This window comes from Amycolatopsis deserti, from assembly GCF_014653945.1.
Lineage (GTDB): Bacteria > Actinomycetota > Actinomycetes > Mycobacteriales > Pseudonocardiaceae > Amycolatopsis_E > Amycolatopsis_E deserti.
Genome location: NZ_BNAU01000010.1, coordinates 1 through 56,874 on the forward strand (window position 1 = coordinate 1; position 56,874 = coordinate 56,874).

The following is a 56,874-nucleotide window of genomic DNA, read 5'->3' on the forward strand; positions in this document are numbered from 1 at the left end:
AGCGCCGATGGTACTGCACCCCCGCGGGTGTGGGAGAGTAGGACACCGCCGAACACAACTTGATACTCGAGGCCCCGGTCGAGAACTTTCACAGTTCTCCCGGGGTCTCGAGCTTTTTGCCCAGCGTTGCCCGGTGCTGCCCGGACGAGCGGGCAGCACCGGGTGATCAAGCCAGCAGAGCCTCCACATCGGCGCGCAACGCGGCCATCGTCGCCGTCGCATCCACTCGCACCTCCGCCAAGCCGGCCCGGTCTGCCACCGGCCGCGTCACCTGCAGGTAGCACTTCAGCTTCGGCTCGGTGCCGGACGGGCGGATCACCACCCGCACCCCGCCGCCGGCGATCCGCAACGCGTCCGTCTCCGGCAGCAGATCTTCCATCTCCACAGCCAACCCGGCCAGCTCGACCGGCGGCGCCTTCCGCAGGCGCGCCATCAACTGCCCACGGACCGACAAATCCGTCACCCGCAACGACACCTGATCCGTCACGTACACCCCGTGAGCGATCGCCAGCCGGTCCAGCTCGTCGAGCAGCGACCGGCCCTCGGCCTTCAGCTTGGCCGCCAGATCACATGCGAGTGTCGCCGCGGCGATGCCGTCTTTGTCCCGCACGAAATCCGGGTTCACACACAGTCCCAGCGCCTCCTCGTAGGCGAACACCAGACCGTCACCGGATCGGGTCAGCCACTTGAACCCGGTCAGGGTCTCCGCGTACCGGGCACCGTGGGCGCGGGCGATGTCGCCCAGCATGGACGCGGACACGATCGTGGTCGCAACCAGCGGGTCCGGGTTGCTGGTCGTGGACAGGACGTACTCGCCCAGCAGGACCCCGGTCTCGTCCCCGCGCAGCATCCGCCATCGCCCGTCGGCGTCCGGGATGCCGACGGCACAACGGTCGGCATCGGGGTCCAGGGCGATGGCGATGTCGGCGTCGACCTCGGCGGCCAGGGCGAGCAGCAGATCGGTCGCGCCCGGCTCCTCCGGGTTGGGGAAGGACACCGTCGGGAAGTTCGCGTCCGGCTCGGACTGCTCGGTCACCAGGTGCACGTCGGTGAACCCGGCCCGGGACAGCGCCTCGCCGAGGACCTCGGCGCCGACGCCGTGCAGCGCCGTCGCGGCGACCCGCAGCTCGCGGTGCGGCGACCGCGGGACCTGCGAAACCCGGTAGAGGTACTCGTCGAGGATGTCCTCCCCGAGCACCGTCGCCCCCGGCTTGCGGGGGACGCTGATCGCGCCGGGCGCGGAAGCGATCGCGGCCTCGATCTCGGCGTCGGCGGGCGGCACGATCTGGATCGCGGTGTCGTCGTAGAGCTTGTAGCCGTTGTCGGCCGGCGGGTTGTGCGACGCGGTGATCTGGATGCCGGCGGCCGCGCCGAGGTGCTTGGTCGCGAACGCCACCAGCGGCGTCGGCAGTGGTCGGGGCAGAACCCGCACGTCGAAGCCGGCCGCGTGGAGCACCTCGGCGGCCGCGGCGGCGAACTCGGCCGAGCCGTGGCGGGCGTCCCGGCCGACGACGACGATCCGGCCGGCGTTGCCGTGCGCGGTCAGCCAGGCCGCCACCCCCGCCGTGGTGCGGACGACGACCGCGGTGTTCATGCCGTTCGGTCCCGCCCGGACGGGACCGCGCAGGCCGGCGGTGCCGAACTCGAGCGGACCGGCCATCCGGTCGGCGAGGTCGTTCAGCGCATCCGGGGCGCCGTTCATCGCGGCGGCGAGCACGGTTTGCAGCTCCTGCCGCGCGACCGGGTCGACGTCGTCGGCGATCCAGCGGAACGCGCGATCCCGGAGTTCCGGGTCGAGCCGGTTCATGCGCGCGCGACGAGCTGACGCAGCAGCGTGCCCATCTTCTCCGCCGACGCGCGTCCGGCCTCCAGGACCTCCTGGTGGCTCAGCGGTTCGCCGGTCATGCCCGCGGCCAGGTTGGTGACCAGGGACAGCCCGAACACCTCGACGCCGGCGGCGCGGGCGGCGATCGCCTCGAGGACGGTCGACATGCCGACCAAGTCGGCGCCGAGGGTGCGCAGCATGCGGATCTCGGCGGGGGTCTCGAAGTGGGGGCCGGGCAGGCCCGCGTAGACGCCCTCGGTCAGGCTCGGGTCGATCTCGCGCGCGAGGTCCCGCAGGCGGTGCGAGTACAGGTCGACCAGGTCGACGAAGTTCGCGCCGGTGATGGGGGAGGTGGCGGTCATGTTGAGGTGGTCGCAGATCAGCACCGGCTGGCCGACCTGGTAGTCGTCGCGCAGCCCGCCCGCGGCGTTGGTGAGCAGGACGGACTTCACGCCCGCAGCGGCCGCGGTGCGCACGTTGTGCACGACGCGGCCCACGCCCTTGCCCTCGTACAGGTGGGTGCGGCCGAGCAGCACGAGGGTGCGCTTGCCGTCGACGTCCACCGAGCGGACGGTGCCGCCATGCCCCACGGCCGTCGGGGTCTCGAAGCCAGGAAGCTCACCGAGCGGGATCTCCGCCTCCGGCTCGCCGATCACGTCCGCCGCGGGACGCCACCCCGAGCCGAGAACCACCGCGATGTCATGCTTGGGGAACCCGGTGCGCTCAGCGATGGTGGCAGCAGCAGCCGACGCCACATCTTGTTCGGTCATGGAGCCATCTTTCCAGCGGCACCCCCGCGCCGTGCAGCAAACCCAAGGACGCTGGGTGGTCATCCCGTCGCCTGACACGTGACGATCACCTTGAGCCAGGGCCGCAACATCCCCGCTGACCGGCGGCCGAGCTACGCAACCTTGCGGCCCTGGCTCAAGGTGATATGCACAAACCGGAAGGCGACGGGATGACCACCCAGCGACCACCTCGACAAGGTGAGACGACAACGGTCCCCGTCATCCCGGAGCCTGCCCGTCCGGCGAGGACATCTTTTGATCTTTAGAAGTGACTTGAGGCAGGCGAAGAGTCCGCCCTGCGGGCGGTGAAAAGAGCGCCTCACGGCGCCGAAAGGTCACCTTACGACCACCCCCGCCCCCGATGCCTGATTGTGTTTCAGTCGCCGAGCAGGCGTGTCAAGGCGGGAAAGAGTACCTTGACACGCCTGATCGGCGACCAAAGATCGGCTGTGGATCGGGGGCGGGGGAGGTCTGGTTGGGGTAGTCGGTCTTCTTGCGCCGCCGGCTTGCGGTTGGTGAGGTGAACTGCGGTCCAGGTTGGTGCCGGGCCACTTCCGTTGCCGACCGCCGCTTTGCTGCCGCCGCCTAGCCCGTCACCTGGAAGGTCGGCAGGATGCGGTCGTAGAGCGCGGTCTTCGCGGTGCCTTCCTGCTCCGTCGGCACCGTCACGCTCACCGCCCACAGGCTCGTTCCCTGCTTGAACACCTTGGCGTACGTCGTGCGGCTGACCGAACCCGCCGGGGCCCGGTCGATCGTCCGGTACATCATCGTCACGCCGTCCTGCTCGGCGAGCTTCGCCTGGCTGACCATCCGGAACTCCCCGGTCGAACGGCTCTTCTCCAGCGCCTTGACGTAATCATCGATGTCGTTGCCCGGGAAGTACTTCGGGAAGTGGTTCACCGCGAGCATCTGCGAACCGTCCGCCGAGACGAACTGCACCAGCGTCGACAGCGGCAGATCGTCCCCGGCCTGGGAGCTCGTGAACCGCGTCCAGTCGGCCGGCACGTCGACCGTGAAGGTGCCGTCCTGGGCGCCCTTCACGCTCGACGCCTCACCGGTCCGGCGCTCGAACACCGTCGGCTGCGGGACGTACGGTCCGGAGGTCTGCTCCCGCGACGGCGGCGCCACCGGCTGCGCACCGATCACCCGCGCCGCCACGAAACCACCGAACGCGGCGCCCAGGAACAGCACGATCGAAGCCACGACCAGCACCACCGTCGCCGCGGTGCTGCGGCCCGCCGGGGCGGGGGCGACCAACGTGCCGACCGCCGGGCGGGGGTCGGCGGGCCGGCCGAACGGTAGCGGCCCGGGATCCGCGGCCAGCTCACCGCTCGCCTCGGGGCGGGACGGCCCGAACGGCAGGGGACCGGGGTCGGCCGCCAGCTCACCGCTCGCCTCGGCCGGGCCGTCGTCCTCGGCGGGGCGAGCCGAGATCTCCCGCGTGTCGGTGGCCTCCTCGCGCTGACCGCTCGCCGCGGCGAACATCTCCGGTCCGAACAGGACCCGCGGCGCCTTCTCCAGGATCGGGTACAGCTGCCGCCGCACCTGGGCCAGCGGCAACCGGTCCCGCGGCTCCTTCGCCATCAACGCGGTGATCAGCGGCGCGAGCGGACCCGGCGACGGGCGCGGCACCTCGCCCTTGACGACCTTCCCGATCGTCTCCAGCGGGTCGCCATCCGCGTCGTACGGCGGGTGGCCTTCCACCGCGCAGAACAGTGTCGCGCCGAGCCCCCACAGGTCGGCGGCGGGGGTGACGGCCTTGCCGGAAGCCACCTCCGGGGCGATGTACGCCGGCGAACCCAGCGTCATCCCGGTCCGGGTCATCGACGCGTCCGACACGTTGCGGGCGATGCCGAAGTCGGTGAGCTTGATCCGCCCGTCCTCCGCGACCAGCACGTTCCCCGGCTTCACGTCACGGTGCGTGATGCCCGCGTTGTGCGCGGCCCCCAGTGCCGCGGCCACCGCGTCACCCACCGCGGCCGCCTGCTCGACCGACAGCGGACCGTGGTCGCGGATCAGCTCGGCGAGGCTGTGCGAGGGCAGCAGTTCCATCACGACGAACGGCTCGCCGTCCTGACGTGCGACGTCGTGCAGGGTGATCACGTTCGGGTGAGACAGCACGGCGATCGCCCGCGCCTCACGCAGCGTCCGCTCCCGCAGCTCGTCGGCTTGGCCCGCGGTGACCCCGGGCGGCAGCAGGATCTCCTTCACCGCGACCGGCCGGTGCAGGAACTCGTCGTAGGCCGACCACACCGTGCCCATCGAGCCGGAGCCCAGCACGGAGCGCAGCCGGTACCGCCCGGCCACCACCCTGGTCTCCTCACTCGAATTCGCCACGGCACCATTGTTGCGGATGCGCGCTCGGTGACCGCGAGCGCTGCCAGCCCGCGAGCAGAGTCACAATCGCGCCCCTTGCCCGCCCCCTACCATCAGACGTATGACTCAGGCTGGGACAACGGCGCCCACCCCGGATTCACCGGACGAGCTGGCCCTCGCCGCCGAATTCGCGACGCCGCGGCGGGAGGACTGGCAACGCCTCGTCGCGGGGGTGCTGACCAAGAGCGGAGTGCTGCCGGAAGGCTTCGACGGCGCCCCGGAAAGCCTCCTGACCAGCAAGACCTACGACGGCATCGAGATCCAGCCGCTCTACACGGCGGACGACGCCGCGCCGCCGGCCGGCTTCCCGGGCCTGCCCCCGTACGTGCGGGGCGCGCGGGCCGAGGGCAGTGTCGGCACCGGCTGGGACGTGCGCGTGCTGCACGGCAGCGCCGACGCGGCCGAGACCAACAAGGCCATCCTCGCCGACCTGGAGAACGGCGCCTCCTCGGTGTGGCTGCGCGTCGGTGGTGACGCACTGCCACTGGCCTCCCTCGCCGACGCGCTCAACGAGGTCTACCTCGACCTCGCGCCGATCGTCCTCGACCCGGGCGCCGACTACGAGGCCGCCGCCGAGGCGCTGCTCGGGCTGCTCGCCGAGAAGAACGTCCCGGACAGCGAGGTCACCGGCACGATCGGCGCCGACCCGATCGCCCTGCGTGCCCGCACCGGCCGCCCGCACGACATCGCCCCTGCCGCCGCACTCGCCGCGCGCCTGTCCGCCAAGCACCCGAAGCTGCGGACGCTGGTGGTCAACGCGCTGCCCTACCACGAGGCCGGTGGCTCCGACGCCCAGGAACTGGGCGCTGCCATCGCCGCCGGGGTGGCCTACCTGCGCGCCCTGACCGACGCCGGGCTGAGCGTGGACGCCGCCGCCGACCAGCTCGAGTTCCGCTTCGCCGCGACCGCCGACCAGTTCCTCACCATCGCCAAGCTGCGTGCCGCCCGCCGCCTGTGGGCGCGCGTGTGCGAGGTGTCCGGCGCGTCCGGCGGGCGCGGGATGCGCCAGCACGCGGTCACCTCGCCAACGATGTTCACCCGCCGCGACCCGTGGGTGAACCTGCTGCGCACCACGGTCGCCTGCTTCGCCGCCGGAGTCGGCGGCGCGGACGCGGTCACCGTCCTGCCGTTCGACTTCGCGATCGGCCTGCCCGACGCGTTCTCCCGCCGGATCGCCCGCAACACCCAGTCGATCCTGCTCGAAGAGTCCAAGCTGTCCGGCGTGATCGACCCGGCCGGTGGCTCCTGGTACGTCGAGAACCTCACCGACGCGCTGGCGAACGCGGCCTGGCGCGAGTTCACCGAGATCGAGCGCCAGGGCGGCATCGAGGCGGTGCTCGACTCCGGCGCTCTCGCCGCGCGGCTCGCGGAGACCTGGGAGGCGCGGCAGAAGCGCCTGGCCACTCGCAAGGACCCGATCACCGGCGTCAGCGAGTTCCCGGACCTGCACGAGAAACCGGTCGAGCGCACCCCGGCGCCGTCCGTTGTGGACGAAGGCGGGCTGCCCCGCGTGCGGTACGCGCAGGCCTACGAGGAGCTGCGCGACCGCTCCGACGCGCACCTCGCCGAGACCGGTGAGCGGCCGAAGGTCTTCCTCGCCACTCTCGGCCCGATCGCCGCGCACACCGCCCGCGCGACCTTCGCAGCCAACCTCCTCCAGGCCGGTGGTATCGAACCGCTCAACCCGGGCGCGGTCCAGGACGTCGTGGCTTCCTTCCGGGAGAGCGGCGCGAAGGTCGCCTGCCTGTGCGGCACCGACAAGCTCTACGCCGAGCACGCCGCGGAGACCGCGAAGAAGCTCAAGGAGGCCGGCGCGGTTCGCGTGCTGCTGGCCGGGAAACCGGAGTACCCGGACGTCGACGCCTACGTCCACGCCGGCTGCGACGCGCTCGCCGCGTTGACCAGCATCCTCGACACGCTGGGAGTGAAGTGATGGCCATCCCGGACTTCTCCGACGTCGAGCTCGGCATCCCGGACCCGGGCAGCCAGAGCGACTGGGCCGAGGCGCTGCACTCGAGCACCGGCAAGGGCGCCGACGCCCTGACCTGGGAAACCCCCGAGGGCATCGGCATCAAACCGCTCTACACCGCCGAGGACACCGCGGGCCTGGACTTCCTGCGCACGTACCCGGGCATCGCGCCGTTCCTGCGCGGCCCGTACCCGACGATGTACGTCAACCAGCCGTGGACGATCCGCCAGTACGCCGGGTTCTCCACCGCCGCCGAGTCCAACGCCTTCTACCGGCGCAACCTCGCGGCCGGGCAGAAGGGCCTGTCGGTCGCGTTCGACCTGGCCACCCACCGCGGCTACGACTCCGACCACCCGCGCGTGGCCGGTGACGTCGGCATGGCGGGCGTGGCGATCGACTCGATCTACGACATGCGCCAGCTGTTCGACGGAATCCCGCTGGACAAGATGAGCGTGTCGATGACCATGAACGGCGCGGTGCTGCCCGTCATGGCGCTCTACATCGTGGCGGCCGAGGAGCAGGGTGTCGCTCCCGAGCAGCTGGCCGGGACCATCCAGAACGACATCCTCAAGGAGTTCATGGTCCGCAACACCTACATCTACCCGCCGCAGCCGTCGATGCGGATCATCTCCGACATCTTCGCCTACACCTCGCAGCGGATGCCGCGGTTCAACTCGATCTCCATCTCCGGCTACCACATGCAGGAGGCCGGGGCGACCGCCGATCTGGAGCTGGCCTACACGCTGGCCGACGGCGTCGAGTACATCCGCGCCGGGCTGGACGCGGGCCTGGAGGTCGACAAGTTCGCGCCGCGCCTGTCGTTCTTCTGGGCGATCGGCATGAACTTCTTCATGGAGGTCGCCAAGCTGCGGGCGGCCCGGCTGCTGTGGGCGAAGCTGGTCAAGCAGTTCTCCCCGAAGTCGGAGAAGTCGCTGTCGCTGCGGACGCATTCGCAGACGTCCGGCTGGTCGCTGACCGCGCAGGACGTGTTCAACAACGTCATCCGCACCTGCGTCGAGGCGATGGCCGCGACCCAGGGGCACACGCAGTCGCTGCACACCAACGCCCTCGACGAGGCGCTCGCCCTGCCCACCGACTTCTCCGCGCGCATCGCCCGCAACACCCAGCTGCTGCTGCAGCAGGAGTCCGGCACCACGCGGGTGATCGACCCGTGGGGCGGCAGCGCGTTCGTCGAGAAGCTGACCTACGATCTCGCGCGCAAGGCGTGGGGCCACATCAGCGAGGTCGAGTCGGCGGGCGGCATGGCCCGCGCGATCGACGCCGGCATCCCGAAGCTGCGCATCGAGGAGGCCGCGGCCCGCACCCAGGCGCGGATCGACTCCGGCCGCCAGCCGGTCATCGGCGTGAACAAGTACCAGGTGGTCGATGACCAGCAGATCGACGTGCTCAAGGTCGACAACGCCGGGGTGCGCGCCCAGCAGCTGGAGAAGCTGCGGCGGCTGCGCGAGGAGCGCGACGAGGACGCCACGCAGGACGCGCTGCGCCGGCTGACCGCGGCCGCCGAGTCGGAAGGCAACCTGCTGGAGCTGGCCGTGGACGCGGCCCGCGCGAAGGCGACGGTCGGGGAGATCTCCGACGCGCTGGAGAAGGTGTGGGGCCGCCACTCCGGGCAGATTCGTACGATCTCCGGCGTGTACCGCGACGAGGTCGGGAAATCCGGGAACGTGGAGAAGGCACGCGCGCGGGTCGAGGCGTTCGCCGAGGCCGAGGGGCGCCGTCCGCGCATCCTGGTCGCCAAGATGGGCCAGGACGGGCACGACCGCGGCCAGAAGGTGATCGCCACGGCGTTCGCCGACCTCGGCTTCGACGTCGACGTGGGGCCGCTGTTCTCCACCCCGGCCGAGGTCGCGCGCCAGGCGATCGAGGCGGACGTGCACGTCGTCGGGGTGTCCTCGCTGGCCGCCGGTCACCTGTCGCTGGTGCCCGCGCTGCGCGAGGAGCTGGCTCAGTTGGGCCGCGAGGACATCATGATCGTGTGCGGCGGCGTCATCCCGCCGCAGGACTACGACGAGCTGCGCGCGGCTGGGGCGTCGGCGATCTTCGGGCCGGGCACGGTCATCGCGGACGCCGCGCTGGACCTGCTCGACCAGCTCGAGCAGCGGGAGTCCTGAGCCCTTGCCGCGCAAGATCGACGTCGGTGCCTACGCCAAGGGCGTCCTCGCGGGCGACCGCGGCACGCTGTCCCGGGCGATCACGCTGGTCGAGTCCCAGCGGCCGGACCACCGGCAGCAGGCCCAGGAGCTGCTGGTCGAGCTGCTGCCGCACGCCGGCGGCGCGCGGCGGGTCGGGATCACCGGCGTGCCCGGCGTCGGCAAGTCGACCTTCATCGACCAGCTCGGCACCGACCTGACCGAGTCCGGGCACCGGGTCGCGGTGCTGGCCGTGGACCCGTCGTCGACCCGGACCGGTGGCAGCATCCTCGGCGACAAGACCCGCATGGCGCGGCTGGCGAACGACCCGGCCGCGTTCATCCGCCCCTCGCCGACGTCCGGCACGCTCGGCGGCGTCGCCCGCGCGACCCGCGAGACGATCGTGCTGATGGAGGCCGCCGGGTACGACGTCGTGCTGGTCGAGACCGTCGGCGTCGGGCAGTCCGAGGTGACGGTCGCCAACATGGTCGACTGCTTCCTGTTCCTGACGCTGGCCCGCACCGGCGACCAGCTGCAGGGCATCAAGAAGGGCGTGCTCGAGCTGGCCGACGTGATCGCGGTGAACAAGGCCGACGGCGAGCACGAGCGCGACGCCAAACGGGCCGCGCGGGAGCTGGCCGGCGCGCTGCGGATGATCTACGGGCCGGACGCCGCGTGGACCCCGCCGGTGCTGACCTGCAGCGGGCTCAACGACATCGGCCTGGACACCGTGTGGCAGCAGATCGAACGCCACCGCGAGACGCTCCAGGTCTCCGGTGAGCTGGACCGCAAGCGCAAGCAGCAGCAGGTCGACTGGACCTGGGCGATGGTGCGCGAGCAGCTGCAGGCCCGCCTCGACGAGCACCCGGGCGTGAAAGCGCTGGTGCCCGAGGTCGAGGAGGACGTCCGCGAGGGCAGGCTCACCGCGACGCTGGCCGCGCAGCGGATCCTGGACGCGTTCTCCCTGTGAGTGTCTTCCTTGTTGATGGGTAACCGAACCGGCACACTGGGCTCCATGGTCAAGGTGCGTGCCGTGCTGGCGGGTCTGATGCTGACGACGATGGTCGCGTTCGCCGTGCCCGCCGCGCCCGCGCTCGCCGCCCCGGTGTCCGTGCACGTCGCCGCCGCCGACGTGGTGGCGCAGCAGACCACCGATCCGGGCCCGCGCATCAACCCCGAGGACAACAGCAAGGCCAACCAGGAGAAGACGAAGAGCAAGATCGTCGTCGGGGTGCTCGCCGTGGTGCTCGCCGGCATCGTCCTGTGGGGACGGAGCGTGCGGCGGAAGAAGCGCAAGGCGTCCAGCTGAGCCGCGCCCGGCGTATTCGGTTACGCCGTATTCCGTAGTGCCGCTCGCCGCAGATCCACTACCGGCCGTCGCCCAGAGTGAGATCTGGTTCGAGGATTGCTCCTTGCATGGTGCAGGATTGCGTCAAATGGGTTACGTAGTTCTCGGTGTGTATGGAGGTGCGGCGTGACCGTGCTGGACTCCCGCCCGGAGGTGCCCGGCGATCACGGTGGTCGCCCTACCTCATTCGAGGCGCCGGACGCGCTGATCACGGCGGATGGCGTCAGCATGGCTCCCGTGACCGATCTCGGTGCGGGCCGGGGCCCCTTCTGGCTGGACGAGTGGCTCGAGCGCGGCGGAACCGACCTGGTCGCCTGGCGCCGTCACATCCACGCCCACCCCGAGCTGGCGCGTCACGAGTTCGCGACCACCGAACTGATCACGGACATCCTGCGCTCGGCCGGGTTGAACCCGGAGGTCCTGCCCGGCGGCACCGGCGTGGTGTGCGACGTCGGATCGGGTGAGCGCTGCGTCGCCCTGCGGGCCGACATCGACGCGCTGCCGCTCACCGAGGCGACCGGCCTGCCCTACTCGTCGACGGTGGAGGGCGCCGCGCACGCCTGCGGGCACGACGCGCACACCGCGATCCTGCTGGGCGTGGCGAAGGCCCTGGCGTCGGCACCCGAGCTGCCCGGCCGCGTGCGGCTGATCTTCCAGCCCGCCGAGGAGGTCATGCCCGGCGGCGCGCTCGACGTGATCACCGCGGGCGGGCTGGACGGCGTCGACCGGATCTTCGGCCTGCACTGCGACCCGCGGGTCGAGGTGGGCAAGATCGGCACCCGCGTCGGCGCGCTGACCTCGGCGGCCGACCTCATCGAGCTGCGGCTGACCTCGCCCGGCGGGCACACGTCCCGGCCGCACCTGACCGCCGACCTGGTGCACGCCCTGGGTGTCGCCATCACGTCGCTGCCGTCGCTGCTGTCCCGGCGCGTCGACCCGCGGTCCGGCACCGTGCTGGTGTGGGGCGCGGTGCACGCCGGGCAGGCCGCCAACGCGGTGCCCGAGGAGGGCGTGCTGCGCGGCACGCTGCGGACGGCGGACCACGAGGTGTGGAAGTCGCTGGAGCCGCTCGTCAGGTCGTCGGTGGACTCGCTGCTGACGCCCTACGGGGTCGGTTTCGAGCTGGACTACCGCCGCGGGGTGCCACCGGTCGTCGGCGACGAGGATTCCACGTCGCTGCTGCGCGCCGGGATCGAGGCCGCCCTCGGTGACGATGCGGTGACCGGTACGGAACAGTCGTCGGGCGGCGAGGACTTCGCGTGGTACCTGGAGCACGTGCCGGGTGCCTTCTGCCGCCTCGGGGTGTGGTCGGGCGAGGGCGACCAGCGCGACCTGCACCGGCCCACCTTCGAACTGGACGAGCGCGCGCTGCACGTCGGCGTCCGCGTCCTGGTCCACACCGCGCTGGCCGCCCTGGCCTGAGCATTCGTGCGCGCGGGTTCTGCGCGCGAGTTATCCACAGGGGCGGAAGTTATCCACAGATTCTGTGGGCTGCGCCTGTGTCGGTACTTTCCGCGACACGGCCTGAACAGGTCCTCGGCGGTTTACCGGTGCCCGTGCAGCAGCATTCGATCATCGATCTCGCCGGGCGTGAGCTGTACCGGCTGGACTTCGCCCGGCCGGAGCCGCGCGGGGCCGTCGCCTCGTGAGGAGGGTCAGGACGTGATGCCGCGGCAGGGGCGCGTGCGCAGGTCGTCCACGTAGTCCGTGGGCGCGCCGGCCGCCTCGGCGGCGTCGGCCAGCACACCCAGGTACCGGGCCGACGGCAGCCCGCCCTCGTAGGCGTCCAGCACGTACAACCAGGCCAGCGCGGAGCCGTCCATCGTCTGCACGCGGAGCCGGATCTTGTTGTGCATGCCCAGCTCGCCGCCTTCCCAGCTGTCCAGCCGGGCCTCGTCCAGCGGCGTCACGTCGTACAGCACCACGAAGACCCGGGAGCCCGGGTCTTCGACGATGGTCGCCAGCGCGCCCTCCCAGCCGAGGTCCTCGCCCCCGAAGGTCAGCCGCCAGCCCTCCAGCCAGCCGGTGCCGGCCATGGGCGAATGCGGCGCCCGCTCCATCATCTGATTCGGATCCATGTTGGACCCGTAGGCGGCATACAACGGCACGCGCACAGCCTAGCCGCCCATCGCTCACCCGACCGGACGTACTCCAGGTGTCGCGGCCTAAGGTTGTGGATGAGGCGCGCGTAAGGAGGAGGAGACCACGTGACCAGGATCGTGATCATGGGCGGCGGACCGGCGGGCTACGAGGCGGCGCTGGTGGCCGCACAGCACGGCGCCGACGTCACGATCGTCGAGAAGGACGGGCTCGGCGGCGCGTGCGTGCTCTACGACTGCGTCCCGTCGAAGACGTTCATCGCCTCCTCCGGCGCCCGCGCCAACATGCACGGCCTCGGTGAGCTGGGGATCATCACCGACATGGCCGACACCAGCGTCGACCTGCGCACCGTGCACGGCCGGGTGAAGGGCCTCGCGCTCGCCCAGTCGGCCGACATCCGCGCCCGCGTCCAGCGCGAAGGTGTGAAAGTCCTCACCGGCGAGGGCCGGTTCGACGACGACGAGCCCGGCCTGGCCACGCACAAGGTCCGCGTCACGAAGGCCACCGGCGACGTCGACGTGCTCGACGCCGACGTCGTCCTGATCGCCACCGGCGCCACCCCGCGCGTGCTGCCCGGCGCGGTCCCGGACGGCGAGCGCATCCTCGACTGGCGCCAGCTCTACGACCTCAAGGAGCTGCCCGAGCACCTGGTCGTGGTCGGGTCCGGCGTCACCGGCGCCGAGTTCGCCTCCGCCTACACCGAGATGGGCGTCAAGGTCACGCTCGTGTCCAGCCGCGACCGCGTCCTGCCGCACGAGGACGCCGACGCCGCCGCCGTGCTGGAGGAGGTGTTCGCCCAGCGCGGCAACACCGTCGTCAAGCACGCGCGCGCCGAGCGGGTCGAGCGCACCGAGAAGGGCGTCGAGGTCCACCTGCAGGACGGCCGCGTCATCGAGGGCACCCACGCGCTGATGACCGTCGGCTCGGTCCCCAACACCAAGGACATCGGGCTGGAGCGGGTCGGCATCGAGCCGGGCCCCGGCGGGTTCATCACGGTCGACCGCGTCTCCCGCACGACCGTCCCCGGCATCTACGCGGCAGGCGACTGCACCGGCGTGCTGATGCTCGCGTCGGTGGCCAGCATGCAGGGCCGGATCGCGATGTGGCACGCGCTCGGCGAGGGCGTCGCGCCGATCAAGCTGAAGACGGTCGCCGCGAACGTGTTCACCCACCCGGAGATCGCGACCGTCGGCATCAGCCAGAGCGCGATCGACTCCGGCGAGGTCCCGGCCCGCACGATCATGCTGCCGCTGGCGACCAACGCGCGGGCCAAGATGGAGGGTCTGCGCCGCGGTTTCGTGAAGCTGTTCTGCCGCCCGGCGACCGGGGTGATCGTCGGCGGCGTGGTCGTGGCGCCGACGGCGAGCGAGCTGATCCTGCCGATCGCGCTGGCGGTGCAGAACCAGCTGACGGTCGACCACCTGGCGCTCACGTTCGCGGTGTACCCGTCGCTGTCCGGCTCGATCACCGAGGCCGCGCGGCAGCTGATGCGGCACGACGACCTGGACTGACGTCACGGTTGGGTGTCGGGGGCCAACCCCGGCACGGTGCGGCGCGCCTTTAAGGCCATCAGCTCTACCGCCGTGAGGCCGCCATGAGAACAACCGCCATCGCCGCCGCCCTGCTCGCGACCCTGGTCGCCGCCACGCCGGCGTTCGCGCAGACCACCACCGAACCCACCTCGCCGGACGAGACCACCTCGTCGCCGGAACCGCTGCCGGTGTGGCTGAAGCTGTCCGCCTACAGCGGGCACCCCGGCGAGAAGGTCTCGGTCGCCGCCGCGTGCGGCGACGAGGCCAGCCCACTCACCACGCGAGCCTTGCGGGTGACCCAGCCGCTTGAGGCGAATCCGGAGGGTCACCAGCCGTGGGCGTTGTTCGCCGAAACGGTGATCCGCGACGTGCCAGAAGGCTCCTATCCGGTGTCGTTCCACTGCGGTGGGGATCCGGTGACCGTCTACTTCACCGTGCTCCACCGGGACTCCTCGCCTGCACCGAGCTCAGGGCAGTCGAAGAAGGCGCCGGGGCCGGGCCAGACGCGGGTCGTGCCGCAGGGCGCGCCGCAGACCGGTGACGGGTCGCTGGCGCCGTGATCCGCGCGGCGATCGCCGTGGTGCTGGGCCTGCTCCTGCTGAGCGGTTGTGCCGCTGCGCCGGAGCAGACGCCCGCGGCTACTGTGCCCGCTGCCGTGGAGATCCCGGCGATCGGCGCCCGGTCGAGCCTGGTTCCCTTGGGGCTCAACGAAGACGGGACCGTGGAGGTGCCGCCGGTGGCCACGCCCGGGCAGGCCGGCTGGTACTCGCTCGGTCCGGCGCCGGGGGAGCGCGGGCCGGCGGTGATCCTGGGGCACGTCGACGGCAACCGGCAGCAGGGGATCTTCTCCCGGTTGCACGAACTCGCGCCCGGCGACCGGGTTTCGGTGTCCCATGTGGACGGTTCCCGGTCCGGGTTCGTGGTGACCAGGGTGGTGCGCGTGCCGAAGGGGGAATTCCCGACCGCCGAGGTCTACGGCGACACGGCAGGGCCGGAGCTGCGGCTCATCACGTGCGGCGGCGTGTTCGACCGGGCCGCGCGGAGCTACCGCGACAACATCATCGTGTTCGCCGTTCTCGCGTGAGCCCGTTTTTGTCGGGGGTGGGTGCCACACTGTGACCACTGGCACAACTCCTGGTGGAAGGGATCATCGAGATGACATCGCGCGACACCGCCTGGCCCGAGGGCACGCCGGCCTGGGTCGACCTGATGGTGGCCGATCCGAAGCGGGCGGCCGCGTTCTACGGGGCGCTGTTCGGATGGCGGTTCGCCGACCAGGGCGAGGAGTACGGGCACTACGCGATCGCGACGATCGAGGGCAGAGCCGTGGCCGCGATCGGGCCGCAGCCACCGCCGGTCGACGGCCAGGGCGCGGCGTGGACGACGTACCTGGCGGTCGCCGACGCCGACAAGACGGCCGCGAAGATCAGCGAGGCGGGCGGGCAGGTGCTGCTGCCACCCGGCGACGTCGGCGAGTCGGGCCGGATGGCGATCGCGGCCGACCCCACGGGCGCGGCGTTCGGCCTGTGACAGGCGAAGGACCACATCGGCGCCGGAATCGCGAACGTGCCCGGCGCACTGGTGTGGAACGAGTGCCTGACGCGCGACTTCGAGACGGCGAAAGCGTTTTACGGCCAGGTGTTCGGGTACCGGTTCGACGACCTGTCGAGCGACGGTTTCGTCTACGCGGGACTTTCCCTGGACGACCACACGGTCGGCGGCCTGGGCCAACTCCCGGCGACGGTCCCCGGCACGGTGCCGCCGCACTGGTCTGTCTACTTCGGAGTGGAGGACACCGACGCGGCGGTCGCGAAGGTGGAGTCCCTGGGCGGCCGCCGCCTGAGAGACCCGCGGGACTCACCGTACGGCCGGATGGCCCAGGTCGCCGACGACCAGGGCGTGCCGTTCACGCTGAACTCCGTGGAGCCGGCAGCCTGACCGGACGGTCCGAGGGAGAGGGGGTTCCGGCAGGCAGGTCCGGGGAGCGGCGAAAGCTGGTCCGGCCGCCACGGCGCGCTACCGCGCCGGCACGGCAGCGCGGGTTGTGCTGGTGCGGCCGAACGGATGGCGCCGGTGGGGCCGAGCGGTGCCGGTCCGGCTGAGCGGGTTGTGCCGGTGGGCTCGAGCGGCTGCGCCGACGCGGTCAAGTTACCTCTGCCGGTGCGCCCGAGCGCTGAGGATCCGCAGCGCTCGGCCGCATCGCCAGGTGCGGTTGGACCGTCTTGAGCTCGGGCCGAGTGGAACCGCATTGCCGATGCTTCCACGGCGGCCGCGGGCAGCGACCGCAGGGAAACCACCCACGCGGATGCCGGCGAAAGGGCGCCTGGCTTCTCCGCGCCGCCATGCGGCGGGGAAGCTGCCTCCCCGGCGCAGTCCTGCAGCTAGGCGCGAAGCGCGGCCCTGGACACCACGGACGCGGAGGGGAACCCCTCCCGCCGCAAAAGCGGCCAAGACGAAGCGCGCTTTCCCCGCACCTCCAAAACCAGGCGCGGGGAAGCGCGCCGCGACCTCACTCCACCCAGTCGAAGGTTTTCGTCACCGCCTTCTTCCAGTTGTGGTACTGCGCCTCGCGGTGCTGGGCGTCCATCGACGGGGTCCATTCCTTGTCCTGGGCCCAGTTGTTGCGGATGTCGTCCTCACTGGCCCAGAAGCCCACGGCCAGGCCGGCCGCGTACGCCGCGCCCAGCGCCGTCGTCTCGGCCACCACCGGCCGGATCACCGGGACATCCAAGATGTCGGCCTGGAACTGCATCAACAGCTCGTTCACGACCATCCCGCCGTCGACCTTCAGCGACTTCAGCGGCACACCCGAATCGGCGTTCATGGCCTCGATCACCTCGCGCGTCTGGAACGCCGTCGCCTCCAGGACCGCCCGCGCGATGTGCCCCTTGTTCACGTACCGCGTCAACCCGGCGATCACGCCCCGCGCGTCCGACCGCCAGTGAGGAGCGAACAGACCCGAAAACGCCGGCACGAAGTACGCCCCACCGTTGTCCTCGACCGTGCGGGCCAGCTGCTCGATCTCCGCGGCATTGCTGATGATGCCGAGGTTGTCGCGCAGCCACTGCACCAGCGAACCGGTCACCGCGATGGAACCCTCCAGCGCGTAGACCGTCTCGTTGGACCCGATCTTGTAACAGACCGTCGTGAGGAGGCCGTTTTCGGACATCACCTTTTCCGTGCCCGTGTTCAGCAGCACGAAATTACCGGTGCCGTAGGTGTTCTTCGCCTCGCCGGGGGACAGGCACGCCTGCCCGAACGTCGCCGCCTGCTGGTCGCCGAGGATCCCGGCGATCGGCACGCCGGACAGCACCCCGCGCGGCCGCACCTTGCCGTACTCCTCGGACGACGAACGGATCTCCGGCAGCATGGACATCGGGATGCCCATGTCGCCCGCGATCTCGGCGTCCCAGCTGAGCGTCTCCAGGTCCATCAGCAGGGTGCGCGACGCGTTCGTCGGGTCGGTGATGTGCACCCCGCCGTCCGGGCCGCCGGTCATGTTCCACACGGTCCAGGTGTCCATGTTGCCGAACACCAGATCGCCGGCCTCGGCGCGTTCCCGCGCGCCCTCCACGTTGTCGAGGATCCACTTGACCTTCGGCCCGGAGAAATACGTGGCCAGCGGCAGGCCCGTCTTCGGGCGGTACCGCTCCTGCCCGCCGCCGAGCTCGCCGAGCTGGTCGACGATCCGGTCGGTGCGGGTGTCCTGCCAGACGATCGCGTTGTAGACCGGCTTGCCCGTCTTCCGGTCCCACACCAGCGCCGTCTCGCGCTGGTTCGTGACGCCGACCGCGGCGATGTCCCCGGCTTGCAGGTCGGCCTTGGCGAGCGCGCCCGCGGTCACCGCGCGCGTGTTCTCCCAGATCTCCTCGGCGTTGTGCTCGACCCACCCGGCCTGCGGGAAGATCTGCTCGTGCTCCCGCTGGTCGACGGCGACCACGCGGCCAGAATGGTCGAAGATCATCGCCCGCGTCGATGTGGTGCCCTGGTCGATGGCGGCGACATATGAGGCCATGGGACTCCTCCCGTTGATTTGCCTGCCTGTGGGCTATTCGGATCGCTGCACCTGCCGCCCGGACCGGGTCTGGTCCGACTCGGGCAGGACGTCCCCCTCGGCCCGGGCGCCGGCCTCGCCGTCGGCGGAGCCGGGAACCCGGCCGGGTGGCGGCGTCGGCTCGGCACCCGGCGCCGGCCGGACGGCCAGCACGCTGCCGATGAAGAAGTCGTAGACCAGCACACCGACCACACCGCCGACGAGCGGTCCCACGATCGGGATCCACCAGTACGAGCTGAACCAGTCCCCGTTGCCCGGGAAGGCCGCCTTCCCCCACCCGGCGACGAACGCCAGCAGCCTGGGCCCGAGGTCGCGGGCCGGGTTGATCGCGTACCCGGCGTTCGTCCCGTAGGTGAGGCCGATCGCGACCACGACCAGGCCGACAACGAACGGGGCGAGGTTGGCCGACGGTGGCTGGTTGCGGGCGTCGATGATCGCCGCGATGATGGCGACCAGGATGGCCGTTCCGACGATCTGGTCGACCAGCGGCCCCCACACCCCGTCGCCGAAGTACTTCGCGGGGAACGTCGCGAAGATCGAGAACGTGCCCACCGAACCGTTCCGGCCCGTGGGCGGGTTCTGCGACGCGAGGAACGCGTCGATCGCGTTGTGGTACACCGCCAGGACCAGTGCCGCGCCGGCGAACGCGCCGACCACCTGGGCCACCCAGTAGGGCAGGACCTTCGCCCAGGGGAACTTGCGGCGGACCGCCCACGCCAGGGTCACCGCCGGATTGATGTGGGCCCCGCTGACCCCGCCCGCCACGTAGACGGCGAAGACCACCGCGAGACCCCAGCCCCACGCGATGATCAACCAGTTGGCGGGCCCGAAGTCGGCCGTTTGCCGGCCCGAGCCCGGCAGGCCGACCACGGCCACGGCCACGGATCCGCAACCGAGGATGATGAGGATCGCGGTGCCGAGGAACTCGGCCAGTAGTTCACCCGCCGTGGTCTGCCGCATCCTCGTCCAGGGACTGGCTGTCCGGTCGGTCATGACACACCTCCCAATGCGAGACGACGTTGTCCCGAACGTCACATGGTGCTCGCCCGCCGACCGGACGACAAGCGCTTGCGCGGTGAGGACGTGCGGAAACGTGTCATGCTGGGTGGGTGCAGCGGACGTTCACCAGGGAGGGGAACCGCAGTGACTGAGGCGAAGCTGGGGCCGGAGGCGAGGGAGGAGACCTGGCGGCGGCTCGGCGCGGAGACGTTCGACCTCGTGGTGATCGGCGGCGGTGTGGTCGGCGCCGGCACCGCGCTCGACGCGGCCACGCGCGGCCTGCGGGTCGCCCTGGTCGAGGCTCGTGACCTGGCGTCCGGCACGTCGAGCCGGTCCAGCAAGCTGTTCCACGGCGGCCTGCGGTACCTCGAACAGCTGGAGTTCGGTCTCGTCCGCGAGGCCCTGCGCGAGCGCGAGCTGATGCTCACCCGCATCGCGCCCCACCTCGTGAAGCCGGTCAGCTTCCTGTACCCGCTGCAGCACCGCCTCTGGGAGCGGCCGTACACCGCGGCCGGGCTGTTCCTGTACGACACGATGGGCGGGGCGCGGTCGGTGCCGGGGCAGAAGCACCTCACCCGGGCGGGGGCGCTGCGGCTGGTCCCCGCGCTCAAACGCGATGCCCTGATCGGGGGAATCCGGTACTACGACTCGCAGGCCGACGACGCCCGCCACACGATGACCGTCGCCCGCACGGCGGCGCACTACGGCGCGGTGGTGCGGACCAGCACCCAGGTCGTCGGTTTCCTGCGCGAGGCCGACCGGATTTCCGGCGTGCGGGTGCGTGACGTCGAGGACGGGCGCGAGACCGAGGTGCACGCCAACGCGGTCATCAACTGCACCGGCGTGTGGACCGACGAGCTGCAGCGCCTGTCCGGCAGCCGCGGCCGGTTCCGGGTGCGCTCCAGCAAGGGTGTGCACATCGTGGTGCCGCGCGACCGGATCGTGTCGGAGTCCGGCCTGATCCTGCGCACCGAGAAGTCCGTGTTGTTCGTGATCCCGTGGCGCAACCACTGGATCGTCGGCACCACCGACACCGACTGGAACCTCGACCTAGCCCACCCCGCGGCCACGAAGAACGACATCGACTACATCCTCGAGCACGTCAACGCGGTGCTGGCGACGCCGCTGACGCACGACGACATCGAGGGCGTGTACGCCGGGTTGCGCCCGCTGCTGGCCGGGGAGAGCGAGGAGACCTCGAAGCTGTCGCGGGAGCACGCGGTGGCGCGGGTGGCGCCGGGTCTCGTCGCGATCGCCGGCGGCAAGTACACGACCTACCGCGTGATGGCCGCCGACGCGGTCGACGCGGCCGCGCCCGACCTGCCCGGGCGGTTGCAGCCGTCCATCACGGACAAGGTGCCGTTGCTCGGCGCCGACGGCTACCACGCGCTGGTCAACCAGGCCGATCACCTCGCCGCGCAACACGGCCTGCACCCGTACCGGGTCCGGCACCTGCTCGACCGGTACGGCTCGCTCGTGCACGAGGTGCTGGCGCTCGGCGATGGCAAGCCGGAGCTGCTGCGGCCCATCGAGCACGCGCCGGACTACCTCGGGGTGGAGGCGGTGTACGCGGCGAGCCACGAGGGCGCGCTGCACCTGGAGGACGTCCTCGCGCGGCGGACCCGCATTTCGATCGAGTACCCGCACCGCGGGGTGGACTGCGCCGAGGCCGTGGCGCGGATGGTGGCGGACGTGTTGGGCTGGTCGGAGGAGACGGTCCGGCACGAGGTCGAGGTGTACACCGCGAGGGTGGCCGCGGAGCGGGACTCGCAGACACAACCGAGCGACGAGGCAGCCCACGAGCGGCGGTCCAGCGCACCGGAGGCCCGCGCGCGGCTGACCGCCCCGGTGGGGTGATCCCGCCGGGATCACCGGAGGGGCCGGCTGAGTTCGGTGGGTGGGCGGAGTTCACCGGATGGGCGGCCCGGGTGGCACGGCCTGGCCTCCGTAGGAGGTCCTTGGCGCCGGGAGGGCGCGACTGCGCATCCGGGCGCGGGCGCTCGCGGGAGGGCCTGCCGCTCGGCATGATCGCCCGGTCGCTGCCTGGGCCCGGCCGCGGCGACCGCGGCGGCGGAGGGCCGCCGACGGCGGCACGGGGACGCCGTCGGGCGGTGGCCGTGGCGCGGGGAGGCCGCCGCGTGTTGGCCGTCGCGTGGAAGCGCTCGCGCTCAGGCCTCGCCGGCTCGGTTGGCTGCTGCGAAGCTTCCCGTGCCCGTCGCGCGCTCGTGGAGGACCACCGTGTCTCCGGCGAGCAGCGCTTTGCACGTCAACCGGTTGCCGATCGGGTGGGACAGGGGCGCTATCAACAGCACCTGCTGCGGCCCGGCGGGGTTCGGCTGCGTCGTGCGGGCCATTTCCTCGTACACGTCCCGGTAGCAGACCAGGTTCGTGCCGTCACCGGAGAACATCGTCTCGATCGAGCGCGGCAGCGCGGTGTCCTCGTCCCGGCGTGCGGCGCGCGCCACGCGGGACGTCACCAGCGGGCCATCCGGCTCCGTGGTCAGCACGTGGTCGACCTCGAGCAGCTCCAGCAAATCGGTGCGGCCCTCGTCCACGTGCACCACCCGAGCGCCGAGCAACTGGGAGGCGAACTGCAGGAGAATTGTTTCCGGCGTGTTTCCGCCGGTAATTGCGACCAGCTGCCCGGGGACAATCCCCTCGGATTTCAGTGTCGCATGCAGCCGCCGTAATGTGTCGAAGGTCTCCCGATACGTCATCGACCGGCCACGATGGGCGAATGCGATCTGGTCGCCGCCATCTAACAGCACGTCGAGGATGCGGGTCAGAAAGACGCTGGACTCGCCCACGTTCCCCCCGTTCAGCGCTGAATCGGAATCTGAATCCAGATCACCACAACACCCCGCGGCTGGCGAGGAATTGTGTCAGCCGGCACAAGAGGACTGGGCCACATCCGCCTACGGGCGCCGGACCGCCAGCCCCAGGGCACGCGCCGCGAACCGGGCCACCGCGTCCGCGGCCGCCTGTTCGGCGAGGCCGTCCGCGGGAGAGGTCCAGACCTCGATCGTGCCGTCGGTGCCCGAGCACGACCTCGCCCAGCAACGCGCCGCTCCTGGGCTCGGCGATCACCCACGAGTAGCTCTCGTCCCGCGCCCACTCGCGCGCTCGCCGCGCCGCGTACCGGCCCGGCGCGGTCACCCCGGCCGCCGCCAGCGCCGGCAGGTCGCCGGCCCGCAGCTGCCGCAGGTGGCACCGGCCCGCGTCGATCTCCACCGGCTCCATCAGCGCCGCCAGGTCAGGACCACCGCGACCGCGACCGGGACCAGGAACACCAGCCACATCCCGCGGGTCAGCACGAACACCGCCACCGCCGCGATCACCAGCAGCGGCAGGAGGCCGAGGCCGGCCTTCCGCGCCGGAGCCCGGGACGGCGCCGGCCGGTCGAGCACCCGCGGCCGGGGCTCGGGCAGGTCGGCGAACAACGGCACCAGATCGGACCGGGTCCGCGCCGCCGCGGCCTGCGCCGACCGCCGCCCGAACTCGTCGATGTCCAGCCGCCCCGTGCGGACGTGCTCGGACAGGGCGTCCAAGGCCTGCGTGCGCTCGGCGTCGGAGAGCCGCAGCTCCGGCTGGTCGCTCACCGTCGCCGGTCCCGCCGATCGTGGCGCCGCTCGTAGGCGCCGTGCCGGTCCCGCTCCCAGTCCTTGCCCCAGAACGCGCTGCCCGCGGCGGTGAACACGAACGGCAGCGCGAACCACCACCAGCCGCCGACGGTGATGAACAGCGCCACCGCCGCGACCCACAGGAACGGCACGGCCGCTGCCGCGACGCGTTGCGGCAGCGGCCGGTCGGACCACTGTTGCGGCGCGCCGTCCGGCTTCTTCGCCACGGCGGCCTTCGGCTGCTCGAACACCGGATGCGGCTCGGGCAGGTCGGCGAACAGTTCGGCGAGGTCCCGCCGCGTGCGGGCGGCGGTGACCTTCGCCGAACGCTCGCCGTACTCGTCGAGGTCCAGCCGCCCCGCGCTCAGGTGCTCACCGAGAGCCTTGAGCGCGGACTCCCGGTCGTTGTCGCCGATGCGCAGATCGGGCGAGGGAACCTCGGTCACACCGTCAGGTTAGTCCTTGATTTCGAGCAGGGAAGCGCCTTGCGTGACCGCGGCGCCGACCTCGACGGAAAGTCCGGTCACGGTGCCCGCCTTGTGCGCGGTGACCGGGTTCTCCATCTTCATCGCCTCGAGCACGACGAGCAGATCGCCGGCCTCGACCTGCTGGCCGTCCTCGACCGCGACCTTGACGATCGTGCCCTGCATCGGCGCGGCCACGGTGTCCCCGCTCGCCGCGGCCTTGGTGCCGCCGCCCCGCTTTCGCGGCTTGGCCTTCGCGCCACCGCCGTTGCCCTTGCCGCCACCGCTCGCCAGCGCCAGGTCGCCGGGCAGCGAGACCTCCAGGCGACGGCCGCCGACCTCGACGACCACCGTCTGACGCGGCTCGCCCTCTTCGTCGGCCTCGGCGGCCGCGGTGAACGGCTCGATCTGGTTGTCGAACTCGGTCTCGATCCAGCGGGTGTGCACGGAGAAGCCGTCCTCGTCGCCGACGAACGCCGGGTCGCGCACGATGACGCGGTGGAACGGCAGGACCGTGGCCATGCCCTCGACGACCATCTCGTCCAGCGCGCGGCGGCTGCGCTCCAGCGCGTTCTGCCGGTCGGTGCCGGTGACGATCACCTTGGCGAGCATCGAGTCGAACTGGCCGCCGATGACGCTGCCGGTGACCACGCCGGAGTCGACGCGCACGCCCGGGCCCTCGGGGAAGACCAGCTTGGTGACGGTGCCCGGCGCGGGCAGGAAGTTGCGCCCGGCGTCCTCACCGTTGATGCGGAACTCGATGGAGTGGCCGCGCGGCTCCGGGTCTTCGGTGAACCGCAGCTTCTCGCCCTGGGCGATGCGGAACATCTCGCGCACCAGGTCGACGCCCGCGGTCTCCTCCGACACCGGGTGCTCCACCTGCAGGCGGGTGTTGACCTCCAGGAACGAGATCGTCCCGTCCAGGCCGACCAGGTATTCGACCGTGCCGGCGCCGGAGTAGCCGGCCTCCTTGCAGATCGCCTTGGCCGACTCGTGGATCGTGCGGCGCTGCTCGTCGGTCAGGAACGGCGCGGGCGCCTCCTCGACGAGCTTCTGGTGGCGGCGCTGCAGCGAGCAGTCGCGGGTGCCGACGACCACGACGTTGCCGTGCAGGTCGGCCAGCACCTGGGCCTCGACGTGCCGCGGCTTGTCCAGGTAGCGCTCGACGAAGCACTCGCCCCGGCCGAACGCGGCGATCGCCTCGCGGGTGGCCGACTCGAACAGCTCCGGGATCTCCTCCTTGGTGCGGGCGACCTTGAGGCCGCGGCCGCCACCACCGAAGGCCGCCTTGATCGCGACGGGCAGGCCGTGCTCGTCGGCGAAGGCGATGATTTCCTCGGCGTTCGACACCGGGTCCTTGGTGCCCGGGACCAGGGGGGCACCGGCCTTGAGCGCGATGTGCCGCGCGGTGACCTTGTCACCGAGGTCGCGGATCGCCTGCGGGCTCGGCCCGATCCAGGTCAGGCCCGCATCGATGACTGCCTGCGCGAAATCGGCGTTCTCGGAGAGGAAGCCGTAGCCGGGGTGGACTGAGTCGGCGCCGGACCGCTTGGCGACGTCGATCAGCTTGTCGATGACCAGGTAGCTCTCCGCCGCCGTGGTGCCGCCGAGGGCGAACGCCTCGTCGGCGAGCTGGACGTGCGGCGCGTCCCGGTCGGGCTCGGCGTACACCGCGACACTCGCGAGCCCGGCGTCCTTGGCCGCTCTGATGACGCGGACCGCGATTTCGCCCCGGTTGGCGACGAGGATCTTCGTCACCGGTCCGCCCTGGGTCGCGCTGGCCTGCTCGGGCACGCCCTTACCTCCATCTGGTCCTTCACGCAATCCCCCCGGAGCGTCGCGCGGCGCTTCCGCGGGCCTTTCCCGGAGTTTACGGCGGAGTAGTCGTGCTGCGGTGAGACCCGGCTCACGCTTACCCTGAAGGAGAAAGGGGTGGGCACGTGGGCAGGGGACGCGCGCCTCGGTCGGTGGTCGCGACCGCGGTGGTGGCCGCCGTCGTGGCGTTGTCCGCCCTGGTGACCGTGCGGTTGCTGCGCGAGGACGGGACGAGCGCGCAGGGTCCGGTCGGCGGTGCCGGGAGCAGCGCGGTGACCGCCGGCGCGGACTGCGGTGAGGGGCCGTGCCAGGTGGTGGCGCGGGCGACCGTGGACGGCAAGCCGGTCGAGCTGCTCGCCGACGCCCAGGGCGGGAACGGGCGGTTCCAAGCCGGCGCCAACGTGCTCGAGCTGACGGTGACCGCGCTGGGCGGACGGCTCGATGCGAACTCGCTGTCCTGCGTGGGCGGCGCGGTGTCGGCGTGCCTGGTGCACGCGCGGCAGGAGGGCGCCGCGATCGCCCAGCTGCTCGTCGACCGCGCCGGCACCTGGCGCTCGGTCGACAAGCCCTACTACTCCAGCGGCGGGGTCGTGCGGCTGGACGACGTCACCGGGGACACCGCGCCGGAGGTGGTGGTCGTGCAGACCTCGCCGGTGCTGGCGCGGGTGTTCGCCCTGGACGGCAGCGCGCTGGGCTGCACCCGGCGCTACACCTCGGTCAGCCAACTGCGTGGCTGGCCCGAGGTGCAGCTCAACTCCAGTGATCTCCGGGCTTGTACCTAGGCGCGAACCGGCTGCGGGGCGTCCAGCAGCGGCGCCGTGGTGGGCGAGTGCAGGACCTCGTCGTCCAGGAGGCCCTCCGTGCGGGCGATCCAGGTCGGGATCGCGATCTGGCCCGCCACGTTCGTCGCGGTGCGCATCATGTCCAGGATCGGGTCGATGCCGTAGATCACCGCGATGCCGGTGGCGATCACCTCGGGCGGCAGGTTCAGCGTGCTCAGCGTCAGCGTGAGCATGGTGAACCAGCCGGTCACCCCGGCGGTGGCGATCGCGCCGAACACCGCGACCACGACGATCAGCACGTAGTCCGCGAAGCTCAGCGAGATGCCGAACAGGTTCGCGATGAAGATCGTGGCCACCGCGGGGTACACCGCGGCGCAACCGTCCATCTTGGTCGTCGTGCCGAGCGGCACCGCGAAGCTCGCGTAGCCGGGGTCGACGCCCAGGTTCACCGCGGTCTGCCGGCTCAGCGGCAGCGTGGCACCGGAGGAACGGGACACGAACGCGAACTGCAGCGCCGTCCACGCCTTGCGGAAGAACAGCGCCGGGCTCACCTTGCCGACGAACCGCAGCAGCAGCGGGTACACCACGAACAGCACCAGCAGCGTGCCCGCGTAGACCGCGACGATCAGCGACAGCAGCGGCCGCACGAACTGGTCGCCGTAGGTGGCGAAGGCGTGGCCGATCAGGCCGAGCACACCCAGCGGCGCGAGCCGGATGATCCAGCCCAGCACCTTCTGCACGATGTCGAACACCGCGCGGTTGAAGTTCACGAACGGCTCGGCGCGGTCGCCCAGCGCGTACGCGGCCAGGCCGACGGCCAGCGACACGAGCACGACCTGCAGGATCTCGCCGTCGGCGAAGGCCTCGAACAGGTTGCTCGGCACCAGGTTGTTGATCAGGTCCAGCCACGAGCCCTGGTCGCGCGAGGCGAGCTTCTCCACCGTGGACTGCTGCGGCTGCAGCGAGACGCCGGTGCCCGGGTTCACGATCTTGCCGATGGCGATGCCGATGAGCACCGCGATCAGCGAGGTCGTGGCGAACCACAGCACGGTCTTGCCGCCGAGGCGGGCCGCGGTGCGCGCGCCACCGAGGCCGCGCAGGCTCACGATGCCCAGCACGATGGCGGTGAAGACCAGCGGCAGGACGGTGACCTGCAGCAGGTTCGTGAAGATCGACCCGATCGTGTCGAGGGTCGTGACGAGCCAGTCCTGGCCGGTCTGCTTCGCGAGGACGCCCAGCAGGGCGCCCACGACGAGGGCGACGACCACGATGAGGCCGAAGACCTTGGGTTTGGTGTAGGTCCGTAACAGGGACACGGGCTCGCTCCGGGGCGTGAAAGTCACTGGTTGTGCCGCGTGTGGTCAACACGTGGCGTCACCGGACTCTTCCCCATGACCCGTTCGTGTGGGCGACTTCTCAGGATGTGGGAGCCCAGAGGTCGGTCACGCCGACCCCGACCTCCGCCAGCAGCCGCCGGGTCAGCGGCAGGCTGATCCCGATCACGCTCGACGGGTCGCCGTCGATGCCCTCGACGAACCAGCCGCCCAGCCCGTCGAGCGTGAACGCGCCGGCGACCCCCAGCGGCTCGCCGGTGGCGACGTAGGCGTCGATCTCGGCCTGCGACGGCGTGGCGAACCGCACCCGGGTGGTCTGCGTGCCGACGGCCTGCCGGACCTTCTCGCCGCCCTCGACCACCAGCACCGCGTGCCCGGTCAGCAGGTCGCCGGCGCCACCGGCCATCTGCGCCCACCGCTTGCGCGCGGTCTCCGCGTCGCCGGGCTTGCCGAGCATCTCGCCGTTGAACGACAGCATCGAGTCGCAACCGACGACCACCGCGTCCGCGTGCGTGCGGGCGACCTCCGCCAGCACGGCTTCGGCCTTGGCGAGCGCGAGCGCGGTGACGAGCTCCTCGCGGGACGGGTCGGTCAGGGCCGCGGCCACGGCGTCCTCGTCGACGCCGGAGACCACGACACTCGGCTCGATACCGGCGGCCCGCAGCACCGCGAGCCGCGCCGGGGACTGGGAAGCCAGAACAAAACGCACGTCGGGAGAGTAGCCGTCAGGCGCGCGTCGCGGCTGGGGTGGGCGTTTCGCGTGGGGCCGGGCGGCGCATGGCGGCCGCCGCGATGATTCCGAGCAGCAGCACCGCCACCGGCAGCAGCATCGTCTCGCGGGCGGCGTCGGTGAGGGCCCGCGGCGCGTTCCCGCCGCTGCTCGCCATGCCCGCGCTGATCCGGGCCTGCAGCAGCACCCCGGTGGCCGCGCTGCCGAACACCCCGCCGACCTGGCGGGCCGTGTTGAAGATGCCCGACGCGGTCCCCGCCAGCCGCGGCTCGACCGAGCTCATCGTCGCGTTGCTCATCGGCGCGAACACCGAACCGGTGCCCACCCCGCACAGCAGCAGGCCGGGGAAGGTGACCCACCAGGTGCTCGTCTCCCGCGCCATCAGCGCGATGAGCCCGAGCCCCGCGGCGAGCGCGAGGATCCCGAAGATCACCAGGTACCTCGGGTCGGTCCGATCGGACAGGCGGCCGATGAACGGCGCGATCACGCCGGACAGCAACGACATCGGCGCGGTGACCAGCCCGGCCTCGGTCGGTGAGAGCAGCAGCACGTCCTGCACGTAGATCACCAGCGGCAGGAACATCGAGGTCATCGTGAAGCCGATGGTGACCGCCGTCAGCGTGCCCGCGGAGAAGTTGCGGTTGGCGAACACCCGCAGCGGCAGCAGCGGCTCGCGGCGGTTGCGGCGCTGCCACACCACGAACCCGGCCAGCAGCAGCACCCCGGCGCCGATCACCTCGACGACGTTGACCGGCCCGGCGACCGTGCCCCAGTGGTAGTGCTGCCCGTTCTGCAGCCCGAAGACCAGCAGCGCCATCCCGGCGACGGACAGCAGGATGCCCGGGATGTCGAACGAGTGCGAGTTCCGCGGCTGCCAGTCCGGCACCAGCACCACCGCCAGGATCAGGCCGACCACGCCGACCGGCACGTTGACGAAGAAGATCCACTCCCAGCCCAGGTGGTCCACCAGCACCCCGCCGAGCAGCGGGCCGGTGATCGTGGCGAGCCCGGCGACCCCGCCCCACAGGCCCATCGCCGGGCCGCGCTTGGCGGGCGGGAACAGGTGCGTGATGAACGCCAGGGTCTGCGGCGTCATCAGCGCGGCGCCCAGACCCTGCACGGCGCGGGCGGCGATCAGCATCTCCGCGGTGCCGGCCAGCCCGCACCACAGGGACGCGAGCGTGAACACCGCGAGCCCGGCGAGGTACAGGCGCTTCGGGCCGAACCGGTCACCGAGCCTGCTGGTGAACAGCATCGGCACCGCGTAGGTGAGCAGGTAGACGCTCATCACCCAGACGATGGCGTTCAGGTCGGTCGCGAGCCCCCGCACCATCGACGGGATCGCGATGGACACGATCGTGGTGTCCAGCAGGATCATGAAGAACCCGATGCACAGCGCGACCAGCGCTGCCCACGGGTTAGCTCGCTCGGTCATCAGGTCTGTCCTCAGTGGATCCGGTGGGGACGGGGGAGAGCCGCTCCGGGCGGCAGTCGCGGGCCGTCCAGTCGAGGCGGCCGCTGGTGATGTCGTCGACCAGCTGCCGGGTCCACTCCAGCTCGAAGCGGACCTGCGCGGTGGTGTAGCGCCAGTCGACCCAGTAGATCCCGGGCAACTCCTCGGCCAGCCGGCGCGTGATGACCTCCTGCGACGCGGCCTTGGCCTCGAGTTGCAGCAGGCGCATCCGCAGCTGCTCCAGCGCGGTCTCGCGGCCGAGGTCGTCCATCGCGCCGAGGCCGCTCAGGAACTCGGGGTGCTCGTTGGCGAGCGTGCCCAGCATCGTCTTGGCGCGGTCGACGAACGCGTCCCGGCCCTGCTCGGTCAGCGCGTAGACCGTGCGTTCCGGGCGGCGGCCCTCGCGCTGGGTCTCGACGATCTGGATGTGTCCGGCGGCCAGCAGGCGGTCGACCGTGTGGTAGAGCGATCCGGGCTTGACCGGGACGCGGTGGTCCAGGTGCCGGTCCCGCATGAGCTGGGTCATCTCGTAGGGGTGCATCGGCCGTTCGTGCAGCAGTTCCAGGACGGCCATGGCCAGCGGGGTGAGCTTGGCGGCGGGCAATCTTCACTCCAGTCCGTTTATTCCACATGGACTATACGGCGCGGACCAAGCGCGTGGCAACCGGGATCAGAGGGCGGCTTCGTCCCGGACAGCGGCGATGTGGTTGCCGATCAGGGTGTGCAGGGCGTCGGTGTCACCGGCTTCGAGCAGGTCGCAGATGCGCTCGTGCTCGGTGAGGATGATCGGCGGGCGGACTGTGTTGTCGCGCAGTGCGGTGTTGACCATCCGCAGCTGGCGGTCGCGCAGGCCGGAGTAGAACTCGGCCAGCAGGGCGTTGCCCGCGGCCTCCACGAGAGTGGCGTGGAACTCCCGGTCGAGCTGGGTGAACCGGGCGGTGTGCTCGGGCATGGACACCGCGCGCTGCTCGTCGAGGACCGCGCGCATCTTGGCGGCGACCTCGGGGTGCGTGCCCGCGGCGATGATCTTCGCGGCCGCGTGCCGCTCCAGGAAGATCCGCGCCTCGGCGATGTCGTGCACCTCGTTCGGCGACACCGGGACGACCAGCGCGCCGCGTTTCGGGTAGAGGCGGAGCAAGCCCTCGGCGGACAGGCGGAGGAACGCCTCGCGGACCGGGGTGCGGGACAGCTCCAGCGCCTCGGCGACCTCGCCCTCGCTGATCAGCCGCCCGCCCTCGAGGCGGCCGTCCAGGATGCGGTCCTTGGTCCACTGGTAGGCCCGGTCCCCGGCCGCCTGTGAGCGGTCCCTCGTTGACATGGCCGCATCGTAGCCACGACGCTGATAGATACAAGATAGATGCAACAGGAGGTGATCCGGTGGCCGCGGGCCGGGCTTGGCTGATGTGGGGGCTGGGGGCGCTGTGCTACCTCACCGCGTTGTTCCACCGGATGAGCCTCTCGGTCGCCGGGCTCACCGCGCAGGAGCGGTTCTCCATCGACGCGACCGGGCTGGCCGCGTTCTCCGTGGTGCAGCTCGTGCTCTACGCGGTGCTGCAGGTGCCCGTCGGGGCGGCCGCCGACCGGTTCGGACCGCGGCGGCTGCTGTCGCTCGGGATGGCGCTGATGGCCGCCGGGTCGATCGTGTTCGCGCTGGCCACGGCCTATCCGGCGGCGATGGCCGGGCGGGCGCTGATCGGCGCCGGTGACGCGTTCCTGTTCGTCAACGTGCTGCGGCTCGCGCACAACTGGTTCCCCGGCCGCCGGTACGCGCTGGTCGCGGCGCTGACCGGGATGATCGGCGGGCTGGGTCAGCTGATCGCGACCGCGCCGCTGGCCGCCCTGCTCACCGGGTTCGGGTGGACGCCCGCGTTCCTGGTCGCCGGCGTGGTCACCGCGGTCCTGCTGGTCGCGGCGGCGATCGCGCTGCGGGACGGGCCGTCGGTGGTGGCGCGCGAGGAGCCGCGGGAGCCGTTGCGGGTGAGCCTGCGGCACGCGTGGCGCAACCGCGGGACCCGGCACGCGATGTGGACGCACTTCACGCTGATGGGCGCGTTCGTCACGTTCACCGCGGTGCTCGGGCAGCCGTACCTGGTGCACGCGCAGGGCCGCACCCCGGCGACGGCGAGCGCGCTGCTCACCGTGGTGGTGGCCGGGTTCGTGCTGGCCGGGACGATCGCCGGGCAGCTGGCTTCCCGCCGGCCGGGCCTGCGCGGGCCGATGGTCGCCTCGGCCGCGGTGGTGAGCGTGGCGTGCTGGGCGGTGCTGGTCGTGGTGCCCGGTCCGCTGCCGGTGGCCGTGCTGGGGCCGGTGCTGTTCGTGATCGGCGCCGCGGGCGCGGTGAGCATGCTGGCGTTCGACCTGGCGCGCTCGGCCAACCACGGTCACCAGGCCGGGGTCGCCAGCGGGGCGGCGAACATGGGCGGGTTCACCTTCGCGGTGGTCGCCGAGCTGGGGGCCGGCCTGCTGCTGGACGAACTGCGGCGGCACGGAGTGGCCGATCCGCTGGCCTACCGGCTGTCGTTCCTGGTCGCGCTGGTGATGGGACTGGCCGGCACGGTGCGGCTGGTCACGCTGCACCGGCACGCCGGGGTGCGCCCGCACCCGGAACGCGCCCTCGAACCCGCCTGAAGCCCGGCCGCACGGGAAGTGCGGCCGGGACGGGTCAGCGTGGCCAGGCCGAAGCGCGCCAGGCTCCCGAGCCCGGCTGCGGCAACGGGCGCCGGACCAGGGCGGCGCGGTCCGCCCAGAACGAGGTCCGCTCCGGCTTCTCCGGCTCCTCGCCGCCGCCGGCGCTCGCGGCCGCGGCCACCACGGCCGTCAGCGCCGCCAGTTCGGTCTCGCTCGGGTCGCCGCGCACGATGCGCAGCAACGGCCGGGCGGGCGGGGTCTCTTCGGACTCGCTCATCGGTCCCCCTTACAGCGGGATGTTGCCGTGCTTCTTGGGCGGCAGCGTCTCGCGCTTGTCCCGCAGCATGGACAGCGCACGGGCGACGTGGCCGCGCGTGTGCGACGGCACGATCACCGAGTCGACGTAGCCCCGCTCGGCGGCCTCGTACGGGTTGAGCAGCGTGTCCTCGTACTCCTGGATCAGCTCGGCCCGCAGCGCCTCGACGTCCTTGCCCTCCTCGGCGGCCTTGGCGAGCGTCTTGCGGTGCACGATGTTCGCCGCGCCCTGGGCGCCCATCACCGCGACCTGCGCGGTCGGCCACGCCAGGTTGATGTCCGCGCCCAGGTGCTTGGAGCCCATGACGTCGTACGCGCCGCCGTAGGCCTTGCGCGTGATGACGGTGACCAGCGGGACCGTCGCCTCGGCGTAGGCGTAGATCAGCTTCGCGCCGCGGCGGATGATGCCGTTCCACTCCTGGTCGGTGCCCGGCAGGAAGCCCGGCACGTCGACGAACGTCAGCACCGGCACGTTGAACGCGTCGCAGGTCCGCACGAACCGCGCCGCCTTCTCCGAGGCGTCGATGTCCAGGCAGCCGGCGAACTGCGTCGGCTGGTTGGCGACCACGCCGACCGCGTGCCCGTCCACCCGGCCGAACCCGACGATCACGTTCGGCGCGAACAGCTCCTGCACCTCCAGGAACTCGCCGTCGTCGAGCACGCGGGTGATGACCTCGTGCATGTCGTAGGGCTGGTTCGGCGAGTCCGGGATCAGGGTGTCCAGCTCGAGGTCGGACTCGGTGACGCCGTCGGCGATCGACCCGTCCACCGGCTCCGGCGAGTCGAACACCGGCGGCTCGGACAGGTTGTTCGACGGCAGGAAGGACAGCAGCTCCTTGACGTAGGCGATCGCGTCCTCCTCGTCGGTGCCGAGGTAGTGCGCGTTGCCCGACTTGGTGTTGTGCGTCCGCGCGCCGCCCAGCTCCTCGAACGTGACCTCCTCGCCGGTCACGGTCTTCACCACGTCCGGGCCGGTGATGAACATGTGCGAGGTCTGGTCGACCATCACGATGAAGTCGGTGAGCGCGGGGGAGTAGACGTGCCCGCCCGCGTTGGCGCCCATGATCAGCGAGATCTGCGGGACGACACCGGAAGCCTTCACGTTGCGGGTGAAGATCTCGCCGTAGAGGCCGAGCGAGACCACGCCCTCCTGGATGCGCGCGCCGCCGCCCTCGTTGATGCCGATGATCGGGCGGCCGGTCTTTATCGCCAGGTCCATGACCTTGACGATCTTCTCGCCGTACACCTCGCCGAGCGAGCCGCCGAACACGGTCACGTCCTGGCTGAACACGCACACCGGGCGGCCGTCGATGGTGCCGTACCCGGTCACCACGCCGTCGCCGTACGGGCGGTTGCGCTCCTGCCCGAAGTTGGTCGACCGGTGCCGCGCCAGCTCGTCCAGCTCGACGAACGACCCGGGGTCGAGCAGCAGGTCGATCCGCTCGCGGGCGGTCTTCTTGCCCTTCGCGTGCTGACGCTCCACGGCCCGGGCGGACCCGGCGTGCACCGCCTCGTCGTTCCGGCGGTACAGGTCGGCCAGCTTCCCGGCCGTGGTGTGGATGTCCGGCTCCTCCGCCGGAGGCGTCCCGATCGGCTCCGTCGCGCTGCTCATGACGGGAGCCTATCTACTGCGCAAGGGGCGCGTGTGTGGCGTGAACCTCACCTGGCGAACCGCGACCACTCCTGCAGCAGCCGCCGGGCCGATCCGCCGACCGGTCCGACCGCGTCGGCCAGCGTGTTCGCGTCCGGCAGGTGGGCGCCGTTGATCGCGTCGACGGCCTGTCCGGCGTCGGTGATGGTCGACGAGCAGACCGAGAGCAGGTAGTCCGGGACGTTCAGCGCCGGGTCGGTGCAGCCCACCACCGGTGTGCCGACAGCGGTGACCAGCGGGAACACCGTGCCCGGAATGCCGATCGCGGCTTCCGCGCGGGCCGAGGCCTGCACCGAGGGCACGGTGCTGATCTCGTACCGGTCCCACAGCGAGCGGTCCTCACGCGGGTGCAGGCCGACGAGGATCCGCTTCCCGGCGGCCGCGAGCTTCTCCGCGGAGGCGAGCAGCAGTTCGGTGCCCGGTGCCGCGGCGCCGGTGCCGTCCGGGTGGGTGACGCTGGTGAGCACCAGGACCAGGCCCGGTTCCGGCGCGCGCACGGGCAGGTTGTCGGTCTGCGGCGAGCCGACGATCCTGATCCGCCGCCGCGTGCCGAGGTAGGCGCCGAACGCCCGTGCCTCGGCGGTGGAGGACGACGTGATCAGCCGCGGGTGCAGTTGCTTCGCGCGCGGGGCTTCGACAGGTTGCTGGTAGGCGAGCGAGCTGGCGACGAGCGGCAGGTGCCGGAACCGGGCCGCGCAGTCGGCGGGCCAGTCCCCGGCGCCGGTGACGACGAGCAGGTCCGCGCGCGGGGCGGTGTCCGGGGTCGCGACGGGCACCGGGTCGCCGGGGGTGATGCCGGTCAGGTCGGGCACCAGCTGGGTGAGCCGCCAGCCGCGCCGCGCGGCCTCCGCGAGCAGCGGTTTGACGTGGTAGGTGCCCCACGGTTCGTTCGTCGCGATCAGCACGCGCGGGGCTCCGGAGGCGCTGGCGGTTCCGCCACCGAGGGCGGCGAGCGCGAGGGCGCCGCCGAGGACCGCGCGCCGGGACACCGGGTTCGTCATGATCGACAAGCTAGGGGGCCCGGGCGGCGGGCAGGTGAACTCCGGGTGTCAGCCCCGCGCCAGCTGTTCGGTGTACTTCTTCGTCAGCTCCGCCGTGCGGTCTTCCGGCCACGGGCAGCGGATGTCGCCGAAGGTGGCGGCGAAGAACAGCTCCAGGTGCGTGTGCCAGGCGGCCAGTGCCTCGGCGCGCAGGTGCGCGAGCGGGAGCGGGATCGTCTGCGTCAGCTCGATGCGCGTGCCCAGCTGGGGGTCCGCCACGACCTCGAAGCGGACCCGCCCGGCGGGGGAGCCGTCGTGCAGCCACTCGTACTCCAGGACGTGCGGGGCGGAGGCGGTGACGACCCGGCCCGCGGGGACGTAGCCGTTCGTCGCGCGCAGCGGCGGTGGGCCGCCGGGTTCGACGGTCGCGTCCTCGGCCAGCAGCCGCCAGATCTCCCCGGCCGGCTTCCAGACCAGGTCGCGTGCGAACCGCAGCCGGTAGCCGTCGGCGGTGTCGTGGACCGAGCCCTCGCCGAGGCGGAACTCCTCGATGTAGCGCTCCATCTCCGCGAGCCAGTCCGGCTGCGGCGGGGCGTCGGCGCCGTCCAGCCGGGCGGTCAGCCCGTTGAGGCAGGCGTTCCAGCCGATCGCGTTGCGGCCGCCGGAGAGCCGCCCGATGTCGCCGCCGCCGATCGTCTGGGTGAACACCAGCAGGCAACCGTCACCGTCGGGCAGCAGCTCGAACCGCAGGACGTCGAGGTTCCAGCTGAAGGCGAACACCTTCGGCGGGTCGAACTCGAGGACCTCGCCGGTGCCGCCGTCGTCGACCGGAGCCTCGTCGGGGAAGACGAACCGGATCGGCGCGCCGATCCGCGCCTCGGTCTCGACGCGCGCCGGGAACCAGTGCGCCAGCTCGGCCGGGTCGGTGATGGCCCGCCAGACCTTCTCGGGCCGGTGCCGCAGCTGCCGTTCGAAGCGCAGCACGGGTTTGCCTGCGATCGTGCGGAATTCGGTCACCGCGGGTCCTCCATCGAGTCCAGGTGGCGTTCGAGGGCGTCCAGGCTGGCGTGCCACATGCGCCGGTAGGGGGCCAGCCAGGCGTCGATTTCGGCGAGCGGTTCCGGGCGCAGCCGGTACCAGCGGCGTTGCGCGTCCTGCCGGACCTCGACCAGCCCGGCCTCGCGGAGCACCTTGAGGTGCTTGGACACGGCGGGCTGGGTGAGGCGCAGGCGCTCGACCAGGTCCCCGACCGGCCGCTCGGCGGTGCGGAGCAGGTCGAGGATCTCGCGCCGCCGCGGCTCGGCGAGCACCTCGAACGTTGATGCCATACCAGGAATATAACCGCTGGGGAATATAAGTCAAGCGGATCGGAAGCGCCCGGCGTGACGTCGTAGTGGCTCGGAGCCGGAGCTGGCGTCGGCAGTCGCTCGGCGCGAAGCCGTAGGCCTTGAGGAACCCGCGGTGCAGGGCGAACCGGCTGCAGCCGGCCACCGCTGGCGGTGTAGACCAGCGGTCGACACAGCGCTGAAGGGACTCGCGCTGCGCCCGTGACATCGGTGTTCCCCAGGAACGCGGAAGTGCCTTCTTCCGCGCCCCCGCCGGCTCCGACAAGATCGGCTCATGAGCGAAGAACTCCTCGACCTCGTGGCGAACCAGCGGTTCGGCACCCTGGCCACGGTCCGCCGCGACGGCAGGCCGCAACTGTCCACAGTGATCTACGCGTGGTATCCGGAGGAGAAGCTCATCCGCATCAGCGCGACGGCGGACCGCGCGAAGGTGCGGAACCTGCGCCGCGATCCGCGTGCGGTGCTGCACGTGGCGGCTTCGAACGGCATGGCGTACGCGGTCGTCGAAGGTGACGTGGACCTGTCCCCGGTCAGCACCGAACCCGGTGACGCGACCGGGCGGGAGACGGCCGAGTTCGCCACCCGGTTCGAGGACCCGTACGCCGACCTCGATGGCTTCTACCAGCGGATGGTCGACGAGCAGCGCGTGATCATCCGGATCCCGGTGTCGCGCGTGTACGGGCTGCCGCCGGGCGTGCTGCCCGCACTCGACTAGAGGCCGAGGCCGCGCAGCAGGATGTCGAACCCCTGCCGGAATTCCTCCTCCGGCGGGATCGACCTCGCCTGCGCGGCCGTCTCGGACAGGATCGGGAACTCCTCGGGCGGCAGTGCGGCCAGTGCGGCCGTGCCCGCCCCGGACAGCGCCCCGAAGTGCTCGACCTGCAGCGCACCGAACACGTACCCCATGATCGCCCGGAACGCGATCGCCCGCCGCTTGCCGGTGATCCCGGTATCGGTCAGGACGCTCAGCATCGTTTCGCCCCATCGCGTCGAGCTGGGCGCGCGGTGGCGGTGGATCAGCAGCAACGGCACGACCGCCGGATGCCGTGACACCGCGGCCCGGACCCGGTCGGCCAGCACGCTCAGCCGCCTGCCCGCCGAGCCGCGCGGCACCGTCAGGTCGATCGCCTGCAGCACCAGGTCGACGACCAGTCCTTCGAGCTGGTCCCGGTCGGAGACGTACCGGTAGAGCGACATCGTGCCCATGCCGAGTTCGCCGGCGACCGTGCGCATCGACAGCGCGCCCAGCCCCTCGCGATCGAGCACGGCCAGTGCGGCGGAGGCGATCTGCTCGGTGGTCAGGGAACGGGGTCGTGGCATGGCGTTTGACAGCGTACAGCATACGCGCATACGTTCGTAGGCGTACACCGCACGCCTACGAGGGGAATGCCCGATGCGTGAGTTCGAGCTGGTCGCGGTCAGCGGTGAGCGGATCCGCGTGCCCGACCCGGAACGCCTGGTCCACCTGCAGTTCCGGAGATTCGCCGGCTGCCCGATCTGCAACCTCCACCTGCGCTCGGTCGTGCAGCGGCACGACGAGATCACCGCGGCCGGCATCCGCGAGGTCGTGTTCTTCCACTCGCCCGCCGACGAACTGCGCGACTACGACCTGCCGTTCGCCGTCATCGCCGATCCGGAGAAGCGGTACTACCGCGAGTTCGGCGTCGAATCGAGCCCTCGCGCGCTGCTGCACCCGCGCACGTGGGGTGCGATCCTGCGCGGCTCGGCGCTGACGCTGCGGGGGAAGTTCCGCCCGCCGGCGACCCGGCAGGAGGGCGGACGGCTCGGGCTGCCCGCGGACTTCCTGATCGACCCCACCGGCCGGGTGATCGCGCAGAAACGCGGCGAGCACGCCTACGACCAGTGGTCGGTCGACGAGCTGCTGGCCCTCGCGCGCACAGAGGTGGTCCGGTGAACCACGGCTGACGCTGTCCACCGAACTCCTTCGGGCGGTGTCGGACGCGGGCAGCCGCGCGGCGACATCTCGGGCAAGTTCGCGCTCCTGGACTCGGCGCCGCGGGCGCGCAAACGCGGCGCGCGAGCTGCTGGTCGACGGGCTGCGGGCGAAGTTGCTGCACGGTGCGGCGGGCCGGTGCAGAGGTCTTCCCAGGGGCGCGTCGCCCCGCTTGAATCGGATGATGAACACAGGCGGTTTGTCCAAGGCGCGGCTGGGCCGGCTCCACGACGTGATGGCCGGTTACGTGGAGCGCGGCGAGGTCCCTGGGGTGATCACGCTCGTCGAACGCCACGGTGAGGTGCACGTCGACGTGCTCGGCTCGGTCGCGTTCGGCGGGCCGCCGCTGAGCCGGGACAGCCTCTTCCGCATCAGCTCGATGACCAAACCGATCGCAGCGGCCGCCGCCATGGCGTTCGTCGAGCGGTGCCGGCTCCGGCTCGACGAGCCCCTCGACGAGCTGCTGCCCGAGCTGGCCGACCGGCGGGTGCTGGCCCGGATCGACGGCCCGCTGGAGGAGACCGTGCCCGCCGAGCGGGCCATCACGCTGCGCGACCTGCTGACGTTCCGGATGGGGTTCGGCCAGCTGTACCTGCCGGAGGAGCCGCCGATCGTGCGGGCGGCCGGCGAGGCGGGCATCGGGATGGGGCCGCCGAAACCATCGGAGATGCCGGAGCCGGACGAGTGGATGCGCCGGCTGGGCTCGCTGCCGCTGATGTGCCCGCCCGGCGGACGCTGGCTCTACAACACCGGCTCGGACGTGCTGGGCGTGCTGCTCGCACGGGCGGGCGGTTCGCTGGAGGAGGTGCTGCGCGAGACCGTTCTCGATCCGCTGGGGATGGACGACACCCGGTTCACCGCCGACCCCGAGCGGCTGGTCACCGCGTACGGCGGCGATCTGACGGTCTACGATCCGCCGGACGGCGAGTGGTCCCGACCGCCCCGGTTCCCGTCCGCCGCGGGCGGGCTGGTGTCCACGGTGGACGACCTGCTGCGCTTCGGCCGGATGATGCTCCACTTCGGACGGTTCGGCAGCGAGCGCGTGCTCGCGCGGCCCACGGTGGAGGTGATGGTGACCGACCAGCTGGCGCCGGGGGAGAAGGCGGTGTCCGGCTTCTACCCCGGCTACTTCGACACGCGCGGCTGGGGTTTCGGCCTGTCCATGACGACCGCGCGCGACGACATCGCGTCGGTGCCCGGCCGCTTCGGCTGGGACGGCGGGCTCGGCACGTCGTGGTTCTCCGACCCGAAGGAGGACCTGGTCGGGATCCTGCTGACGCAGAAGGCCGGGTTCCCGCAGTACAACAACCTGTACCTGGACTTCTGGACCTCGGTCTACCAGTCAATCGCCGATTAGCGCTGCCTCCTCCTCGGGGGTGAGCCCGGCCTTGCGCGGGCGGTCCAGGCCGCGGGCGCGTTCCTCGTCCAGGGCCGCGCGCACGGTGTCGGCGAGCGGGCGGATCTCGAGCCCGGCCGCGCGGGCCGGCGCGGCGTCGTGCGCGGCGAGACCGTGGTGGCTCTCCGGCAGCCACAGCGGCAGCGATTTCGGCCCGAACCACGGCTGCACACCAGCGGCGAGCAGGGCTTCCTCGGCGACCGGGACCGTTTCGGTGCCGGGCGGGGCGACGAGGTCGGCGATCTCCTCCAGGACGGGGCCGAGCGGCGTGACCGGGCTGACCGCGTCGAAGGCGCCGGTGAGGCGTTGCTCGGCGGCCGTCACGATCCACGCGGCGAGATCGCGCACGTCGACGTGCTGGAACGGCTGCTTCGGGGTGTCCGGCACCACGACGCGGCCGCCGCGGCTGAAGCGGGCCGGCCAGTAGCCGAAGCGGTCCATGTAGTCACCCGGGCCGGTGATCTGTCCCGGCCGCACGATGAACAGCCGGTCACCGAGCGCGTCGCGGGCCGCGTGCTCGCAGGCGACCTGGACCCCGCCGTAGACCTCGGGCGTCATCTCGGCCAGGTCGATCCGGTCGCGTTCGATCGGCTGGTGCTGCGGGGAATCCGCGGTCTGGCCGAGCGTGGCGGTGTCGGCGTAGGTGTTGATCGTGGAGACGTACGTCCAGTGCCGCGTGGTGATGGTGCGCAGCGCGTCCCGGACCCAGCGCAGCCCGGTGTAAGCGATGTCGACCACCGCGTCGAATTGCTCGCCGGCCAGGACGTCGATGGAGCCCGGCTCGTCGCGGTCGACGCGCACGTGCCGCGCGCCCTCCGGCACGCTGCCGGACACCCCGCGAGCCGCGCACACGACGTCGTGCCCGCGCCGGACCGCTTCCCCCGCAACGGTTTTCGACAGGAACGACGTGCCACCCAGAACGAGAACCCGCATGTGATCGACTTTGCCCGAGACCGGCCGCCGGGGGCCAGGAATTTCGCGCAGAGCGAGATCAGCCCAGCGGGGTCAGCAACCGGTGCGGCTCGCGCAGGGCGACGCTCACCGGATCGTCCCGGTAGTCCGGTTTGGCGCCCGGGCCGAGGCTCACCACCAGGTCGGCCGGTGCCGGTACCGACTGGCAGCGCGGGCACAGCCCGGCCGGCGTCACCGGGGTGCCGCAGTCGGCGTGGCTGAACACGCGCCGGGGCCCGGCCGGTGGCCCGAACTCGTGCTCGCCCCACTGCGCCAGGGCGAACACCGCGGGCCACAGGGCGATGCCGCGCGCGGTGAGGACGTAGTCGTGGCCGGACGGGCGCGGCCGCCGCTCCAGCAGGCCCGCGGCGACCAGGGATTTCAGCCGGTCGGTGAGGACGGCGCGCGGGATGTCGAGGTGCGCGCACAGGTCGCCGAACCGCCGGACCCCGTAGAAGAAATCCCGCAGGACGAGCAGCGTCCACCGCTCGCCGACGACCTCGAGCGCCCTGGCCAGCGAGCAGTCCTGGGTCGCGTAGTCCTTGCCGAGTGCCACGACCGCCAGCTTACCGCCTGGTTCAGTTATTGAACTACTCCTGCTAGGGTCAGCTGCAGTTCAATCACTGAACCGGAGGGGCAATGGCAACACTGGTGATCGCGAGCGCCGCGGCGTTCCTGGTCTTGGTGAACTTCACCGCGCCGCTGGCCACGCTCGGCGAGATCGCGGGCGCGCTGGGCGCCGGGCCCGCCGGGCAGACGTGGATGCTCGGCAGCATCAGCCTCGGCCTGGCCGCGGCGCTGCTGATCGCGGGTGGGTTCGCCGACACGTTCGGCCGCAGGCGCGTGTTCGTGCTGGGCGGATCGGGGCTCGCGGTGGGCAGCGTGCTGTGCGCGGTGGCGCCGGCGACCTGGCTGTTCGTGCTGGGGCGGATCGTGCAGGGCGTGGCGAGCGCGGCGCTGCTGGTGTCGAGCCTGGGACTGCTCGCGCACGCCTACCCGGCCGGGGCGGAGCGGGTGCGGGCGACCGGGTTGTGGGGCGCGATGCTCGGCGGCGGGATCGCGGTCGGGCCGGTGCTGGCCGCGCTGCTGACCGCCCCGGCGGGCTGGCGGTCCGTCTACTGGCTGATCGCGGCGCTCGGCGTGGCGGTGGCGGCCGGAGGTGCGCGCCTGGCCGAGTCCCGGGGGATCCCGCGGCCGACGGACTTCGCCGGGTTGGTGACGCTGGGGCCGGGGATCGCGTTGCTGGTCGCCGCGCTGACCGAGGCGCGCACGGGGTGGGGAGTGGCCGTGCTGGCCTGGGCGGCGCCGGCGGTGGCCCTGCTGGCCGCGTTCGTCGTGGTCGAGTTGCGGGCCGCCGAACCGATGATCGACCTGCGGCTGTTGCGCGCACCGGCCTTCCGCGCGGCGACGGCGGGGGCGTTGACCAGCGGGATCGCGGTGGTGTCGTTCATGACGTACCTGCCCGGACTGCTGCACCGGTTGCTCGGCCTGACCCCGCTGGCCGCGGCCGCGGTGGTGTCGATCTGGTCCGGGGTGTCGTTCCTGGTGGCGGCCCAGGCGCGGCGGGTGACCCCGTGGCTGGGCGACCGTCGCCAGGCGGCGCTGGGACTCGGGCTGTGCGCGGCCGGGGAGCTGGCCACGCTCGGGCTGAGCGCGCAGTCGTCGTGGTGGCATTTCGCGCCCGGCCTGGCGATCGCGGGCGTCGGGACGGGGTTGTGCAACGCGGCACTGGCGGGGCTGTCGGTGCGCACCGTGCCGGCCGACCGGGCCGCGATGGGAACCGGGGCGAACAACACCGCCCGGTATGTCGGGTCCGCGCTGGGGATCGCGCTGGTGGCGGTGGTGCTGGCGGCCGCGCCGGGACCCGCCGGAGTGAACTACACCGCGGCGATCACCGGCACGCTGGCCCTGCTGGGAGCCCTGATGACGGCGATGAGCCGGGAACGGACGCCGGCGCCGGTGGGTTCGTAGGCGCCGCCGGCCGCCGCGGCTGGTTGGGCCCCTGGGGGCAACCGGCGCGCGGCGTCCGCCGGCGGGCTCTTGTCGGGGTGCGGTCGGCCAGCTCGGCTGGCTGCTCCGCCGGTGGCCCGGTTGCCGTGGGGCAACCGGGCGGCGGGGTTCGTCGGTGGGCTTTCGTCGTGGGGCGGGCAGGTGTCTCGGCCGGCTACTCCGCCGGTGCCCTGGTTGCCGTGGAGGCAACCTGGCCGCGGGGTCCGCCGGCGGGCCCTCGTCGTGGTTCGGTCGGCCCACGACGTGGTTCGGTCGGCGATCTCGGCTGGCCACTCCGCCGGTGGCCTGGTTGCCCTGCGGGCAACCGGGCGGCGGGGTTCACCGGCGGGCTCTCGTCGTGGTGCGGGCAGGTGTCTCGGCCGGCTGCTCCGCCGGTGGCCTGGTTGCCGTGGGGGGCAGCCAGGCCGCGGGGTCCGGCGGCAGGCCCACTTCGTAGTGCGGCAGGTATCTCGCCCGGCTACTCCGCCGGTGCCCCGGTTGCCCTGGGGCAGCCTTCCCGCGGGGCCCGGTCGGTGCACGACGTGGTGCGGTCGGCTATCGCGTCAGGAGGTCCCGCAGCGCCTTGATCACCTCGGCCGGGCCCTCCTCCGCCATGAAGTGCCCCGACGTCACCGTCCGGTGGTCGAGGTCCGGCGCCCACGCCCGCCACAGCGTCTCGGCGTCGTAGCCCAGCGCCGCGCCCCAGTCCTGCTGCAGCACGGTCACCGGCATCGCCAGGCGGCGGCCGGCCCCGCGGTCGGCGGTGTCGTGCGTGATGTCGACCGTCGCGGTGGCGCGGTAGTCGGCGACGATCGAGGTCACCGCCTCGCGGGACGCGCGCAGGTACTCGGCCCGCACGTCGGCCGGGATGGCGTCCGGGTTCTGCGTCCACGCGTCCAGGAAGTAGCCGAAGAACTCGTCCGGCACCGCGCCGATCATCTTCTCCGCCAGCCCGGGCGGCTGCGCCATCAGGTACAGGTGGAACCCGACCGCCGCGCTCGCGCCGTGCATCACGTCCCACATGTCCAGCGTCGGCAGCACGTCGAGCGAGGCCAGGTGCGTCACCGCGTCCGGGTGGTCCAGACCGGCCCGGATCGCGACCAGCGCGCCCCGGTCGTGCCCGGCCAGCGCGAACCGCGGGTGCCCGAACGCCCGGGCCACCGCCACCACGTCGGCCGCCATCGTGCGCTTCGAGTAGGTCTCGCCGGTGTCCGCGGGCTTGTCGCTGTCGCCGTAGCCGCGCAGGTCCGGCACGATCACGGTGTGGTCGGCGGCGAGGTCGGCGGCCACGTGCCGCCACATCAGGTGGGTCTGCGGGAACCCGTGCAACAGCACGATCGGGCGGCCGGAGCCGCCGATCGCCACGTTCAGTGAGACGCCCTCGGCGACGGGAACCCGCTGGTAGTCGAATCCGGTGATCTGCATGGAACCGAGCCTGCCGGGACCCGATCAGCAACGAATCAGCGCGCGCTGAGCGGCTACAGTGCGCGGTGATGGGCTCGTCCGTGCGGTTCGCCGTGCTCGGGCCGCTGGTCGCCGAGACCGAGCACGGTCCGCTCGACCTCAGGGGGCCGCGGCACCGGGCGGTCCTCGCGCGCCTGCTGATCGCCCGCGGCCGGGTGGTCCCGGTCGACCGCCTTGTCGACGACCTGTGGGCCGACCCGCCCGACGGCGCGGTCGGGGCGATCCAGACCTTCGTCGCGGCGCTCCGCCGCGTGCTGGAACCCGACCGGCCGCCGCGCGCCCCCGCGCGGCTCCTCGTCACCACCGGGCCCGGGTACGCGCTGCGCGCCGAGGAGGTCGACGCTTGGCGCTTCGAGGAGGCGGTGACCAAGGCCGCGGACCTGGCGCCCGCCGAGGCACTGTCGCTTGTGGACGAGGCGCTGGGCTTGTGGCGCGGCCCCGCCTACGCCGAGTTCGCCGACCAGGGCTGGGCCCGCGCGGAGATCGCCCGGCTGGACGAGCTGCGCCTGCTCGCCCTCGAACGCCGGGCGGAAGCGTTGCTGGACCTCGGGCGCGCGGCCGAAGCCGTACCCGACCTGGAGGCCCACACCGGCGCGCATCCGTTGCGGGAGGACGCGTGGCGCCTTCTCGCGCTCGCGCTGTACCGCGCCGGCCGGCAGGGCGACGCGCTCGCCGCGTTGCGCCGGGCGCGGCAGGTGCTCGCCGACGAACTGGGCGTCGATCCCGGGCCCGCGCTGCGTGAGCTGGAGTCGGGCATCCTCGCCCAAGCGCCCGAGCTGACCGCCGACATGCCCAGCGCACTCGTCGGCCGGGACACCGAACTGGCGCGGCTCACCGAGGCCGCTGGACGGGCGCGGCTGGTCCTGATCTCCGGCGAGGCCGGCGCGGGCAAGACCGCGCTCGCCGAAGCGTTCACCGCGGCGATGGTGGCCCGCGGGTGGACTGCCGCGTGGGGCGTCAACCCGGAGCACGAAGGCGTGCCCGCGGCCTGGCCGTGGACGCAGATCCTCGGCACGCTCGGCATCTCCGTGCCGGACGAGCCGAACCGGTTCCATTGGCACCGGGCGGTGCGGGAGGAGCTGGCCCGGCGGGGGAAGCTGCTGCTGGTCCTGGACGACCTGCACTGGGCGGGCGAGGAAACGCTGGCCCTGCTGTCCGCGCTGGTCACCGATCCGCTGCCGGGGACGGTGCTGATCGTCGGCGCCTACCGCAGCACGGACGTCGCGCCCGGTTTGGCTGGTTTTCTGGGCCGGATCGCGCGCGCCGAGCCGGTGCGGATCTACCTGGGCGGGCTGCCGGCGGAGGCGGTGCCCGCGCTGGTGCTCGCCACCACGGGGCGGGAGGTCGACACCGGGACGGCTCGCACCATCCATCAGCGCAGCGGCGGCAACCCGTTCTTCGTGCGGGAACTCGCGCGGGTGCTCGACACGGAGGGCGCGCTGTCGACGGTGCCCCCAGGCGTGCGCGACGTGGTCCGGTACCGGGTCGCGCAACTGCCCGAGGGTGTGCAGGCGGTGCTACGGCTGGCCGCGGTCGTCGGCAATGAGGTCGACTTGGACCTGCTGCCCGGGGACGCGCTCGAACTCGCGGGCGGGGGCGGGCCGTTCCGGCGGGACCTTCCGACCGGGGACGCTCTGGACGCTTCTGAGGTCGCCGCCAAACGGGATCTCCTCGCCGAGCAGGGATCGGGCCTCCCTACCGGCGAGGTGCTGGACGCTGGGGAGGGGGCGGCTGAGCGTGGGCCGGGTGGGTTCGGCCGCGACGTTTCGCCCGGCGAGGTGCTCGACGCTCTCGAACTCGCCGCGGAGCGGGGGTTTCTCGTCGAGCGCGGGCCGGGCCGGTTCCGCTTTGCCCATGCGCTCGTCCGGGACACGCTCTACCAGGACCTCTCGCGGTCGCGCCGGGCGCGCCTGCACGCGCGGATCGGCGAGATGATCGAACGCCTGCGCCCCGGCGACGTGGCCGCGCTCGCGCACCACTTCCTGCTCGCCGAGGCGCCCGCGGCGGTCCGGTACGCGCGGGCCGCGGCCGAGGACGCCGAGCGCCGCTTCGCTCCGCATGAGGCCGCCCGGTTGTGGCAAGCCGCGCTCGACAACTCCGGTCCGCCGGGTGGGGCCCCGGCTGGTGGCGCCGACGTGCCGGAGCGTCTCGAGCTGATCATGGGCCTGGTGCGGGCGCTGGCCGTGACCGGCAGGTTGGACCAGGCCCGGCAGCACCGGGCCGAGGCGCTGGCGCTGGCCGAGCAGGTCGGCGACCCGGCGCTGACCGCACGCGTGCTCGCCAAGTTCGACGTGCCCGCGATCTGGACCGCGAACGACGATCCCGGCTTGGCCCGGCGGATCGCCGAGGTGACCGAGCGGACTCTGGACGCGTTGCCGCCGGGCGAGGACGCGGTTCGCGCGCGCCTGCTCGCCACCCTTGCCCTTGAGTTGCGCAACACCGCCGGGGACCGCGGACCGCAGGCCGCGCGGGAGGCCGAGACGTTGGCGCGGAGCCTGGACGATCCCGCGCTGCTGGCGTTCGCGCTGAACGCCCGGTTCATGCAGTCGTTCGAGCGGGCCGGGCTCGCACCGGAGCGGGCCCGCATCGGACGCGAGCTGGTCGAGCTGGCGCAACGCCACGAGCTGGTGACGTTCGAGGTGCTCGGCCACCTCGTGCTGATGCAGGCCGCATCGGCCCTCGCCGATTTCCCGGCTGCCGACGGCCACGCGGAGGCGGCCGACCGGCTCGGCGACAAGCACGAGATCCCGCTCGTCGGCGTGTTCACCCAGTGGTACCGGGCGATGCGGACCTCCGCCGCCGGACAGCCCGCCGAAGCCGCGTACCGCGCCGCCGCGGCCCGGCTGGCCGGTACCGGGATGTCCGGTGTGGACAGCGGCATCCTCGGCTTCGCCCTGCTGTGCGACCGCGTCCAGCGCGGCGTCGATGTTGGGCGCGACCTCGACTTCGGCGGCTACGAGCCGTGGTGCCGTCCCGTGGTGTCCGACGACGGGTCGGAAATCCCGCCCTCCCCGCGGGACCTGCTCTTCGAGGCGCGCACCTGCCTGCACGCGCTGGTGGCGATCCGCCGCGGCGACCGCCCCGCGATGGCCCGCCTGCACGCCGAACTGCTGCCCGCCGCGGACGAACTGGCCGGCGCGGGCAGCGGACTGCTCACGCTCGGCCCGGTCGCCCGATACCTCGAGGCGCTGGCCCGCCACGGCGCGGCCTGAAGTGGGAGCCGCGCCTCACGTGGGGTTGGAGGGTGGCGGGGCGCGCCGTCTGCGGCGGGGCCGCGCGTGGCGTGGCTGGTGGTGAGTAGCGGGGTGTTGCCTGGGTGGGGCCGCGCGTGGCGTGGCTGGTGGTGAGTGGCGGAGGGGCGCCTGGGGCGGGGCCGCGCATGGCGTGGCTGGTGGTGAGTAGCGGGGTGTTGCCTGGGGCGGGTTGCGCGGCGGCGGGTTGGCTATGCCGGCGGGTGTTGCCTGGGGCAGGGGCCGCGCGGCGGCTCGCTGGCGGGGCCCGGCGTGGTGCCGAATGGGGCGGGAGCGCTCCGTGTGTGGCTGGTCGTGCGTGACGCGGGCAGCTGGGCTGGTCGCCGTGGTGGCTTTGCGTGGGTTCACGTTCGCGCTGGTTGACGCGGCTCCGGTTGGAGCTGGGTGGATCCACGCCGGTGGCCTGCGGAGTTTCACCTCAGGCGGCCGGAATGAGTGCGGGTTCGTGTGGGAGTGAGTTGATCCTTTCTGGTTCCAGTGGTGGCCTCGGCTTCATCCGAAGTCGAGTTGGTCATCCTGAGGATCCGTAGTCGTTGAACGTCCGGCCGAATGTCTCGCCGTAGAAGCGCTTGGCCTCGCCGGCGTCGGTCACCGTCAGGTCGACGTGGTCGAGGGAATGGTGCCGGTGTGGTGTCGTTTCGGTCATGTCAGCCAGTGTGCCCGGGGGCTACGACAGTTTCGGGCCGGACAGCCGATCGTCTTCACGAGATGGCACAGTCGTGCACCTTGACCTCCACTTTACTAGAGCTTGCACGCTCTCGGCATGACTACGACAACCCGCGAAGTGACAGTGCTCGGCCTCGGCGAGATGGGCTCGGCCATCGCGAGGGCGTTCCTCGCGCACGGATACCGCACAACGGTCTGGAACCGGACCGCGAGCAAGGCGGTGCCGCTTGCCGAGGCCGGTGCCGTGGCAGCCCCGACCGCCGCGGAAGCCGTTGCGGCGAGCCCACTTGTCGTGATGTGCCTGCTCGACGGCGCCGCCGTGGACGAGGTGCTGTCTGCCCTCGGCGATACAGTCGAGGGCAAGGTCCTGGTCAACCTCACGAGCGGCTCCCCGGCCCAGGCCCGCGCGAACGAACGCTGGGCGAACGAGCGCGGCGCCCGCTACATCGACGGCAAGATCATGGGCGACCCGCCCTACGTCGGCACGCCGAACGCTCGATTCCTGTTCAGCGGCACCGCTTTCGAGGCCCACGAGGAGACGCTGAGCCTGCTGGGCAGCGTCAGCTACCACGGCGAAGATGCCGGCGCCGCGGCCGTGGAGTTCCTCGCCCAGGTCGCGATGGGCTACGAACTGCTCCTCGGCTTCCTGCACACGCTCAAGGTCATGCGGTCGGAAGGCGCCGACATCATCGGGTTCGCCGACCGCTTCGCCGCCTCGCTGACCGCCTACCAGCCGCTGCTGACCTCCATCGCCAAGGCGATCGAGAGCCGCGAGTACCCGCCGGACCTCGGCCCGCTCGACGTCCAGGCCGCGCTGATGGACGACCTGATCAGCCACCGCGAGTCGCTCGGTGTGGAAGCCGTCCGGATGCGCGAGACCAGGCAGCTGATGGAGCGCCGGATCGCCGACGGCCACGGCGGCCAGGGCTTTTCGAGCCTCTTCGAGCTGCTGGGGTAGACCGCGGTGAGGGGCAGCGCCGCCGACCGGCGCTGCCCCGGCGGAATCAGCCGAACCAGCGCGCGAGATGGTCATCCAGATCCTGCTGATCGTCGCCGATCCACGCGACGTGGCCGTCGGGTCGCAGCAGGACAGCCGGAACATCCACTGCCGCGGTGGGATCCGCGACGTGATCGACCCGGTCCGACCAGCCGCCGGTGGTCAGGCGTTCGGTGCGGTCCAGCAGCAGCCCGCGGCCGCGGTGCAGCAGATCGTAGAGGCGGCCCTCTTTCAGGTCGATGTCACGCAGGCGGCGGCCGAGCAGGTCGGGGCCGTCGCCGAAGTCGTAGCGGATGCCGATCGCGGTGATCTTCTCGATCAGGAAGCGGTTCACCTCGTCGAAGTCCATCAGTTCGGTGAGCAGCCTCCGCACCGCCTGCGCGCCCGGTTCGGGCGACATCAGCTCCATCTGGGCGCGCGTGTTGTCCAGCACGTCCGCGGCGACCGGACGACGTTCCGCCGGGTAGGTGTCCAGCAGCGAGTCCGGCGCCCACCCGCGGATCTGCGCGGCCAGTTTCCAGCCGAGGTTGACCGCGTCCTGGACGCCCAGGTTCAGGCCCTGGCCACCGACGGGTGGATGGATGTGCGCCGCATCGCCGGCCAGCAGCACGCGCCCGACCCGGTACCGTTCGGCCAGCCGGGTGGCATCGCCGAAACGGGACAACCAGCGCGGGGAATGCACGCCGAAATCGGTTCCGGCGACGGCGCGCAGCTGTTGTTTGAAATCGTCCAGGGTGGGCGGGTTCGCGCGGTCGCCGACTCCGGCGGCGGGAACGACGACGCGATAGGCCCGTTCGCCGAACGGGTGGATCCAGAACCGCTGATGGGTCTCGCGGGTGGCGGCCACCGTGGCGGCGATTTCCTCCCACGGCATCCCCGCTTCCATTTCCCCCATCAACGTATCGGTGCGCGAAGGCTCGCCGGGAAAGCCGACACCCAGCAGTTTGCGCACCGTACTGCGCGCGCCGTCACAGCCGACGAGATAACGCGTGCGCAATTGTTCACCGCTCGCCAGTTCGACGGTCACGCCCTCCTCGTCCTGCTCGAAACCGGTCACCGCACAACCGTGCCGGACCTGAGCGCCCAGGCGGATCGCGTGTTCTTCGAGCAGATCGACGATGACCGGCTGCGGGATGCCCAGCATGTACGCGTGCGCGGAATCCAAACCCTCGGGCGCGGGTTTTCCGATGGCGGCGAAGAATCCGCCGGCCGGACGCTTTCTGGCATGTGCGGAAATGCGATCGAGCAGTCCGCGCATGGCCATCAGCTCGATACTGCGGATGTGCAGACCGACGATGCGGGCGAACGCCGCGGGCTCGGTTTCCTTGTCCAGAACGAGAACCCGCACGTCGTGCAGCCGCAGTTCGGCGGCGAGCATCGCGCCGGTCGGCCCGCACCCGGCGATGATCACGTCGAAGTCGGTGGATCGCGGAGAGTTCATGGGTGTCGCCTTTCGGGAGTGCCTGGAGGCGCTCCCGGCGACACCTAGGTCGTTCGCCCGGCCGTGACGGGAAGGGGGAGCACCCACATCGATGCGTACATGGGTCTCACCTCCTCGGGCGGTGTCACGGTCGATCGCAAGCTACAAGTCCGCCCATCAGCGCGTCCAACCCTTTTCCCGGCGGCGCAGCCCATAGGCGCTGAGGAATCCAGCCGGGTCGACGGCCTCTGCTGGGGCTAGTACGCCGGGCGGGGCGGCGCCGGTGGCGTGCCGGCGGGCGGCTTCGACCGCGATCGAGGCGGTGGTGGGGAGGACGGCGGAGGTGTGCCGGGCTGGAGGATCACGGTGCCGGACGGTCCCGGCGTCAGCTCGCCGGGCGGCCGGCTCCCGCGTAGTCGTCCGTGCGGGTGCGGTACGTCGCGATCTGGATGGCCATCCCCTGCGTCGGCGCGTTGATCATCAGGCCGTTGCCCAGGTAGAGGCCGACGTGGTGGATGCGCGTCGCCGGGTTGCCGTAGAACACCAGGTCGCCCATTTTCGGCTCGGTGACCGCCGGGACGGACCGGAACTGCATGTCCGCGGTGCGCAGCAGGTTCACCCCGGCCGAGTCGTAGGCCGCCTTCGTCAGGCCCGAGCAGTCGAACCCGGCGGCGCCCGCCTCCGGGCCGTTGCCGCCCCACACGTAGGGCAACCCCAGCTGGTCCAGTGCGAACCGGGTGGCCCGCACCGACGGCGCGGACGCCGACGCCGGCTCCAGCGAGAGCTGCGCGTACAACTGCGCGTTGCCGAGCGCCTGCTGCCGGAACAGGTCCGAGTCGCGGTAGGCCTCGATCGCCTTCCACCAGCCCTGGCCGGCCTGCAGGTCGGTGTTGCCCGCGCACAGGGTGCGGCCCGCGGCGACGGACGCGTCGTCGATGTCCTGGATGTCACCCCGCGCGCCGGCGCGCTGCCACTCCGCCTGCGTCAGCTGCATCGGGCCGCCGCGCGACTCGGTGGCTGCCTCGCCCGCGGCACCGGTCAGCGGCACCGCGCCCAGCGCCTTCGTCAGCCTTCCGTTCGCGTCCAGCGACGCGCCGCCGAACCGGCCGTGGTTCGAGCTGGCCTTGCCGATCCCCGCGAGCGTCACCCACGAGAGGTGGCAGCCCGGGTCCTCCTCACGCAGCGTCAGCTCGCCCGTCGCGTACCCGATCAGCGCGCGCTCCGGGATGTCCAGCGGCTCGCTCAGCCCGGCCGCCCACTTCTCCAGCTCGCTCTCGCCCTGTTCCTGGGGCGCCTGCGCCTGCTCCGGCGCGTTCGGCTCCAGCACGGTCGGCGCGGACGCGAGCGCCGCACCACCCGCGGGCGGCTCCGGCGGCAGCACGTCGGCGGTGGCCCGCACCTGTTCTCGCGGCGGCTCGACCAGCAGCCACCCGCAGGTGGCCACCGCGGCGACGAGGATCAGCGCGATCAGGGCACGCCCGGCGGCGGCCCGCCCCCAGGATCGGAAACGCATGGTCACCTCGCCAACACTAAAAGACATCGACCGCCGCGGACACAGTGATCCAACGACCGGACCCCCTCGGGCGTGACGGAAGGCGAATAGGCTTCCCCCATGAACGCGATCAACGCCGGGCGGCTGCGCGCCGAACTGCTCGCCCCGCAGGGTCCGTACGCCGCGCTGGACGTCGTCCCCAGCACCGGGTCCACCAACGCCGACCTGCGCGAAGCCAGTGTGGCGGGCGCGGCGGACCGGACCGTGCTGATCGCCGAGGAGCAGACCTCCGGCGTGGGCAGGCGCGCGCGGCAGTGGGCGTCGCCGAAGGGCAGTGGCATCTACCTGAGCGTGCTGCTGCGTCCCGTGGAGGTTCCGTTCAGCGCGCTCGGCTCACTGGCGATCGTGGCCGGGCTCGCGGTGACCGACCTCACAGCGGAGCTGGGCGTCGACGCGGTCCTCAAGTGGCCCAACGACGTCCTCGCCGGCCCGGCTCGCGGCAAATGCGCCGGCATCCTGTCCGAGGCGGTCGCCGGGGATGAGCTGGCCGTCGTGCTCGGCATCGGGCTCAACGTCCGCCCGCTCGGCCCGGGTGTCGAGCCGGGCGCGGGCGGGCTGCTGCCCACCTCGCTGGCCGAACACGGCGCCCGCACCACCGACCGCACCGACGTCGCCGCGCTGCTGCTGGCCGCGCTCGCCGACCGCGAGGACCGCTGGCGCGCCGCCCGCGGCGATCTCGCGAAGGCCGGTCTGCTGGCCGACTACCGGGCCCGCTGCGAGACGCTCGGCCAGGAGGTCCGGGTGCTGCTGCCGGGCGACCACTCGATCACCGGCACGGCCGAGGACGTCGACGCCGCCGGCCAGCTCGAAGTGGTCGGTCAGGACGGGAAGCGGCACACCGTGTTCGCCGGAGACGTCGTGCACCTGCGCCCGGTACGGTGAGGCGGTCGCGAGAGGAGTTCGCAGTGGCCTACCCCGACGATCTGCTCAGCGAGAACGAGCGGGTCATAGTGCACAGCCATCCGCACGCGAAGATGCTGATCTGGCCGGTGATCGGTTTTCTCGTGACGGTGGGGCTGGGCATCTGGCTCGTCACGCTCGCCGCGGACGCGCCGGCGCCGTGGGACGACGTGGCCCGCATCGCGATCGCCGTGGTCGCGGTCGTGCTGATCGTCTGGTTCTTCCTGGTGCCGGTGATCCGCTGGCGCACCACCCACTTCATCGTCACGACCGACCGGCTGATCGTGCGCGAGGGCGTGATCAAGCGCACCGGCATCGACATCCCGCTCGGCCGGATCAGCAGCGTGCAGTTCGAGCACGGCATCGTGGACCGGCTGTTCGGCTGCGGGACCCTGGTGATCGAGTCCGCTTCGGACGAGCCGCTGCGGTTCGACGACATTCCGCGCGTGGAACGGGTGCACACGATGATCTACCGCCAGGTCAACGACAACCCGTACGACGACTTCCCGGGCGAGCAGGGACCGCAACCCCGTGGCCGCGGCGTCCGGTGATCTCACCCGATCCAGCGATCTGCGGATCACGGAGCTGACCGCGGGTAACTGGCCGCTGTTCGAGCGGCTGCTCGGTCCCGGCGGGTTGCAGGGCGGCTGCTGGTGCGCCTGGTTCCGGATGACCAGCGGTGAGTTCCGCACCACCGGTCCGGACGGGCACAAGGCTCACGTGCGCGACGAGGTGCGGGCCGGGAAACCGTTGGGGCTGCTGGGAATCCTCGACGAAGAACCGGTCGCCTGGGTGGCGGTCTCACCCCGGGTGGACAACCCGCGGCTGGCCACGTCCCGGGTCGCCGCGCTGCCCGACGACGATCCCACGGACGTGTGGTCGGTGACGTGTTTCTACGTACACCGGCGCGCCCGCGGGCGGGGCCTGGCGGCGGCGATGTTGCGGGCCGCGACCCGGCACGCGTTCGACCGCGGCGCCCGGATCGTCGAGGGATATCCGGTGGACGCAAGGAAAAAGCGGCCGGCGGGCGATCTCTACCACGGCACGATCGAGATGTTCGCCGCGGCAGGTTTCGATTTGACCGCACGCCGCGACACGGTTCGGGCACTCATGCGTATTCCGGCTCGATGAGGCAACCTGATGCCGAGGGGGAACCGGAGCGCCCTGGTGCGCGTCCGAGTCCGAGCCGACTGCTGTACTCGCGAGGAGGGGTGCCGTGACCGAGCATCGGGCGCAGGTGGAAGAACTGCTCGCCGACTACCGCCGCAGCCGCGAAGATCTCGCTTCCGCGCAGCGCGCGCTCGCCGCCGTCACGGCCTCGGCCACCGACGCGGACGGGCTGATCACCGCGACCGTCGGCCCGCGCGGCACCCTGACTTCCCTCAACATCGCCGACGGCGCCTACTGGCGGTACCGGCCGAACGAGCTGGCGCAGCAGATCGTGCGCGTCACCGCCGAAGCCACCGTGCGGGCGCTCGCGCGGGCCGGTGAGGTGCTGGCGCCGGTGCTGCCCGCCGGCACGGACCCGCAGGCGCTGCTGCTCGGCACCGGCGATCTCGACGCGACCGAGATCGCGCCCGCGAAACCCCGTCCCGCGCCGGACGAGGAAAGCCTCGAAGACCAGACCTGGATGACCCGATGAGCGCCGGGTTCGAGGCCGACGCCGTCCGGCTCGCCGCCTCCGCCGGTGACTTCGACGGCCTCGCGGTGCGCGCGGCGGCCATCGCGGAGCGGCTGGAGCGCGCGCTCGACGGCGCGGGCCGGGCGTGGGGCGACGGCGCCGTCGGGCAGGCGATCGCCGCGTCGCACGTCTCGCGCGCCGAGGAGACCCTGGCCGGGCTGCGGAGCCTGTCCGGGCGGCTGACCACGTTCGGCCGGACCGTCGGCGAGGCCGCCGGCCGGTACCGCGGGTCCGAAGAGGACGCCGAGCAGGCGATCATCGACACGGCACAGGGGTAGCGCATGGGTATCGAGCTACCGCGGGAACTCGCCGCCCTGGCCGCGGAAACCGGCCTGGAGTGGCCGGACGCGGACGAGGACAAGCTGCGCGAGCAGGCCGGCGCCTGGCGGGACGCGCACCAGGAACTGACCGCGCTCGCCGCGGAGGCCGACGAACACGCGGGCGCCGCGGTCGCCGCCCTGTCCCGGGACGCGGGCGAGGCGGCCGGGCACGCGTGGTCGGCGTTCGTCGATCCGGAGAAGGGGCACCTGACCACGGCCGCGCGTGGAGCCGCGGAAGCCGCCGACCGGCTGGAGAACGCGGCCGAGCAGGTCGGCGCCGCGAAGGTCGAACTGGTGCGGCAGCTCGTCGAGGCCGCGAAGAACCGGGACGCGAGCCTCGCCGCCGCCGAGCACGGCCACCCGACCGCGATCCTCGGTGTGGACCCGATTCTGCGCGGCACCGCGGCGAACCTGGCGGTCGTGACCCACGGCTTGGCCGCGACGCTCGGGCCCGGGCCGGTCGGCTCGCTGGTCACCCCGGTCGTCGAACCGAACCCGGGCGCCCGCACCGCGGAGGGCCAGGGCGCGCTGCTCGGGGTGGTCACCGGTCTGGCGCCGGAACTGGTGGCGCCCGTGGTGACGCCGTCGCCCGCGGTGCTGGGCACGGCGCCGCCCTCGGCGCCGGCCGCGGTGTCCTCGGCCGTGCTGACGCCGCCGGTGGTGCCGCCCGTGGTTCCCGAACCGGCCTTCGCCGACACCGGCCCGATCCAGCTCCCGGACCCGCCGACCCCGCCATCGCTGCCGCGGTACGAGGGGCTGCTGGACGCGGGGGGCTTCGACGAGGTGCCGACGCCGTCGACCGGACTGCCGAACGCCACCGTCGCCGCGGGGTTCACCGAGGCCGCGGTGCCGCCTCCGCCTCCGGTGGGGGCGCCGGGAATGCCGGGGGCGCCCGTAGCCGCCGGGTACGCGCCGGCTCCCCCCGCGGCCGGGTACGCGCCGGCGGTGCCCCCGGGCGGGTACGCCCCGGCCGCCGCGCCTGCGGGGTACCCTCCGTTCGCGCCCGGGCCGCGTCAGCCGTACGTCGCGCCGTATCCCGAGCCGGCGCCGCGCCCACCGGAACCGCCGGTGGGGACGCCGCGGCAGGAGCGGGAGACGATAGTCGCGTTGTTCCGGGTCCACATGTTCCCGATCGGCCACCTGCCCGTCGCCACCGACAAACCCGCGCGGCAGCTGCCCGCGCCGCCGTGCGAGGTCGACTACGCGCCCGGGCTGCGGTTCCCGCCGCACGACCACCCGCGCTCGGACCTGATCCGGACCGACGACGCGCTGGTGAAGGTCCAGGCCGGGTACGGCCGCCTGCCCTCGCCGGCCGGCACGCCCCCGGCGGAGCTGCTCGCCGGGTACGACCCGCTGGGCGGCCTGCACGAGCGCGACTGGGACCGCCGGTTCCTGGCCGGGAAGCGCCGCGAGGTGCCGGAGTACGCGTGGCCGCCGGGCGAGCTGTACCCCGAGGGCGGCTCCGCGGAGGGCGAACCGGAAGTACTGACCGAGGGCACGGTGCTGGACCGCTTCGGCGATCCACGCGGCCGGATCTTCGCGCCGGAGGGCACCCCGTTCGCGCGGCGGTCGCTGCCGCCGTCGGCGCGCATCGCCGGCTACCGGCGCTACCGCGTGCTGCGGCAGACGCCGGTGTGGCGGGCGGTGTCGGCGCCGTGGTTCGGGCAGCCCGGCGGCGGCGAGCGGTACCGGGCGATCTACTCGGCCGACGAGCTGGTCACCCTGGGGTACCTGGCGGACATCACGTTCGAGGAGGGCGCTGCGCAGTGAACGTCGAGTCGATCGTGCGGTGGCTGGCGGCCATCGGGGTGCCCGGCGAGGTGATCTCGATCGGCAAGGAGGCCGACAACGCGTGGTGCCTGCTGCGGGTCGAGGAGTCCGAAGAGGGCGGCCCGGTGTGGGAGGTGTTCTGGCGCGAGCAGGGCAACCGCTACGACTGGGCCCGGTTCACCAACGAACAGGTCGCCTGCCACTACCTGTTCGGCAGGCTGGCCTGGTCGCAGGTCGCGCGCGGCGCCGTGGGGCTGCTGCCCGCGCCGGCTTAAGGAGAGCTGACGGCACCGTTAAGCGATCC

51 protein-coding genes and 1 pseudogene are annotated in these 56,874 nt (G+C 72.2%); 25 read left to right on the top strand and 27 right to left on the bottom strand.

From position 1 onward, the window contains the following. Positions 1-166 precede the first annotated feature (166 nt). From IE290_RS32395 to IE290_RS32405, 3 genes are all read right to left on the bottom strand, one after another. Positions 167-1,807, bottom strand: coding sequence for a phospho-sugar mutase (locus IE290_RS32395; protein WP_191248552.1), 1,641 nt, complete (start codon positions 1,805-1,807; stop codon positions 167-169). Then, on the bottom strand, positions 1,804-2,595 hold the full coding sequence (locus tag IE290_RS32400) for a purine-nucleoside phosphorylase (RefSeq protein WP_191248553.1): 792 nt from the start codon (positions 2,593-2,595) through the stop codon (positions 1,804-1,806). Before IE290_RS32400 ends, IE290_RS32395 begins: the two co-directional genes overlap by 4 nt. Positions 2,596-3,198: 603 nt before the next feature. Then, the gene (locus IE290_RS32405) at positions 3,199-4,923 is read right to left on the bottom strand and encodes a serine/threonine-protein kinase (RefSeq protein WP_191248747.1); all 1,725 of its coding nucleotides are present in this window, start codon (positions 4,921-4,923) and stop codon (positions 3,199-3,201) included. 127 nt (positions 4,924-5,050) lie between these two features. Between IE290_RS32405 and IE290_RS32410 the strand changes: the two genes are divergently transcribed. The 5 genes from IE290_RS32410 to IE290_RS32430 all read left to right on the top strand — a co-directional run bounded on the left by IE290_RS32410 (position 5,051) and on the right by IE290_RS32430 (position 11,878). Further along, the gene (locus IE290_RS32410) at positions 5,051-6,922 is read left to right on the top strand and encodes a methylmalonyl-CoA mutase family protein (RefSeq protein WP_191248554.1); all 1,872 of its coding nucleotides are present in this window, start codon (positions 5,051-5,053) and stop codon (positions 6,920-6,922) included. Beyond that, on the top strand, positions 6,922-9,090 hold the full coding sequence (scpA, locus tag IE290_RS32415) for a methylmalonyl-CoA mutase (RefSeq protein ID WP_191248555.1): 2,169 nt from the start codon (positions 6,922-6,924) through the stop codon (positions 9,088-9,090). Before IE290_RS32410 ends, scpA begins: the two co-directional genes overlap by 1 nt. 4 nt (positions 9,091-9,094) lie before the next feature. After that, positions 9,095-10,078, top strand: coding sequence for a methylmalonyl Co-A mutase-associated GTPase MeaB (meaB, locus tag IE290_RS32420; RefSeq protein ID WP_191248556.1), 984 nt, complete (start codon positions 9,095-9,097; stop codon positions 10,076-10,078). 45 nt (positions 10,079-10,123) lie between these two features. After that, a complete protein-coding gene (locus tag IE290_RS32425) occupies positions 10,124-10,417 on the top strand; it encodes a hypothetical protein (RefSeq protein WP_191248557.1) in 294 nt (97 codons plus the stop codon). A 165-nt stretch (positions 10,418-10,582) separates the two neighbouring features. After that, on the top strand, positions 10,583-11,878 hold the full coding sequence (locus IE290_RS32430) for a M20 family metallopeptidase (protein WP_191248558.1): 1,296 nt from the start codon (positions 10,583-10,585) through the stop codon (positions 11,876-11,878). A 233-nt stretch (positions 11,879-12,111) separates the two neighbouring features. Here the strand turns inward: IE290_RS32430 and IE290_RS32435 are convergent, their stop codons facing one another. Continuing rightward, on the bottom strand, positions 12,112-12,564 hold the full coding sequence (locus IE290_RS32435) for a gamma-glutamylcyclotransferase family protein (RefSeq protein WP_039792089.1): 453 nt from the start codon (positions 12,562-12,564) through the stop codon (positions 12,112-12,114). A 99-nt stretch (positions 12,565-12,663) separates the two neighbouring features. Here IE290_RS32435 and IE290_RS32440 point away from each other — a divergent pair, with 99 nt between their 5' ends. The 4 genes and pseudogenes from IE290_RS32440 to IE290_RS32455 all read left to right on the top strand — a co-directional run bounded on the left by IE290_RS32440 (position 12,664) and on the right by IE290_RS32455 (position 16,026). Continuing rightward, positions 12,664-14,067, top strand: a complete 1,404-nt coding sequence (locus IE290_RS32440) for an NAD(P)H-quinone dehydrogenase (RefSeq protein ID WP_191248559.1) — start codon at positions 12,664-12,666, stop codon at positions 14,065-14,067. A gap of 83 nt (positions 14,068-14,150) precedes the next feature. Next, the gene (locus IE290_RS32445) at positions 14,151-14,648 is read left to right on the top strand and encodes a hypothetical protein (protein WP_191248560.1); all 498 of its coding nucleotides are present in this window, start codon (positions 14,151-14,153) and stop codon (positions 14,646-14,648) included. Further along, complete coding sequence (locus tag IE290_RS32450; protein WP_191248561.1) at positions 14,645-15,172, top strand: class F sortase; 528 nt, start codon at positions 14,645-14,647, stop codon at positions 15,170-15,172. Before IE290_RS32445 ends, IE290_RS32450 begins: the two co-directional genes overlap by 4 nt. Positions 15,173-15,243: 71 nt before the next feature. Further along, positions 15,244-16,026 (top strand): annotated as a pseudogene (locus tag IE290_RS32455) (VOC family protein). 571 nt (positions 16,027-16,597) lie between these two features. Here the strand turns inward: IE290_RS32455 and glpK are convergent. Next, on the bottom strand, positions 16,598-18,103 hold the full coding sequence (glpK, locus tag IE290_RS32460; RefSeq protein WP_191248562.1) for a glycerol kinase GlpK: 1,506 nt from the start codon (positions 18,101-18,103) through the stop codon (positions 16,598-16,600). Positions 18,104-18,136: 33 nt separating this feature from the next. After that, positions 18,137-19,135 (bottom strand): MIP/aquaporin family protein, encoded by a 999-nt coding sequence (locus IE290_RS32465; protein ID WP_229874849.1) that lies wholly within the window; start codon positions 19,133-19,135, stop codon positions 18,137-18,139. A gap of 105 nt (positions 19,136-19,240) precedes the next feature. On the opposite strand from IE290_RS32465, the gene IE290_RS32470 reads away from it, so the two are divergent. Then, the gene (locus tag IE290_RS32470) at positions 19,241-20,998 is read left to right on the top strand and encodes a glycerol-3-phosphate dehydrogenase/oxidase (RefSeq protein WP_191248749.1); all 1,758 of its coding nucleotides are present in this window, start codon (positions 19,241-19,243) and stop codon (positions 20,996-20,998) included. A gap of 311 nt (positions 20,999-21,309) precedes the next feature. On the opposite strand, the gene IE290_RS32475 is transcribed toward IE290_RS32470, so the two are convergent. The 4 genes from IE290_RS32475 to IE290_RS32490 all read right to left on the bottom strand — a co-directional run bounded on the left by IE290_RS32475 (position 21,310) and on the right by IE290_RS32490 (position 25,019). Further along, a complete protein-coding gene (locus tag IE290_RS32475) occupies positions 21,310-21,948 on the bottom strand; it encodes an AMP-binding protein (protein WP_191248563.1) in 639 nt (212 codons plus the stop codon). Positions 21,949-22,380: 432 nt separating this feature from the next. Further along, positions 22,381-22,740 (bottom strand): DUF1707 SHOCT-like domain-containing protein, encoded by a 360-nt coding sequence (locus IE290_RS32480; RefSeq protein ID WP_191248564.1) that lies wholly within the window; start codon positions 22,738-22,740, stop codon positions 22,381-22,383. After that, on the bottom strand, positions 22,737-23,207 hold the full coding sequence (locus IE290_RS32485) for a DUF1707 SHOCT-like domain-containing protein (protein ID WP_191248565.1): 471 nt from the start codon (positions 23,205-23,207) through the stop codon (positions 22,737-22,739). Before IE290_RS32485 ends, IE290_RS32480 begins: the two co-directional genes overlap by 4 nt. A gap of 9 nt (positions 23,208-23,216) precedes the next feature. Beyond that, positions 23,217-25,019 carry an acetyl/propionyl/methylcrotonyl-CoA carboxylase subunit alpha gene (locus IE290_RS32490; protein ID WP_191248566.1) on the bottom strand — a complete coding sequence of 601 codons (1,803 nt, stop codon included), beginning with the start codon at positions 25,017-25,019 and terminating at the stop codon, positions 23,217-23,219. A gap of 146 nt (positions 25,020-25,165) precedes the next feature. On the opposite strand from IE290_RS32490, the gene IE290_RS32495 reads away from it, so the two are divergent. After that, entirely contained in the window at positions 25,166-25,822 is a 657-nt protein-coding gene (locus tag IE290_RS32495) for a hypothetical protein (protein ID WP_229874850.1), read from the top strand. On the opposite strand, the gene IE290_RS32500 is transcribed toward IE290_RS32495, so the two are convergent. The 5 genes from IE290_RS32500 to IE290_RS32520 form a co-directional block, all read right to left on the bottom strand. Next, positions 25,819-27,138 (bottom strand): dicarboxylate/amino acid:cation symporter, encoded by a 1,320-nt coding sequence (locus tag IE290_RS32500; protein WP_191248567.1) that lies wholly within the window; start codon positions 27,136-27,138, stop codon positions 25,819-25,821. The genes IE290_RS32495 and IE290_RS32500 overlap by 4 nt on opposite strands. Positions 27,139-27,238: 100 nt before the next feature. Then, the gene (locus tag IE290_RS32505; RefSeq protein WP_191248568.1) at positions 27,239-27,865 is read right to left on the bottom strand and encodes a Maf family protein; all 627 of its coding nucleotides are present in this window, start codon (positions 27,863-27,865) and stop codon (positions 27,239-27,241) included. A 16-nt stretch (positions 27,866-27,881) separates the two neighbouring features. After that, on the bottom strand, positions 27,882-29,321 hold the full coding sequence (locus IE290_RS32510; protein ID WP_191248569.1) for a DHA2 family efflux MFS transporter permease subunit: 1,440 nt from the start codon (positions 29,319-29,321) through the stop codon (positions 27,882-27,884). Further along, positions 29,305-29,913 (bottom strand): PadR family transcriptional regulator, encoded by a 609-nt coding sequence (locus IE290_RS32515; RefSeq protein WP_191248751.1) that lies wholly within the window; start codon positions 29,911-29,913, stop codon positions 29,305-29,307. Before IE290_RS32515 ends, IE290_RS32510 begins: the two co-directional genes overlap by 17 nt. Before the next feature lie 96 nt (positions 29,914-30,009). Next, a complete protein-coding gene (locus IE290_RS32520; protein ID WP_191248570.1) occupies positions 30,010-30,657 on the bottom strand; it encodes a GntR family transcriptional regulator in 648 nt (215 codons plus the stop codon). 59 nt (positions 30,658-30,716) lie between these two features. Here IE290_RS32520 and IE290_RS32525 point away from each other — a divergent pair, with 59 nt between their 5' ends. After that, on the top strand, positions 30,717-31,967 hold the full coding sequence (locus IE290_RS32525; RefSeq protein ID WP_229874851.1) for an MFS transporter: 1,251 nt from the start codon (positions 30,717-30,719) through the stop codon (positions 31,965-31,967). A gap of 34 nt (positions 31,968-32,001) precedes the next feature. Here the strand turns inward: IE290_RS32525 and IE290_RS32530 are convergent, their stop codons facing one another. Genes IE290_RS32530 through IE290_RS32550 form a run of 5 tightly spaced genes read right to left on the bottom strand, consistent with a single transcriptional unit; the run spans position 32,002 to position 36,241 of the window. Further along, complete coding sequence (locus tag IE290_RS32530; protein WP_191248571.1) at positions 32,002-32,244, bottom strand: acyl-CoA carboxylase epsilon subunit; 243 nt, start codon at positions 32,242-32,244, stop codon at positions 32,002-32,004. A 9-nt stretch (positions 32,245-32,253) separates the two neighbouring features. Beyond that, positions 32,254-33,894 carry an acyl-CoA carboxylase subunit beta gene (locus IE290_RS32535; RefSeq protein WP_191248572.1) on the bottom strand — a complete coding sequence of 547 codons (1,641 nt, stop codon included), beginning with the start codon at positions 33,892-33,894 and terminating at the stop codon, positions 32,254-32,256. Between the two features lie 47 nt (positions 33,895-33,941). Beyond that, positions 33,942-34,934, bottom strand: a complete 993-nt coding sequence (locus IE290_RS32540) for a hypothetical protein (RefSeq protein ID WP_191248573.1) — start codon at positions 34,932-34,934, stop codon at positions 33,942-33,944. Between the two features lie 48 nt (positions 34,935-34,982). Continuing rightward, positions 34,983-35,930 carry an SRPBCC family protein gene (locus tag IE290_RS32545; RefSeq protein ID WP_191248574.1) on the bottom strand — a complete coding sequence of 316 codons (948 nt, stop codon included), beginning with the start codon at positions 35,928-35,930 and terminating at the stop codon, positions 34,983-34,985. Further along, complete coding sequence (locus IE290_RS32550; RefSeq protein WP_191248575.1) at positions 35,927-36,241, bottom strand: ArsR/SmtB family transcription factor; 315 nt, start codon at positions 36,239-36,241, stop codon at positions 35,927-35,929. The genes IE290_RS32545 and IE290_RS32550 overlap by 4 nt, the downstream gene beginning before the upstream one ends. A gap of 292 nt (positions 36,242-36,533) precedes the next feature. On the opposite strand from IE290_RS32550, the gene IE290_RS32555 reads away from it, so the two are divergent. After that, on the top strand, positions 36,534-36,974 hold the full coding sequence (locus IE290_RS32555) for a PPOX class F420-dependent oxidoreductase (RefSeq protein WP_191248576.1): 441 nt from the start codon (positions 36,534-36,536) through the stop codon (positions 36,972-36,974). Here the strand turns inward: IE290_RS32555 and IE290_RS32560 are convergent. Continuing rightward, positions 36,971-37,579 carry a TetR/AcrR family transcriptional regulator gene (locus IE290_RS32560; protein WP_191248577.1) on the bottom strand — a complete coding sequence of 203 codons (609 nt, stop codon included), beginning with the start codon at positions 37,577-37,579 and terminating at the stop codon, positions 36,971-36,973. The genes IE290_RS32555 and IE290_RS32560 overlap by 4 nt on opposite strands. A gap of 73 nt (positions 37,580-37,652) precedes the next feature. Between IE290_RS32560 and IE290_RS32565 the strand changes: the two genes are divergently transcribed. Next, positions 37,653-38,174, top strand: coding sequence for a peroxiredoxin-like family protein (locus IE290_RS32565; protein ID WP_191248578.1), 522 nt, complete (start codon positions 37,653-37,655; stop codon positions 38,172-38,174). Positions 38,175-38,397: 223 nt separating this feature from the next. Beyond that, positions 38,398-39,570, top strand: a complete 1,173-nt coding sequence (locus IE290_RS32570; RefSeq protein ID WP_191248579.1) for a serine hydrolase domain-containing protein — start codon at positions 38,398-38,400, stop codon at positions 39,568-39,570. On the opposite strand, the gene IE290_RS32575 is transcribed toward IE290_RS32570, so the two are convergent. Next, positions 39,556-40,542 (bottom strand): NAD-dependent epimerase/dehydratase family protein, encoded by a 987-nt coding sequence (locus tag IE290_RS32575; RefSeq protein ID WP_191248580.1) that lies wholly within the window; start codon positions 40,540-40,542, stop codon positions 39,556-39,558. The two genes, IE290_RS32570 and IE290_RS32575, sit on opposite strands and share 15 nt — an antisense overlap. Positions 40,543-40,600: 58 nt before the next feature. Further along, positions 40,601-41,116, bottom strand: coding sequence for a winged helix-turn-helix transcriptional regulator (locus IE290_RS32580; RefSeq protein WP_191248581.1), 516 nt, complete (start codon positions 41,114-41,116; stop codon positions 40,601-40,603). Between the two features lie 83 nt (positions 41,117-41,199). Here IE290_RS32580 and IE290_RS32585 point away from each other — a divergent pair, with 83 nt between their 5' ends. Next, on the top strand, positions 41,200-42,531 hold the full coding sequence (locus tag IE290_RS32585; protein ID WP_191248582.1) for an MFS transporter: 1,332 nt from the start codon (positions 41,200-41,202) through the stop codon (positions 42,529-42,531). A 573-nt stretch (positions 42,532-43,104) separates the two neighbouring features. On the opposite strand, the gene IE290_RS32590 is transcribed toward IE290_RS32585, so the two are convergent. Further along, on the bottom strand, positions 43,105-43,974 hold the full coding sequence (locus IE290_RS32590; protein WP_191248583.1) for an alpha/beta fold hydrolase: 870 nt from the start codon (positions 43,972-43,974) through the stop codon (positions 43,105-43,107). Between the two features lie 68 nt (positions 43,975-44,042). Between IE290_RS32590 and IE290_RS32595 the strand changes: the two genes are divergently transcribed. After that, positions 44,043-47,225: an ATP-binding protein gene (locus tag IE290_RS32595; protein ID WP_191248584.1), complete on the top strand. Its 3,183-nt coding sequence runs from the start codon at positions 44,043-44,045 to the stop codon at positions 47,223-47,225. Between the two features lie 550 nt (positions 47,226-47,775). On the opposite strand, the gene IE290_RS38345 is transcribed toward IE290_RS32595, so the two are convergent. Beyond that, positions 47,776-47,910: a VOC family protein gene (locus IE290_RS38345; protein WP_268246439.1), complete on the bottom strand. Its 135-nt coding sequence runs from the start codon at positions 47,908-47,910 to the stop codon at positions 47,776-47,778. A gap of 117 nt (positions 47,911-48,027) precedes the next feature. Here IE290_RS38345 and IE290_RS32600 point away from each other — a divergent pair, with 117 nt between their 5' ends. Then, positions 48,028-48,888 carry an NAD(P)-dependent oxidoreductase gene (locus IE290_RS32600; RefSeq protein WP_191248585.1) on the top strand — a complete coding sequence of 287 codons (861 nt, stop codon included), beginning with the start codon at positions 48,028-48,030 and terminating at the stop codon, positions 48,886-48,888. Positions 48,889-48,934: 46 nt separating this feature from the next. On the opposite strand, the gene rox is transcribed toward IE290_RS32600, so the two are convergent. Continuing rightward, the gene (gene rox / locus IE290_RS32605; protein WP_191248586.1) at positions 48,935-50,368 is read right to left on the bottom strand and encodes a rifampin monooxygenase; all 1,434 of its coding nucleotides are present in this window, start codon (positions 50,366-50,368) and stop codon (positions 48,935-48,937) included. 364 nt (positions 50,369-50,732) lie between these two features. Further along, on the bottom strand, positions 50,733-51,860 hold the full coding sequence (locus IE290_RS32610) for a C40 family peptidase (protein WP_191248753.1): 1,128 nt from the start codon (positions 51,858-51,860) through the stop codon (positions 50,733-50,735). Between the two features lie 99 nt (positions 51,861-51,959). On the opposite strand from IE290_RS32610, the gene IE290_RS32615 reads away from it, so the two are divergent. The 7 genes from IE290_RS32615 (at position 51,960) to IE290_RS32645 (ending at position 56,845) form a co-directional block, all read left to right on the top strand. After that, entirely contained in the window at positions 51,960-52,781 is an 822-nt protein-coding gene (locus IE290_RS32615) for a biotin--[acetyl-CoA-carboxylase] ligase (RefSeq protein WP_191248587.1), read from the top strand. Between the two features lie 23 nt (positions 52,782-52,804). Then, positions 52,805-53,350, top strand: a complete 546-nt coding sequence (locus tag IE290_RS32620) for a PH domain-containing protein (protein WP_191248588.1) — start codon at positions 52,805-52,807, stop codon at positions 53,348-53,350. Beyond that, a complete protein-coding gene (locus tag IE290_RS32625; protein ID WP_191248589.1) occupies positions 53,331-53,930 on the top strand; it encodes a GNAT family N-acetyltransferase in 600 nt (199 codons plus the stop codon). The genes IE290_RS32620 and IE290_RS32625 overlap by 20 nt, the downstream gene beginning before the upstream one ends. 85 nt (positions 53,931-54,015) lie before the next feature. Next, positions 54,016-54,441 (top strand): YbaB/EbfC family nucleoid-associated protein, encoded by a 426-nt coding sequence (locus tag IE290_RS32630; RefSeq protein WP_191248590.1) that lies wholly within the window; start codon positions 54,016-54,018, stop codon positions 54,439-54,441. Then, positions 54,438-54,758 (top strand): hypothetical protein, encoded by a 321-nt coding sequence (locus IE290_RS32635; RefSeq protein WP_191248591.1) that lies wholly within the window; start codon positions 54,438-54,440, stop codon positions 54,756-54,758. Before IE290_RS32630 ends, IE290_RS32635 begins: the two co-directional genes overlap by 4 nt. Before the next feature lie 3 nt (positions 54,759-54,761). After that, positions 54,762-56,570: a TNT domain-containing protein gene (locus IE290_RS32640; RefSeq protein WP_191248592.1), complete on the top strand. Its 1,809-nt coding sequence runs from the start codon at positions 54,762-54,764 to the stop codon at positions 56,568-56,570. Beyond that, the gene (locus tag IE290_RS32645) at positions 56,567-56,845 is read left to right on the top strand and encodes a hypothetical protein (protein WP_017986852.1); all 279 of its coding nucleotides are present in this window, start codon (positions 56,567-56,569) and stop codon (positions 56,843-56,845) included. Before IE290_RS32640 ends, IE290_RS32645 begins: the two co-directional genes overlap by 4 nt. Positions 56,846-56,874: the final 29 nt, after the last annotated feature.

Coding starts and splice junctions, on each gene's coding strand:
- IE290_RS32400 (WP_191248553.1), bottom strand. CDS start 2,595: ATGACCGAACAAGATGTGGCGTCGGCTGCTGCTGCCACCATCGCTGAG.
- IE290_RS32470 (WP_191248749.1), top strand. CDS start 19,241: ATGCTGGGTGGGTGCAGCGGACGTTCACCAGGGAGGGGAACCGCAGTG.
- IE290_RS32610 (WP_191248753.1), bottom strand. CDS start 51,860: ATGCGTTTCCGATCCTGGGGGCGGGCCGCCGCCGGGCGTGCCCTGATC.
- IE290_RS32535 (WP_191248572.1), bottom strand. CDS start 33,894: ATGAGCAGCGCGACGGAGCCGATCGGGACGCCTCCGGCGGAGGAGCCG.
- IE290_RS32640 (WP_191248592.1), top strand. CDS start 54,762: ATGGGTATCGAGCTACCGCGGGAACTCGCCGCCCTGGCCGCGGAAACC.
- IE290_RS32520 (WP_191248570.1), bottom strand. CDS start 30,657: ATGTCAACGAGGGACCGCTCACAGGCGGCCGGGGACCGGGCCTACCAG.
- IE290_RS32555 (WP_191248576.1), top strand. CDS start 36,534: ATGAGCGAAGAACTCCTCGACCTCGTGGCGAACCAGCGGTTCGGCACC.
- IE290_RS32570 (WP_191248579.1), top strand. CDS start 38,398: ATGAACACAGGCGGTTTGTCCAAGGCGCGGCTGGGCCGGCTCCACGAC.
- IE290_RS32585 (WP_191248582.1), top strand. CDS start 41,200: ATGGCAACACTGGTGATCGCGAGCGCCGCGGCGTTCCTGGTCTTGGTG.
- IE290_RS32530 (WP_191248571.1), bottom strand. CDS start 32,244: ATGAGCGAGTCCGAAGAGACCCCGCCCGCCCGGCCGTTGCTGCGCATC.
- IE290_RS32635 (WP_191248591.1), top strand. CDS start 54,438: ATGAGCGCCGGGTTCGAGGCCGACGCCGTCCGGCTCGCCGCCTCCGCC.
- IE290_RS32590 (WP_191248583.1), bottom strand. CDS start 43,974: ATGCAGATCACCGGATTCGACTACCAGCGGGTTCCCGTCGCCGAGGGC.
- IE290_RS32540 (WP_191248573.1), bottom strand. CDS start 34,934: ATGACGAACCCGGTGTCCCGGCGCGCGGTCCTCGGCGGCGCCCTCGCG.
- IE290_RS32410 (WP_191248554.1), top strand. CDS start 5,051: ATGACTCAGGCTGGGACAACGGCGCCCACCCCGGATTCACCGGACGAG.
- IE290_RS32515 (WP_191248751.1), bottom strand. CDS start 29,913: ATGGCCGTCCTGGAACTGCTGCACGAACGGCCGATGCACCCCTACGAG.
- glpK (WP_191248562.1), bottom strand. CDS start 18,103: ATGGCCTCATATGTCGCCGCCATCGACCAGGGCACCACATCGACGCGG.
- IE290_RS38345 (WP_268246439.1), bottom strand. CDS start 47,910: ATGACCGAAACGACACCACACCGGCACCATTCCCTCGACCACGTCGAC.
- IE290_RS32395 (WP_191248552.1), bottom strand. CDS start 1,807: ATGAACCGGCTCGACCCGGAACTCCGGGATCGCGCGTTCCGCTGGATC.
- IE290_RS32445 (WP_191248560.1), top strand. CDS start 14,151: ATGAGAACAACCGCCATCGCCGCCGCCCTGCTCGCGACCCTGGTCGCC.
- IE290_RS32565 (WP_191248578.1), top strand. CDS start 37,653: ATGCGTGAGTTCGAGCTGGTCGCGGTCAGCGGTGAGCGGATCCGCGTG.
- IE290_RS32465 (WP_229874849.1), bottom strand. CDS start 19,135: ATGACCGACCGGACAGCCAGTCCCTGGACGAGGATGCGGCAGACCACG.
- rox (WP_191248586.1), bottom strand. CDS start 50,368: ATGAACTCTCCGCGATCCACCGACTTCGACGTGATCATCGCCGGGTGC.
- IE290_RS32425 (WP_191248557.1), top strand. CDS start 10,124: ATGGTCAAGGTGCGTGCCGTGCTGGCGGGTCTGATGCTGACGACGATG.
- scpA (WP_191248555.1), top strand. CDS start 6,922: ATGGCCATCCCGGACTTCTCCGACGTCGAGCTCGGCATCCCGGACCCG.
- IE290_RS32550 (WP_191248575.1), bottom strand. CDS start 36,241: ATGGCATCAACGTTCGAGGTGCTCGCCGAGCCGCGGCGGCGCGAGATC.
- IE290_RS32560 (WP_191248577.1), bottom strand. CDS start 37,579: ATGCCACGACCCCGTTCCCTGACCACCGAGCAGATCGCCTCCGCCGCA.
- IE290_RS32615 (WP_191248587.1), top strand. CDS start 51,960: ATGAACGCGATCAACGCCGGGCGGCTGCGCGCCGAACTGCTCGCCCCG.
- IE290_RS32575 (WP_191248580.1), bottom strand. CDS start 40,542: ATGCGGGTTCTCGTTCTGGGTGGCACGTCGTTCCTGTCGAAAACCGTT.
- IE290_RS32510 (WP_191248569.1), bottom strand. CDS start 29,321: ATGACCGAGCGAGCTAACCCGTGGGCAGCGCTGGTCGCGCTGTGCATC.
- IE290_RS32600 (WP_191248585.1), top strand. CDS start 48,028: ATGACTACGACAACCCGCGAAGTGACAGTGCTCGGCCTCGGCGAGATG.
- IE290_RS32595 (WP_191248584.1), top strand. CDS start 44,043: ATGGGCTCGTCCGTGCGGTTCGCCGTGCTCGGGCCGCTGGTCGCCGAG.